Below are 57443 nucleotides of genomic sequence, written 5' to 3' on the forward strand. Positions count from 1 at the left end.
TCGCCGTCGAGGCTGATCTGGCTGTGGCTGAGCCGCCAGAGGCCGAGTGCGGCCGCGGTTGCGACACCGAGCGCGACCCCGGCGACGAGGTTGACGGCGACGACGCCGATCGCCGTCACCAGGTACGGCAGGATCTCCCGGTGGTGGCGCAGTTCGCGCAGGTGCCCGGGGTTCACCAGGCGCGCGCCGACCACCACGAGAAGGGCCGACAGCGCGGCGAGCGGGACCATCTCCAGCAGGCCGGCCCCGGCGAGGGTCAACGCGGCGACCCATACTCCATGGAGGATCGCCGACAACCGCGTACGCGCGCCTGCGGCGACGTTCGCCGACGAGCGCACGATGACTCCGGTGATCGGCAGCCCGCCCGCCAATCCGCTGACTGTGTTCGCCGCACCCTGGGCGAGTAGCTCCCGATCCAGGTCGGCATGCCGTCCGCTGTGCAGCTTGTCCACCGCGACCGCCGACAGCAACGTCTCGACGCTGGCGATGAGAGCCACGGTGAGCACGGCCAGCGCGATGCCACCCCAGTCCCCGGTCGGCAGCACCGGCCGGGTCAGTGCGGCGAACGGATCGCTGGGCAGGTTCAGCCGCGGCACCGGCCAGCCGAACACCGCGACGGCAGCGGCCGCGGTGGTGACCGCGGCGAGCGCAGCCGGGATCCGCCGCACATACGGCAAGCGCGGCCAGCCCAGCAGTACGCCGATGGTGATCGCCCCGACCGCGATGGACTCGATCCGGTCGAGGCTCAGCGCCATCGGCAAGTGCACGAGATTCTGCAGCGGCGTCTCCTTCCCCGGTACGCCCAGCACCACGCACAACTGCGAGAGCACGATGACGACGCCGATCCCGGCGAGCATGCCGTGAACGACCGCCGGCGGAAGGTTCAGCGCCAACCGGCCGCGCCGGGTGAACCCGGCCGCCACCTGCACCAGCCCGGCCGACAACGTGATCGCGCACATGGTGGCCCAGCCGTAGTCGGCCACTAATCCGAGCACGATCACGGTCAACCCGGCAGCCGGGCCGCTGACTTGCAAAGGCGCGCCGCTCAAGCCACCCGCCACGATGCCGCCGACGACTGCCGCGACGAGCCCGGCGATCGGCGGCGCACCGGACGCCGCCGCGATGCCGAGCGACAACGGCACCGCCAACAGTGCCACCGTCATCGACGCCGGCAGGTCGCCCGCCAGCAGGTCTCTTCGTAAGGACATCTCCACCCCCGTGTAGTTATGCACGTTTTGCGCATTATCCCGGGGCGGTTGCGCGATATCCCCGGATAACGCGGCCTTGCGCGCGCGGAAGAGGACGTCATCCGTGACGACGCGCCCGATCCGCCGAGCTCCCCGGGGAAGTTCGTCAATGTTATGCATTTACATATTGGGCAGCGAAGATGAAAATCCCTCCCATGAGACGCTTCCTTCTCCTCATCGCGGCGTTGCTTGCCGCAGTCCCCGCGAGCCTGCTGACCGCCGCACCGGCACAGGCGTACGCCAACGCGTTCTTCCCGACGCAGAGCAGCGGCAACCGTGGCGCGGACGTGCTGGCGATCCAGCACCTGCTGGCGTACCACGGGCAGGCGACCGTACTGACCGGTGTCTTCGATTCCTCGACCGTCACGAAGGTCAAGGCGTTCCAGACGGCCAAGGGTCTCGGTGTCGACGGCATCGTCGGCCCGGCCACGTGGGGCGCATTGGTCGTGCAGGTCGGCCTGGGCGCCGACAACAACGCCGTGAAGGCGCTTCAGGTCGAGCTGAACGCCAAACGCAATCTCTCGTTGACGGTCAGCGGGTCGTTCGACGCCGCCACCGACTCCGCCGTACGCGCCTTCCAGTCCCACGCCGGGATCGGCGTCGACGGGATCGCCGGGCCGATCACCTGGAAGAACCTGGTCTGGCACTACGACTATCCCGTCTTCACGAACATGTGCGACCAGGACCCGGACGGCAACGGCACGGCGAACTGGGCCACCGCCGCCGCCATCGGCCAGGTGGAGAAGGCGACTGCCGACTTCGCCGCGACCGCGCAGGGCAAGGTGCCCCTCGGCGACGCGAGTTTCGAGCACGGTGGCGACATCCCCGGGCACGCCAGTCACGAGGTCGGGCTGGATGTCGACGTCTGGCCGATCCGCACCGACGACGCCCAGTGCACGGCCGGGCGCATCACGTGGGAGTCGTCCACCTATGACCGGGCGGCCACCAGACAGCTCGTGCAGATGATCCGGGCGGCCGCGCCCGGGCACATCGCGGCGATCTGGTTCAACGACCCGACTCTCATCAGCGAAGGTCTGACCTCGGCGTACGAGGGTCACGACAACCACATTCACATTCGCTACTGCGAGAAGATCCACCCGAACTCGCTGTACGACTGCTGACGACCTGCTCCGGCGTGGTGACGCGACTGGTCCTTTTTGGTGCGATTTGATCCCGGGGAGAGCCCGCGGCCCGGCGGGCCTGACAAACCGGAGGATCTTCGTGCGCGTACTGATCGCGAGCGCGGTCGCCCTGGCGGCCGCGTTCGCCCCGACACCCGCCCTGGCGGCGCCGACCACCGTCGTCGTCCAAGGCTTGAACAATCCCCGCGGACTCGCGTTCGGCCCGGACGGCGCACTCTACGTCGCCGAAGCGGGCAAGGGTGGAGCCGGGCCTTGTTTCCCCGGCCCCGAGGGCGGCGAAGCCTGCTTCGGCACCAGCGGTGCCCTGGCTCGCGTCAAGAACGGCGCGCTGACCCGCGTCATCACCGGTCTGCCTTCGGTGGCCGACCCCGACGGCTCCGGTGCGATCGGCCCGTCCGACGTCAGCTTCCTCGGCATCGGCTTCCTCACCATCGGCCTCGGCGCGAACCCGGCCCTGCGTGGCCAGCTGCCGCCTGCGGGCAAGAAGCTCGGCACGCTCAACACGTTCGTCCCCGGGCCGGTCACTCCCGCGCCGACGTTCAAGCGGGTCGCGGATGTCTCGGCGTACGAGGCGGCGCACAACCCGGACGGCGGCGAGGTCGACTCGAATCCGGAGAGCGTCGTCCCCGGCCCGGGCGGGCTGGCCGTCTCCGACGCGGGCGGCAACAGCCTGCTCGGCGTCTCGGCCAATGGCGCAATCAAGACCCTTGCGGTCTTCCCCGACCGTGACGGCTTCCAGGCGGTGCCGACCGGCGTCGCTTACTACCAGGGCGCGTACTACGTCGGGCAGCTCACCGGCTTCCCGTTCCCCAAGGGCGCGGCGCGCATCTACAAGGTCGTGCCCGGTCACCAGCCGCAGATCGTCGCCACCGGGCTGACCAATCTGATCGACGTCGCGGTCACGTCGAACGGCACCATCTACGCGCTCGAGATCGCCCACGAGGGCCTGCTCAACCCGGCACCGTCCGGCCGTCTGCTCAAGATCCGCCCCGGCCAGTCGCCGGTCACGGTCGTCGGCGGCCTCATTCTCCCGGGCGGCTTCGCATTGCACGACGGGTACGCCTACATCAGCAACTGCGGTGTGTGCGCCGGCGGCGGCCAGATCGTACGCGTACCGCTCTAGCGGTCGCGCGCCCCATCCCTTGGGCGCGATCATGAACTTTTGGGGGCTCTCGACGGCGTGTCGGTGTACCCAAGTTCATGATCGCGCCCGTTTGTTCCTCCGCTGGGTGGACGCGGTACGTGCACGGTTGTGCAAACATGCTCGCCATGGAGATCTTCGAGGACTCGCGCGTCATCTCGCGGCATGATCTGGCGGCCTGGTTGCGGGCTATCGCCGACCAATTGGACTCGGGCGGCAAGGTGTTCTTCGGCGCCGGCGGCACCGTGTCCGTGGCCGACAATGTCCATTGTGAACTTGAGATCGAGAGCGAAGGCTCGGAGACCTCCATCGAGATCGAGGTAACCTGGCAGTCGGCCGTCGTAGAGGCCGCCGAATCCGCTGAGGACAACGATTCTGCTGAGACCGCCGAGTCCACGGTCTCGGAAGAAGTCGCTCCAGTTGCCGCAGTCGTCGTCGCTGAGTCGCTTGTGGACGCTGCCGAGGCCACGGGCGAAGAAGACTCCGTATCAGATGAAGCCGAAGCCGACGACGAGTCGGTGTACGCCGAGGCCGCAGCCGACGAGGCCGACGAGGCCGAAGCGAGCGACGAGGAGGGCGGCGAGGCCGCCGAACTGGTCGCAGCGGCCGATGACGGCGGCTCCGACGAGGCCGCCGAAGACGAAGAAGCCGGGGGCTACGCCGCCGAGGTCGACGCCGAGGCCGACGAGGCTGACGCGGAAGGCGACGACGAGCCTGTCGAGCCGGTCGCCGAGGCGGTTGACGCTGGGGCTGAGGATGCCGACGGCGCGGCTGAGGTAGCCGAGGTTGTCGCCGTTGCCGAGGACGAAGAGGCTGAGGGCGAGTCCGGCGAGGTGGTCGCGGAGGCCGACGAGGCTGACGCGGAAGGCGATGGCGACGAGGTCGAGGCCGTCGGCGTGCAGGCCGAGGTCGCGACCGATGACACTGACGGCGTTTACGAGGCTGCTGAAGGCGAAGCGGCTGAGGGCGACTCCGGCGCGGTAGTCGCGGAGGCCGATGACGCTGACAGCGATGGCGACGAGGTCGACGCGGTTGACTCTGGGGCTGAGGATGCCGACGGTTCGGCTGAGGTGGCCGCGGTTGTCGCCGCTTCCGAGGACGAAGAGGCTGAGGGCGACTCCGGTGAGATCGTTGCGGAGGCCGATGACGCTGACGCTGACGCTGACGCGGAAGGCGATGGCGACGATGTCGAAGCCGTGGACGCGGAGGCTGAGGTCGCGTCCGAGGACACTGACGGCGCTGATGAGTCTGCTGAAGGCGAAGCGGCTGAGGGCGACTCCGGTGAGATCGTTGCGGAGGCCGCTGACGCTGACGCTGACGCTGACGCTGACGCGGAAGGCGATGGCGACGATGTCGAAGCCGTGGAGGCGGAGGCATACGACGCGGGCGACGAGTCGGATGAGGCTGAGGGCGAACCCGCCGAGGTCGTTGCGGAGGCCGTTGACGCGGAAGGCGATGGCGACGTCGGCGAGGTTGCCGCGGAGGCCGACGACGCCGGGGGTGACGACGCTGAGGGTGACGGCGAGGACGCGGGCGGCGAGTCGGATGAGGCTGCGGGTGCGCCTGCCGAGGTGGTCGCCGAGGCTGACGGGGCCGAAGTCGCCGACACGGCGGACGCGGCCGACAGCGGTGAAGCGGCTGTGACCGCCGACGGCGACGAGGATTCGACGGACGGTGAGGCTGCACATTTTGGCGGCACCGCGGCCGCTGGAGAGGCCGCGGAGGTGGCGGCGGAGACGGCCGCCGAGGGGGACGGCGACGCCGTCGTCGCGGCTGAGAAGGCTGCTCCCGCAGTGTTCGTCGCGACCGCTTCGGTGCCGGGCGTACAGCCGGCCGCACCGAGCTTCCCCGCCGGAGGTGCTCCGGCGGCGTACCGGCCGACGTCCACTGTGTACGGTGGCGGTCAGCAGCCGCCGGTCCACGGAGGCGGTCCGGTTCCGGTCGGCGGGGTGTACGGCGCTCCGGTCGTTCCGCAGCCCGCTCAGCCGCCCGCGGAAGAGTCGGACGCGTCGGCCGAGCCCGAGGCGGCTGCCGATGAACCGGTGAACCCCGCGCAGCCACAGCCGGGCGGGCCGTGGCGTCAGGCGTACTAGTTGAAATGAAGGAGCGGCGGCCTGATGCCGCCGCTCCTAGCATGACCCGCGCGATCAGATGCCGCAGTTAGGCGCGGACCAGTACTGGCTCGCGCGGTTGGCGACGTGCGTGTGGTCGTTGTGGTCCGGGTAGCCGGGGCCGAGGATCTCCGAGAACCCGTGGTAGCGGGCGCGCAGAGCCATGGTGCAGAAGGACGGCGCGCCGGTCAGGTCCGCCGCGTCGCCGTAGAGGTGGCGGCTGGTGGACGAGCCGCCGACCGCGCTGTTGCAGGCGTAGCTGCGGAATCCGCTGCTGATGTACAGGGCGGTGCCGAGATCCTTGCGGAGCGCTTCGAGCTTCCACATGGTGACGCGCGCGTTGAACTTCGCGGTGCTGGCCGAGACCGCGCCGCCGGACCAGTCCGAGTTGCACTTGTTGAGCTCGGCGTAGGAGAAGTGGATCGGCGTGCAGTCGTCGTCCTGCAGGGCATAGATCTGATTGAACGTCTGCGGGCCGGCGATGCCGTCCGCGGACAGACCGTAGGCCTGCTGGAAGCGGGTGACAGCGGCTGCGGTGGCCGGCCCGTACGCGCCGTCGAGCCCCAGCACCGCGCCATAACCGGGGTAACCGGAGACTCGGATCTGGAGCTGGCGTACGTCCTCACCGGACATTCCCTGGGAAAGCGTGCGGCCCCAGGTGTAGCAGCCGTCGGCGTGCGCGGGCGCGCCGGTGAACACGAGGGCCGTGACGGAGAACCCGGCGGCCAGGGCGAGTGTGGTGAGCAGTTTCAGGGCGTGTCTGAGCATCGTTGACTCCTGTTTCCGTGGGGGTTGCGGGCGGGAGTTGCGCGATGCCGTCCTGGATGGACGGTGCCAGATTTCATCTGACAGAGACACATTGAAGATTATTGCCGACCGTTGGTCAAGAGGTTGGGACGCAGGTGTCCAAACCGAGTCGCTGAGCGGCCTTGCCCCACTCCGGGATCGTCGTCTGCGACATCGTGTCCATCGTGGTCATGGTCTGCTGGATCATCTCGGGGGTTGCCCGGCCGATCTGATACTGGACCAGCAGATCCGCCATCTGCTCGATGCCGCCGGTCAATTGGCCGGTCACGGTCAGGTACGCGGTGAGGTCGTCCCGGGGCAGGTCGTCGGGTACCTTGATCTCCCGGAGGTCGGCGCTGAACCGCCGCAATGCCTTCGCGAGATCGCCGAGAGCGTTGCCCGCCTCGGTCATGCCCTGGTCCACCTGACCGGGCGGTGGCAGGGTCGTCATCGCAGCCGCCACTTTGAGCAGTACGCCGTTGACGGAGAACCGTACGTCGGCGAAGTCGCGTTCGCAGGTGGCCAATGCCTTCTGCCGCCACTGTTCGGCGGTGTACTTCTCCGGCAGCGCCTGGTAGCCGAACCAGATCGAAGCCAGCGCGGCGACCAGCGAGATGAACCCGGCGAGGATCTTGACGGCCGTGCTGATGCCGGATCGCTTCGGTGAGGCGTACGTCGACGGGGTGTAGGTGACCGGCGACGGCGTGATTCTCGACGCGGCTCGCTGAGCCCGTTGCGCTGTGCTCTGCGGGGCACGCTGCGCCGGGATCCAGAACGTCCAGCCGGCAGGCGCGGACGGCCACGAGGGGTCCGGCTTCCACCCGGGCGGCGGCGTCCAGCCGGACGGCGGCACCGGCCAGCCCGGCGGCGCGTTGAATCGCCAGGGTGAGCCGGCGGGCGCGATCATGCCCAGCCCATCTGCATGCGCCGATGCTAGGGCCGGCGGCGTACGCGGGGAGTCGCCGATTCCGGCGGTTCGCGGCTCGACTCGGCGGCGGCGGGCTGACGGCCGGTCGTCGCCACGTGACGTTTCCGGCGGCAGCTGTCCGACTCATGGGTGGAGCGCCTGCGACAACGACGGAGCACTGAAGTGGAGGGCGGTCCCCGCGGCCGCTGGCGAAGATCGTCGGATGCCGACGATCAGTGCACGGAAACGCCCACGATTGTCGGAAGCCGACGATCATGGGGCTTGCCCGCGCCAAGAATGTCGGATGCCGACGATCATGACGACCGCGGCTTTCGGCGTACAAGTGGAAAAGAGCGGCCCGCGAGAGAACCTCGCGGGCCGCTCCGGTGGGGTTGAGGAGTTAGCCGGTGATGGTGACGAACGGCCGCGCGAGCGTGGACGTGCCGTCGGTGAGGGTGACCCGGCCCAGGTACCGCAGGCCGGAAGTGAGGCCGCTGCCGGTGACGGTCACCGAGAGCGACTGCCCGGTGGTCACCGCGGTGCTGGCCGGGCTGACCGTGGCGTTGCCCGTCGCGGTCGTGCCGAGCAGGAAGACGTGACCCTTGATCGTGGTGAGCGTGTCACCGGCGAACAGGTCGTAGTAGACGTCGTAGGTGCCCGGCCCGAGCGTGATGAGCTCTTCGGAGTCACCATCGGCGGCCTGTCCGGCGACCTTGTTCGTCCCGGCGTTGTACGCGTAGACGTCGATGTCCGTTGTTGCGGAGTAGTCCGCTGCGTACGTGCCGAACCGGCCGATGGAACCGTCGGGCACCGTGACCGTCACCTTCGCCGTACGCGAGGACGCGGCCGGCGCGGTGGAGACGAACGCGGGACCGCTCGTGGTCAGCGGGTAGTTCGTGACCGTCGCCGGAGCGAGACCGGCCAGCGACGCGGTCAGCGTACCGGTGTAACCGGCCTTCACCGAGATCGCCGCGGAGCCGGTGCCGGTGACCTCGGTCGGCGACGCGAACGCCACCGGCCGGACCGCGATGGGGCTGCGGACCGTGTGGTCGCGGTGGCCCGTGGCCTTGTCGTACCAGCTGATCGAGCCGAACGCCCAGGCGCCCAGCGCGGCCGAGGTCCGGGTCAGCGTCACCTTGTAGGTGGCCGACTGCCCGGCGTCGACCTTCAGCACCGACGGGCTCACCGAGACGGTGAATCCGGCCGGGGCGACGACGGTCGGCGTGTACTTCGAGTCGCGGTCGGTGATGTTGGTGACCGTACGCGTGATCGTCTGCGAGCCGACGAGGTCGCCGACCGAGATCGACGGGTAGTTCATGTCGCTGGCGTCGATCACCGGCAGGGTGCTGCAGTCCACGCCGACGCTGGCCGCCTGGCCGATGGCGCACGCGTACGCCAGCCAGTCCACCGGGCCCGACTCGTAGACCAGGCCTGGGTTGAACGCCGCACCGGGCTGAACGTGCCCGGAGCCGTAGTTCAGCGGGTTGGCGACGGTGCCGTCGGACGCCTTGATCGGGTTGCCGAAGTTGGTCGTCTGCCCGGCGGTGGTCATGAGCGCCGACTTGATCGTCATCGGGTCCCAGTCGGGGTGCGCGCTCTTGAGGAGCGCGGCCAGACCGGCGATGTGCGGGCTCGACATCGAGGTGCCGGATTCGGCGTTGAAGTTGTTGCCGTCCTTGGCCGGCGAGATCGCCGCGATGACGTCGACGCCGGGTGCGGTGATGTCCGGCTTGAGCAGGTCACCGCCGCCCGCGAGGGACGGTCCGGCGGAGGAGAAGCCCGCCATCATCGGCGCCTCGACCGGAGTGGGGTCGGTCTCGGTGAGCGAGGCGGTCGCGCCCGGCGTCGCGGCGTACGCCTTGACGGCGTCACCGCCCGAGGCGGCTTCGAGGTGCACGGTCGGAACGGAGTGGAAGTCGCCGACCAGTCCGGTGGTTCCCGCCGGGTTGGCCAGCACCATGCCGACACCGCCGGCGGCCTTGACCACCTGGCTCTTCTCGACCCGGGCGTTGGAGCCCCGGGTGCAGAGGACGATCTTTCCGGCCGCCTGGGCCGGGTCGATCGATCCGGGCATGCAGAGCGTGGCGTCGGCAACGGTCCGCCCGGCGGCCGGGATGGCAGCCGAGTCGACCAGCGGCGACGTCGGGACCGCGCCGGGCACGACGCCGACGCCGGTGTAGCGGGCGCCGTTGCCGAGGACGACTGTCTTCTGGTTGCCGCGCGGGTGGGTGCTGGCGGCGACGGTGGCGACCCACGGCGCGATGTGCGCGACGGTGCTCGCACCCGGGCCGTTGTTGCCCGCCGAGGCGGCGACGAAGACACCGGCCGCAGCCGCGTTGAAGAACGCGACCTCGGTCGGGTAGAAGAGCGCCGTCGTCGAGCCCGAGATCGAGAAGTTGATGACGTCGACCCCGTCGGTCACGGCCGCGTTGATCGCCGCGACGAGGTCGGAGACGGCGCCGCTCGCCTCGGAGGCGGAGCCGGGCGGGTTCTCCCACAGCGCCTTGTAGGCCGCGACGCGAGCCGCCGGGGCCATGCCGCTGATCGAGCCGACTGCCGCGCCGTTGATGCTGGCCGACACGTTGTTGTTGCCGGCCGACGTGGACGCGGTGTGCGAGCCGTGACCGTCGTAGTCGCGCGGGGACCAGAACTCGACCGGCTGGATCGAACTCTGCCCGGCGCCCCGGAAGAATCGTGCGCCGATCAGCTTGTTGTTGCAGGTCACGGGAGCGCCCGTGGTGCCGGCGTCGCAGGTGCCGTGCCACTTCGAGGCGATCGTCGCCGCGTCGGGCCGGGGTTCGGGCAGCGCCGCGAACGCCGGGTTCTCCGGCCAGATGCCGGTGTCGATGACGCCGACGATGACGCCCTCGCCCGCGTTGGCGACTCCGCCGAACTGCTTCTGCCACACGCCGTCGTCACCGGTGAGGCCGAGGAAGCTCGGCGTGGTGACGGTGTCGACCTGGACGGTCTCGTTCGCCCACAGCCCCGTCACGCCCGGGGTCTTGGTGAGGCGAGCGGCCTCGGCCTTGGTCAGCTGGGCCGTGAAGCCGTTGAAGACCGTCTGGTAGTCGTACCCCTTGCGGGACGTGCTGATCCCGGCGGCGCGAAGGGTCGCGTCGTGGTCGCTCGTCAACCGCTGGGCGTACGCCTTCGCCTCGGCGGAGTGGGCGTCGACCTTCTTGCCCTTGCCCGGCTTGGTCGCCTTGAAGCCGCTCCGCTCACCGGCGTACGTGGCGATCGGCTGGCCGGCCGTCTGGACGATGTAGGTGCTGATCTCGGTGGCGTCGCCGGGAGCCGCGGTGGCGCTGCCGTTCAGGACGGCCGTCAGACCGGCCATCGTGACTACGGCGAGCGCGCCCACGGCAAGCCGGTGGGCCGCCTGGCGCTGGAGATTCACGGGGGTATACCTCCTGAGGAGTCGCGGCCTGTCAATCCCATGTGGTGGGCCGCCGCTCGTTGACGCTAGCGCCGTGATCACCTATGGCGACCTGCTCGAACGGCCGCCCCCGTGACGCGTACGCCACAACATGTCGCACATTCGCGACGTGGCAGCGACATATAGATCAGTCGAACGGTGGGTTACCTGCTCGCCCGGTGGTGCGCGATCAGGTCGGCGTACCACCGGGCGCTGTCTTTGAGCACACGCCGCTGAGTGGCGTAGTCCACGTGGACGAGGCCGAACCGCTTGCCGTAGCCCAGCGTCCACTCGAAGTTGTCCAGCAGCGACCAGACGAAGTAGCCGCGTACGTCCACTCCGGACGCGAACGCCTCGGCCACCGCGGCGACGTGCGATCGCAGATATGAAGTCCGATCGGCGTCCGGCACTTGTCCGTCCACAATGGTGTCGTCATAGGCCGCGCCGTTCTCGGTCACGACGATCGGCACCCCGTACTCGCGGGTGACGCGTACGAGCATCTCGCGTAGCCCGGTCGGATCGACGGTCCAGTCCATCGCGGTCACCGGCCCGGCAGGCTTGTGGAACGCCACCCGCTCCGCGCTCGGAAACGGCCACGGCCCGCTCACCGGTTCGGCGGCGCCTCCGACGAGGTCGGGCTGGTAGTAATTCACGCCCAGCAGGTCGATCGGCGTACCGATCACCTTCAGGTCGTCGTCCCGCACGAACCGCCAGTCGGTCACGGCCGCAGTGTCGTCCAGCACATCCAACGGGTACGCACACCGCAGTACCGGGTCGGTGAAGATGCGATTGAGCAACCCGTCGATGCGGCGTGCCGCGTCGAGGTCGGCCGGATCGCCGGACACCGCGCGCACGGCACCCTGGTTGAGCGCGATCGAGACCCGGGACTCGGGGGCGGCGGCCCGGATCGCCTGGGTGGCCAGCCCGTGACCGAGCAGCAGGTGATGGACGGCGGCGAAGGCAGCCGCACCCTCCGCCCGGCCGGGGGCGTGCGCGCCCGAGCCGTAGCCGAGGAACGCCGAGCACCAGGGTTCGTTGAGCGTGCACCACAGCCCGACGCGGTCGCCGAGCCGGTTCGCGACGATCTCGGCGTACTCGGCGAACCGGTACGCGGTGTCTCGTTCGAGCCAGCCGCCGCGATCCTCCAATGCCTGCGGCAGGTCCCAGTGGTAGAGGGTCGCGACGGGCATGATCCCGCGGTCGCAGAGCGCGTCGACGAGCCGGTCGTAGAAGGAGAGCCCGGCCTCGGTCGCCGGGCCGACGCCGTCGGCCACGATTCGGGGCCACGAAACGGAGAACCGGTACGCGGTCAGCCCGATCTCGGCCATGAGCGCGACGTCGTCGGCGTACCGGTGGTAGTGCTCGGCGGCATGTTCGCCGGTGTGCCCGTTCGCGACGATCCCGGGCCGGGCGCAGAAGGTGTCCCAGATGGACGGCGTACGCCCGTCGGCGGCGACGGCTCCCTCGATCTGGTACGCCGCGGTCGCCGCTCCCCACCAGAAGCCGGGAGGGAACTGACTCGCGAGTCCGGCCACCGATGCCGGAGAGCGCTCTCCATTCATGGAGCAGAGGATTCCGCCTGATCCGGTGGCTTGTCAAGACATCGAACCTTGACAAGGACGAAACATGAGCGTACGAACGGAGAGCGCTCTCCAAACCCCGACTGCCCCCGTCCTTGGCAGGTGACCGCCCATGAACCTCCGCATACCCCTCGTCTCCATCGCGGCGGCAGCGCTAGCCGCTGCGCTCACGGTCCTCCCGTTGTCCGCCAATGCGGCCGATCCGCTGCTCTCCCAAGGCAAGCCGGTCCTCGCCTCGTCCTCGGAAGGAGCCGGCACCCCCGCCGAAGCCGCCGTCGACGGCAACTCCGGGACTCGCTGGTCGAGCGTGTTCGCCGATCCGCAATGGCTGCGGGTCGACCTCGGCTCGAGCGCCACGATCAGTCAGGTCGTCCTCCAGTGGGAGGCGGCGTACGCGTCGGCGTACCAGATCCAGACGTCGGCGGACGGCACCAACTGGCAGACGATCTACTCCACGACCACGAGCACCGGCGGCACTCAGACGCTCACCGTCAGCGGGACCGGCCGCTACGTCCGGGTCTACGCCACCGCCCGCGCGACCGGATACGGCGTATCGCTGTGGGAGTTTCAGGTCTTCGGCACGCTCGGCGCATCCACTTGCGACACCGCGACGAACCGGGCGCTGAACCAGCCCGCGACCGCCTCCTCGGCGGAGAACGCGGCCAACCCGGCGACGGCGGCCGTCGACGGCAACACCGGTACGCGTTGGTCGAGTCTGTTCGCCGATCCCCAATGGCTTCGGGTCGACCTCGGCAGTACGCAGTCCATCTGCCGCGTCGTCGTGCAGTGGGAGGCGGCGTACGCGTCGGCGTACCAGATCCAGACGTCGGCCGACGGCAGCACGAACTGGCAGACGATCTACTCGACGACGACTGGAACCGGTGGCACCCAGACGCTCGACGTCTCCGGATCGGGCCGTTATCTGCGGGTCTACGGCACTGCCCGGGCGACCGGCTACGGGTACTCGATCTGGGAACTCCAGGTCTTCACCGGCTCCGGCGGCACGACCAGTCCGAGCCCGACGCCCAGCACGTCGCCCAGCGGGAACTGGACCACCGTGTGGAGCGACGACTTCACCGGCGCGGCCAACTCCTCGCCGAGTTCGGCGAACTGGCTGCTCCGCACCGGTACGCAGTACCCCGGTGGCGCGGCGAACTGGGGAACCGGCGAAGTCGAGACCGCCAGCGCCACGACCGCGAACGTGTACCTCGACGGCAGCGGGAAGTTGAACGTCAAGGCGATCCGCGATGGCTCGGGCAACTGGACCTCGGGTCGGCTCGAGACGCAGCGGACCGACTTCGCGGCCAACCCGGGCGAACTCGTCCGCTTCGCCGCCGTGATCCAGCAGCCCAACGTCGCCAACGCGCTCGGCTACTGGCCGGCCTTCCGGGCGACGGGGGCGGCGTACCGGGGGAACTTCACCAACTGGCCAGGGGTGGGGGAGACCGACATCATGGCCGGGGTCAACGGACGTAGCCAACTGGCCCAGACCCTGCATTGCGGCACCGCACCGGACGGGGTCTGCGGCGAGTACACCGGTCGCAGCAGCGGCCTGGCCACCTGCGCCGGCTGCCAGACCGGCCTGCACGAGTACGCCCAGGTCATCGACCGGACGAAGACCGACGAGGAGATCCGGTTCTACCTCGACGGCGTGCAGACCTGGGTGGTCAAGGAGAGCCAGGTCGGCGTGGCCGCTTGGGACGCCGCCGTCCACCATGGCTTCTACCTCCGCCTCGAACTGCCGATCGGTGGCGCGTGGCCGAGCGCGGTCGCCGGGCGTACGGTGCCGACCCCGGACACGACGTCGGGCGGCGTCATGGTCGTCGACTCGGTGACCGTGCAGAAGCAGACCGGCTCGACCGCTCCCGCCATGACCGATCCGCCGATCCCGGCCGGACCGAGCGTCGTCAAAGTCGTCGGTACGCAAGGCAACTGGCAGCTGCAGGTGAACGGATCGCCGTGGGAGGTACGCGGGCTGACCTACGGGCCGCCGCAGGGTGCCGCCGACGGCTACGTCCGGGATCTGAAGGCGGCCGGCGTCAACACTCTGCGTACGTGGGGAGTCGACGACGCCAACACGCCGACGCTGCTGAACACGGCCGCCCGCCAAGGTCTGAAGGTCGTCGTCGGGCACTGGCTCAACCAGGGCGCGGACTACGTCAACGACGCGACCTACAAGGCGAACACGAAGGCGGAGATCGTCAATAGGGTGAACGCCCTGAAGAACAATCCGGGCGTGCTGCTGTGGGACGTCGGCAACGAGGTGATCCTGACCATGCAGGATCACGGCCTCCCCGCCGCCGAAGTCGAAGCGCGGCGCGTCGCGTACGCCCAGTTCGTGAACGAGATCGCGGTCGCGATCCATGCGGCGGACCCGAACCACCCCGTGACCTCGACCGATGCCTGGACCGGAGCGTGGCCTTACTACAAGCAGTACGCCCCGGCGCTGGATCTGCTCGCGGTGAATTCCTATGGTGCGATCGGCGGGGTCAAGCAGGCCTGGATCGACGGTGGTTACACGAAGCCTTACATCATCACCGAAGGCGGACCGGCGGGGGAGTGGGAGGTTCTGAACGATGTCAACGGCGTCCCGACTGAGCCCTCCGACCTGCAGAAACGAGACGGGTACGCGGCCAGCTGGGCGGCCGTGAAGTCCCATCCGGGAGTGGCGCTCGGTGCGACGGAGTTCCACTATGGACTAGAGAACGACTTCGGTGGCGTGTGGCTCAACACCTATCCCGGGGGCTGGCATCGGCTCGGCTTCTACGCCTTGCAGAAGGCTTACACCGGGACGACGGCGGCGAACACCCCACCGGAGATCACCGCGATGACGGTGTCGAACCAGACCGCCGTCCCGGCGGGCGGCACGTTCACCGTGAACGTGTCCGCGAGCGATCCGCAAGGTGATGCCATCCGGTACAACCTCATGGCGAGCGACAAGCACATCACCGGCGGCACCGGTTTCAGCAACCTCCGCTTCACCCAGACCGGCAACGGCCAGTTCACCGTCACCGCGCCGGAGGCGCTCGGCGTCTGGAAGATCTACGTGTACGCCTTCGACGGCCACGGCAACGTCGGGATCGAGCAGCGCTCGGTCAAGGTCGTGCCGCCGACGATCCCCGGGACGAACGTGGCGCTCGGCAAGACCGCGACCGCCTCGTCGTACCAGCCGACCGGCACGAACGGGCCGCAACTGCCCTCCTACGCGGTCGACGGGAACTGGACCACGCGGTGGGCCTCGGAATGGGTGGCGACGGCGTGGTTCCAGGTCGACCTGGGTTTGGTCACCGCGATCAATCACGTCGAGCTGGCCTGGGAATCGGCGTACGCCAAGGCGTACCAGGTGCAGGTGTCGACTGACGGCAGCACGTGGACGACGGTGTACTCGACGACCAGTGGCGACGGCGGATTCGACGAGATCTCGTTGAATGCCTCGGCCCGCTACGTCCGGGTGAACGGGACCGAACGGGCCACCACGTACGGCTATTCCCTTTGGGAGTTCGGCGTCTACAAGCCGTGACGCCGGTACGCGGGGCGCTCCTGCCCGAGCGCCCCGCGTACCAACTCCGCCGCCGTGCGGCCGCCCCGTCCCGCGTCCCACGTCGCGCGCCGCCCCGTCGCCGTAGCCGGAGAGCGCGATGGAGAGCGCTCTCCGCTCGTGCTATAAAGACCGCATGGTCTTGGGAGAGCCTGCGGGGAGGCGCGCCCCGACGCTGGAGGACGTGGCGAAGGTGGCGGGCGTGTCCCGGGCCACCGTCTCGCGCGTCGTCAACAACACTCGCAACGTCGATCCGGCGCTGCACTCGATCGTCTGGGATGCGGTGGCCGCCACGGGTTACGTGCCCAATCGGGCCGCCCGGTCGCTGGTGACACGGCGTACCGACGTCGTGGCCCTGGTGGTGTCCGAGGCGGAGAACCGGGCGGCCGACGACCCGTTCTACAGCCGGTTCCTGGGCGACCCCTTCTTCGGGCGGGTGCTGGGCGGGGCGATGAGCGTGCTCGCACCGCTCGGCGTACACGTGCCGTTGACGCTCGTGGGCTCGGCGGCTGCGCGCCGAAAGCTGATCTCGGACCTGCGGGGCGGGCAGCTCGACGGCGCGCTGGTCATCTCGCTGCACCCGCAGGACCCGCTGCCGCGACAGCTCGCCGAGGCCAAGGCACCCGCTGTCCTATTCGGACGGCCGTCGACCCCGACCGCCATCGACTACGTGGACGTCGACCAGGCGGCGGCGGCCAAACTCGCGGCCGAACACCTGCTGACCCGGGGCTGCAAGCGCATCGTTTCGGTGGCCGGTTCGCTCGACATGCCGGCCGGGCACGACCGGCTGACCGCCTTCCGCGCCGCGCTCGCGGACCACGGAATCGCCGACGTGCCGGCCGAAGAGGGCGGGTTCACCCAGGAGGGCGGCGAGCAGGCCATGCAGCGTCTGCTCAAGAAGCATCCCCAAGTCGACGGGGTGTACGCGGCCAGCGACGTGATGGCGCAGGGAGCCGTGCACGTCCTGCGGGAGGCGGGCAAACGCGTACCGGAGGACGTGGCCGTCGTCGGCTTCGACGACAGCAGTGCCGCGGTGTCCTGCCGTCCGCCGCTGACGACCGTACGCCAGCCGGTGGAGGACATGACCGCCGAGATGGCCCGCATGCTCATGTTCCACCTGGAGCACCCGGCCGCGCGTACGGCGTCGGTCGTCTTCGAACCCACGCTCGTGGTGCGCCGGTCCGCCTGACCCCTTGACACGGAAAGCGTGCGGTCGCATGCTCGCTCGGAGAGCGCTCTCCGATTCACTCCGAAGGAGCCGCATGCGGTCGTTCTTCCATCGGCTGGACGTCAAAGGCTCGCCCTACCTGTACGTCACGCCGTTCTTCCTGATCTTCGCGAGCTTCGGGCTGTTCCCATTGGCGTACACGGGATGGGTGTCGCTGCACGAGTGGAACCTGCTCGAGGACACCCACCCCTGGATCGGCCTCGGCAACTACACCACGCTGTTCACCGACTCGAGTTTCTGGAACGCGCTGCGCAACACGGCTCAGATCTGGGTGCTGTCCACCGTTCCCCAGCTGGTCGCCGCGCTGTTCCTCGCCAATACGCTCAACCAGCGGCTCCGCGCTCCCACCTTCTGGCGGCTGACCGCGCTCCTGCCCAACATCACGTCGGTCGCCGCGGTGGCGCTCATCTTCAGCCAGGTCTTCGGCAAGGAATACGGGCTGGTGAACTGGGTGCTCGGTCTGTTCGGCGCGGGCCACATCGACTGGCAGGCCGGAACCGCCTCGTCCCAGGTCGCCATCTCCGTGATGATCATCTGGCGGTGGACCGGCTACAACGCGCTCATCTACCTCGCCGCGATGCAGGCCGTCCCGCGCGATCTCTACCAGGCGGCCGAGCTCGACGGCGCGACCGGCTTCCAGCAACTCACCCGGATCACGCTGCCCGCGATCCGGCCGACGGTCATCTTCACCGTCATCGTCTCGACCATCGGCGGCATGCAAGTGCTCGCCGAACCGCTGCTTTTCGGCGGCTCGTCGACCACCGGCGGCTCCGACCGTCAGTTCCAGACCCTCGGCCTATATCTCTACGAGGCCGGCTTCACCCGATTCGACTTCGGGTACGCCGCCGCGGCGGCCTGGGCCATGTTCGGCGTGATCGTGCTGGCCGCCGTCGCGAACTACTTCCTCACCAGCCGTCTGCGGAGGTCCTGATGACTACCGTGCTCTCTCGGGCCGCCGTCCGCCCAGTGGCCGAACCGCGCCGCAAGCCTTACCGGGCCGAGCGCCGCCCGGGGAAGCTGGCGTACCTGACGCTCGCCGGGCTGGCCGTCTTCTCCGGGTTCCCGATCTACTGGTCGCTCGTCGTCGCCTCGCAGGACAACTCCGTGCTCGGGGCGGTGCCACCGCCGTTCGGCATCGGCAGCCACCTCTTCGAGAACCTCGACCGCGCCTTCGGGACGGTGCCGTTCTTCCGGGCGCTGACCAACTCGTTCATCGTCTCCGGGGCGATCACGATCAGCGTGGTGTTCTTCTCGACGCTCGCCGGATTCGCCTTCGCCAAACTGCGCTTCCGTGGCCGCAACGCGATGCTGCTCATGATCGTGGCCACCATGATGGTGCCGACACAGCTCGGCATCATCCCGCTATACCTGATCATGATCAAGGCACACCTCGCGGGCACCATGTACGCCGTGATCGCGCCGTCGCTGGTCAGCGCGTTCGGCGTCTTCTTCATGACGCAGTTCCTGGGCGAGGCGGTCCCCACCGAGCTGCTGGAGGCGGCCCGGGCCGACGGCTGCTCGACCATCCGGATCTTCTGGCACGTCGTGCTGCCCGCCGCCCGCCCCGCCGCCGCCGTACTGGGGATGCTCACCTTCATGACGGCGTGGAACGACTTCTTCTGGCCGCTGGTCGTCCTGACCCCCGAGGATCCGACGGTGCAGGTGGCACTGTCCACTCTCGCCAGTGGCTACGTCCAGGACTACTCGCTGTCGTTGACCGGCACGCTCATCGCCACCGTGCCGCTGCTGGCGTTGTTCGGCATCCTCGGCCGGCACATCATCGGGGGCATCATGCAGGGCGCGATCAAAGGCTGACCGCTTCAATCCCGGGGCGTACGCCATGATCAACCCGGCATAATGGTCACGATGATCTACCCCGACGTACGCCCCGACATCACCCCTGACCTGGTCCGGCACCTCGTTAGTACGCAGTTCCCGCACTGGGCGGGCCTGCCCGTCCGGCCGGTGGCCGTGGACGGCTGGGACAACCGCACCTATCACCTCGGCGACCGGATGACCGTGCGGCTGCCCAGCGGACCCTGGTACGCCCGCCAGGTCGCCAAAGAGCAGGAGTGGCTGCCGAAGCTGGCCGCCTCGGTGCCGCTGCCGATCCCCGTGCCGCTCGGACACGGCCGGCCGGATGAGGCGTACCCGTTTCCGTGGTCGATCTACGGCTGGATCGACGGTGACCTCGCGCGGCCGGACCGCGTTCGCGACCTGACGGAGTTCGCCGTCGACGTCGCGGAGTTCCTGGTCGCGCTCGCGAAAGCGGACACCACCGGCGCTCCCGGGCCCGGCGAGCACAACTTCTTCCGCGGCGGCCCGCTCACGACGTATCACGACGAGACGGTCGAGGCGATCGCCAAGCTCGGCGACGCAGTCCCCGGCGACTTCTGCCGTCGCATCTGGCAGGAAGGGCTCGACGCGACCTGGGACGGCCGGCCCGTCTGGTTCCACGGCGACATCTCCCCGAACAACCTGCTCGTCCGGGACGGGCGGCTCGCTGCGGTCATCGACTTCGGCACCTCCGGCGTCGGCGATCCGGCCTGCGATCTCGCCATCGCGTGGGGCATGTTCACCGGGTCCAGCCGGGCGGCGTACCGGGAGGCGCTCGGGGTCGACGACGGCACCTGGGCGCGCGGACGCGGGTGGGCGCTCTGGAAAGCGCTCATCGTGTACGCCGACAGCCGTGGCACCGGCTCGCCGCGTGAGGACGAGTCCCACCACGCCCTCACCGAACTCCTCACGGAGTAATGGCCTGGTTTCCCCACAGAGTCGACAACGGAAGCGCAAGCAGCCGGTCGCCCAGGGGGACGGTCTGCTGGCCGAGATAGACGACTGCGCCCATCGCGAAGCGATCGCCGAGCTTGTCGCGTAACCAGATCAGGTGCCGGGCGTCGTTCGGGCCGACCGAGGCCGCCGCCTTGATCTCCAAAGCGACGACGCGGCCGTCCCGCTCCTCCAGGATGAAGTCGACCTCGCGGCCATCGGTATTGCGCAGCCCGTAGATCGTCGCCGTACTGGCACCGAAACTGAGCAGCTTGGTGAGTTCGCTGAAGACGAATGTCTCGACCAGGCCGCCGAGTGAGCGGTCTCCGGGTCGTCGGAGACTCTCCGGGCTCGCGCCGAGCAGATGAGCGGCCAATCCGGAGTCGTTGACGTATGCCTTGGGTGACTTGGCGATCCGGGACACCAGATTCGTGGACCAGGCCGGAACCGTGCTCAGCAGGAAGACGATCTCCAAGTAGGAAAGGTAGTTCTTGGTGGTCGTCAGCGACAGCTCGACCACCCTAGACAGGTCGGAGGGCACCATCGGCCCACCCGAGCGGGCGGCGATCAATCCGAGCAGGCGGGAGATCAGGGCACCGTGCTGAATCGTGGCGAAGTTGGTGACATCGCGTAGCACCACGGTGTTCAGGTAACCATCGAACCAGGCAGCGCGTACGCGAGCGTCGGGAATGAAGATCGCCTCGGGATAGCCGCCAGTGCAGATGAGATCGATGTACTGATCGCGAGTCCAGGGCGACGAAGGTGCGCCCAGGAACGACTCCGGTCCGGCAAAGGCGTGGCCGCAGAAGTCACCGGGCTGCCCCACGCGCTCCGCGACTGCCAGCGGCCACAGCTCGATGAATCCGACCCGGCCCGCCAACGATTCAGAGAGCGTGGGCACGGTGAGGAATCGCGTTGATCCGGACAACAGGAACTGGCCGCGGTCGGTGCTCCGATCGAGCACCTGCTTGATGGCGAGCACCAACGGGTCGCCCGCGCGCTGAATCTCGTCGATGATGAGAGGGCGCTGTCCGTAGGACGCGAAGGTCGTGGGATCGGCCCGGACGGCCGTCAGCGTCGCTTCGTCGTCCAGCGAGTAGAACTCGCCGCCGTGAACGGCTTGGAAGCTGCGTAGGAGTGTGGTCTTGCCGGACTGGCGAGGTCCGTTGATCACCACGGCTCGAAGACCGTTCGCCAGCAGCATCAGGCGGTTCGTCGCCAACCGAGGAATCACCACGTCATCTTACTGAAATTTCGGTAGTACGCTAGCAGTTTCGTGGATCTTGGCTGTGAAACGTGCCCTTAACAGGGCGGCTATACGGTCGAACGGTTCGGCCGATCATGGCTTTCGGCGTACCAGTGGAAAGGACGCGGCGTGACCACCGTGGAGATCGTGGAGACCGACGAGGGCGATCCTCGCGTGGCGCCGCTCGTCCGCGAGTTGCGCGCGGAGCTGGACGCGCGATATCCCGAGGAGATCGAGTTCGATCACCCGCAGGTGAAGGAGCGGGCGCGGTTCCTGCTCGCGCTGGTCGACGGTCGCGCGGAAGGGTGTTGCGCGTTGCAGTCGCTCGACGGCGGTGACTCGGAGCTGAAGCGGATGTATGTGCGGCCGGGCAACCGCGGTCTGGGGATCGGCAAGCGGCTCATGGGCGCGGCCGAGGAGCTGGCCGTCGCAAGTGGACTGACGAGCATGCGCTTGGAGACCGGGCCGCGCCAGCCCGAGGCGATCGCGGTCTACGAGCGGGCGGGATTCCTCCGCATTCCGAATTATCCGCCCTATGACCAATGGGAATTGAGCCTCTGCTATGCCAAGGCGCTGAGCTCGCCCGGACTGACCAGCCCGCTCTCGTAGCCGAGGACGACCAGCTGGGCGCGGTCGCGCGCGGCGAGTTTGGCCAGCAGGCGGCTGACGTAGGTGCGCGCGGTCGCGGCACTGATGTGCAGGCGCGCGGCCAGTTCGGTGTTCGAGTGACCGAGCGCGATCTCCCGCAGCACGTCGCGCTCGCGTTCGGTGAGGGCGCTGAGCAGCTCAGGGCGGGTGCGGACGCTCGTGTAACTCGCGATGACCTTGCGGGTCACGGCGGGGGACAGCAGCGCCTCGCCCGCCGCCACCACGCGGATCGCATGCCGCAGATCACCCGGGCGGATGTCTTTCAGGAGATAACCGGCAGCGCCGTGGCGGAGCGCCGTCGAAATGTGCTCGTCTTCATCGAAGGTCGTCAGCATCAACACCCGGACTTCGCGCAGCTCCGGGTCCGCGACGATGCGCCGGGTCGCCTCCAGTCCGTCGAGGCCGGGCATGCGGATGTCCATCAGGGCCACGTCGGGCCGCTCTTTCCGCACCAGCGAGACCGCGTCACTTCCGGTCGCGGCCTCGCCCACGACCGCGATGTCTCCCTCACTTTCCGCAAGGGTACGCAGACCGGCGCGGACGAGTTCCTGATCGTCGACGATCACTATCCGGATCATGCCAGCCTCGCGGGAAGAGTGGCGGTGACGGTGAACCCGGGGTTCTCCGGCGCGGCCGTCAGGCTGCCGCCGAGCAGGCGAGCGCGTTCGCTCATGCCCCGCAGGCCGTGCCCGGTCGTCGCCACCGGCCCGCCGTGCCCGTCGTCGCTGACCTCCAGCCGGAGGCTGTGCTCGTCCTGGCTCAGCGCGATGCGTACGTTCTGCGCTTGCGCGTGGCGGATCACGTTCGTCAACGCCTCCTGCACGATCCGGTACGCCGCCGCGTCGATGGCGGGGGAGATCCGATCGAGTCTGGTGTCCACTTCGGAGCGTACGGTGAGGCCGGTCGCCTCGGCCGACGCGATCAGGCCGTCGAGGTCTCTGAGTGACACGACGGCTGTCTCCTGCGTGCGCAGCAGTTTCACCGTGCTCCTCAGCTCCCGCATCGTCTGCTCGCCCGTGTCTCGGACGATTCCGACGGCCTTCACTGCGACTGTTGAGTCACCCCGGGCGATCGCCTCGGCGGCGACGTTCGTCTGCAACGCGATCACCGACATCGTGTGGCCGACCGAGTCGTGGAGGTCCCGGGCGATCATCTCGCGTTGCGTCTGCAACCGGCGTTCGGCCTCCCGGGTCAGCCGTTCCTGCTCGTCGCGCCGGATCACCCGGCGGGAGCGTACGCCGTCGCCGAGCGCGATCGCGGCGGCGAGTAGTGCGACGTTGGAGATCAGTTCGTAGCCGAGCAGGTAGGCGGCGGGTTCGCCGCCTTGGAAGCGGAAGAACCACGACACGCTCACCACTACGACGGCAGTTCCGATCGCGGGCCGCAGGAGCCCCAACTCGGCTGCCGAATACAAGGCGGCCACGACCGGGATGGCGACGCCGATCGCCGGGTACCCCATCGTGTAGTACGCGAACAGGCCGAGCGTCGTCGCGACGAGCACTGCTTTCGGCGTACGCCGCCGGACGAGCATGAGGGCGCCGAACCCGATGGCGAAGGCGTACGCCGCAGGGCCGGGCGGCGCGTCGGCGCGGTCGGTGGCGATGATCAACGCGATCGCCAGCGTGACGAAGACGCCGAACAGCACGTCGACCACCCAGGGCGCCGTCTCGTCCTCCATAAGGTCGATGTTAGGGGGCAGCTGACCTGCTGAACGTCGCCTGACGACGACTTCCGGGGTCAACCGGTGACGACCCCTAAGGGCCGCGTTTTCGAGTCCCGGTACGCGATCGTGGTCCGATGTGCCGGCGGCCGCCGATTCCTAGCGTTGCCTGCATGGAAGACGTCAAACAGTTCACCGAGGGCCTCCGGCGGCTGCCGTGGCCGCTGATCCTCGGGCTCGGCGGGCTCGCGCTGGTGCACCCGCTCATCAGCGTGACCGGAATGGACGACACCCTCGGCGAGGCCGTCACCCACCTCGGCGTCTTGGCGGCGATCTCGGTGATCTGGATCGCGGTCGTCGGCCTCAGCCGAGTCGAGCGCCCGGTCCTCACGCTGACCGCCGCCGCTGCCGCGTACGGGGTGATCGAGCTGGCCATGGGCAGCGTCGTCGGGATCTTCGCCGACGACCCGTCGGCCGGGCTGAACCCGGCGCTGCTCGGCTTCGCCCTCATCCCGGTGCTGCTCACGAACGGGATCTGGGGCGCGGTCACCGGCCTGATCGCGTTGCTCGTCCAGCGGATGCGGGGTACGCGATGAGCGTCTCTCGCCGAGCCTTGCTGCTGGGATCCGTTGCTTCCGTTGGATTGGCCGGTTGTGACGGGATCATCGCGTCCGGCGGCGCGAACAACAGTGCCCAGGGCAGCGCCGGCAGCCTGCTGGAGAGCAAGCTCGACCTGCCGGGCCGGTTCAAGGTGCCGCTGCCGATCCCGCCCGTCCTGTCACCCGTACGCACCGACGGCACCACCGATTACTACGAGATCACGCAGAAGGTCGCGCAGGCGCAGATCCTGCCCGGCGTCTCGACGACGGTGTGGGGTTACAACGGGATCTTCCCCGGGCCCACCCTCGTCTCGCGGGCCGGCCGGCGTACGGTCGTCACCCACCGCAACGAACTGCCCGTGCCCGTCTCGGTCCACCTCCACGGCGGCAAGGTCGCGCCGCAGCACGACGGCTACCCGGCCGACCTCATCATGGGCACCGGGCCGCACTCGGGGCACATGGGGACGATGACCACTGGCCCCCGGGACTACGTCTACGACCTCGACCAGCCCGCCGCCACCCTCTGGTATCACGACCACCGCATGGACTTCACGGGACCGCAGGTCTACCGCGGCCTCGCCGGATTCCACCTGATCAAGGACGACCTCGAGGAGTCTCTCCGGCTGCCCTCGGGTGACCGCGACATCCCGCTCATGATCGCCGACCGGGCGTTCGAAGCCGACGGCTCCTTCCGCTACCCCTCAGTCGACCCGTCGCTCACCAGTACGCCCGGCGTCACCAGGGATTACGTCAGCGGAGTCCTCGGCGATTGCATCCTCGTGAACGGCGCGCCCTGGCCGGTCCTCGAAGTGGAAGCCGCCCGCTACCGGTTCCGCATCCTCAACGCCTCCAACGCCCGGCGCTACTCGTTGACGCTCGATTCCGGGGCGAACTTCGTCCAGATCGGCAGCGACCTCGGCCTGCTCGAACGGCCGATCAGCCGCAAGAAGATCGAGATCGCCCAGGCCGAACGGTACGACGTCATCGTGGACTTCTCCGGCTTCCGGCCAGGTCAACAGATCACGATGCGCAACGGCAACGGCCGCGGCGGGACTGCTGACGTGATGCGTTTCGTCGTTGCGCGTACGGGGTCGGACGACAGCCGCATCCCCGACAAACTCGCCGCCCGCGAACAGCTCTCGCCCAACCAAGCCGTCACCTCGCGGCAGATCGTCTTCGCCCGTGGCGGGGCCGAGGCACACGGCATGACATTGTGGACGGTCAACGGCAAGCCGTTCAGCGAGGACTACATCGTCGCCCGGCCAAAACTCGGCACCGTGGAGAAGTGGACGATCCGGGCGCTCAACGTCGAGCACCCCTTCCACATCCACCTCGCCGGCTTCCAGATCATGGATGGTGCTCAGCAGGGCTGGAAGGACACCGTGAACCTCGACAACGGCGGCAGCGTCGACCTGCTCGTGAAGTTCGCCGGGTTCCGCGGAAAGTACGTGCTGCACTGCCACAACCTGGAGCACGAGGACATGATGATGATGGCCAACTTCGAAGTCGTCTAGCCTGAGCGCGTGGACGCCGTCTCCGAAGCGAGAACACTTGCTCAGTCGGGCCTCGGTCTGGAGGAGATCCTCGCTCACCTCCGAAGTCACGGTGTCGACTTCGGGGACTCGATGTGGGTCTTGGCGAAGGCCGGCATCCTTCCGCCGGGAGCCGCGAAGAAAGCCGTTTTCGACAGCCTGACCTGGGCAGACAGACGAGGGCGTCACGTTGCCTTCCATGAGGACGTGGTTCGGATCGCGGACGACCTCGCCGCGTTGACCGGGCCGTCGCAGCAGTCTGGTGATCAAGTGCCAGTGATCAGCGATGTGCCGCGCCGATTCGGTGATCAAGTACCGGTAGTCAGCGCAAAACCAGGCGTTGAGCGCTGATGGCGGGTACTTGATCTACGAAATCGGCCATGGAACGCTGACCTCGGGCACTGGATCTTGCAAGTCGCCGGGGCAGGCTCAGTGGCTGGCGGAGGTGCGGTCGGAAGCCGGCTCTGCCGGGGGAGCGCTCGGAGCGGGACGGCGTGTCAAGACCTGGGGTCCACCCGCCGTGACGGCGACGGTGTGCTCGGAATGAGCAGTACGCGAGCCGTCCGCAGACCGGATCGTCCAGCCGTCCTTGTCGTAGCGGATTTTGGCGGTGGTGCGGCAGAACCAGGGTTCGATGGCGATGGTGAGCCCGGGTTGGAGTCTCATGCCGCGCCCGGCTCGGCCGTCGTTGGCGACGTGGGGCGATTCGTGCATGGTGCGGCCGATGCCGTGGCCGCCGAAGTCGCCGTTGACCCGATAGCCGTAGGAGTGGGCGACCTCGCCGATCGCGGCGGAGATGTCTCCGAGACGGCCGCCGGGCTGGGCGGCGGCGATGCCGGCTTCGAGGGCGACCTCGGTGGCTTCGATGAGTTTCCGGTCGGCCGGGTCGGGCGTACCGACGATGACGGAGAGCGCGGAGTCGGCGGCCCAGCCGTCGATTTCTACTGCCATGTCGATGCTCAGCAGATCGCCGTCGCGCAGGACGTAGTCGTGCGGCAGGCCATGAAGTACGGCGTCGTTGACGGAGAGACAGAGCACGTTGCGGAACGGGCCCCGGCCGAACGAGGGAGCGTAGTCCCAGTAACACGACTTCGCGCCGCGCTCGGTGATCCGATGGCGGGCCTGGTGCTCGATGTCCATCAGGTTGACGCCGACGGCGGCGAGGCGGCCCAGCTCGGCCAGCAGTTCGCCGACGAACTGGCCGGTCACTGCCATCTTGGCGATCTCGTCAGCCGACTTGAGCTCGATCACGACACCCTCCCTCTGACGTACGGTATTTTTATACCACGCCAGGCCGAGCCGGGTAGGGCGGGCTATCCTACGGGCATGGTTCGCCACCCGTTGACCGCCGAACAGATCGCCGCAGGCCGCCGCCTCGGGGCGACGCTCCGTGCGGCGCGAGCGGATCGCAGCCTCGTCGAGGTGGCTCTGGCGGCGGGGATCTCTCCCGAGACGCTACGCAAGATCGAGGCGGGCCGTCTTCCGGCCCCCGCGTTCGGCACGGTGGTCTGTCTCAGCCAGGCGCTCGACGTCTCCCTCGGTGAGCTGGCCGAAGCCTGGCTCGCCGGGATGCCGGTCCGCCAGGCGTCCTGACCGGATAGTTGGCTGCTACCCCGTTGATCATGAGATTGGGGGCGGCGACACGCCGTCAAGGGGGACCTTGGGTTCATGATCAACGCGGAGGGAGAGGCGGGCGGCGGCGAGCGCCGGGTCGCCGGCGACGGCGTGAGAGACGGAACGCCGTGCCAGGGCGCGCGTGAGGGCGGCGGACACGGGCGTACGCCCGCTGAGGAGGCCGCCGGCGAGGACCACCGGTCCGGCCGGTGGGCCGAGTTCGTCGAGCGTACGGAGCAACTCGGTGGCGGTGGAGTCCACAAGGGACTGGGCAAGAGGATCGCCGGAGAGGGCGTGCGAACACACGACGGGGGCGAGGGCGGCGTACTGGTCCGGGGTAGTGCGGTTGCCCCAGGCGAGCAGTTCGTCGACGGTTTCCACGCCCGCGTGTGACGCGACGGCTGAGGCGAACGGCGTTCCCGGCCAGTGAACGGCGATGCTGCGTACGGCGGATAGGCCGAGCCACACCCCGGAACCCCGGTCGCCGAGTAGCCAGCCCAATCCGTCGGCGGTCGCGGTGACCTGCCGATCGCGTACGCGAGCCGCAATGGCTCCGGTGCCCGCGATCAGCACGACGCCGTGGTCTGACGTGGTGCCTGCGGCGAACGCCGTGACCGCGTCGGCGTACACGCACAACCGAGCGGAAACGCCGAGCCGAACCAAAGCGCCGGAGTAGTCCGCGAACCGGAGGCCGGTGAGACCGGCGACCCCGAGCCCGGCGGAGACGACGCGAGAGGCATCCTGCCCGGCGAGCGCGGCCCCGACGGCCTGCTCGAACGAGACCGCGGCAGAGGGATGGCGCAGCGGATTGCCGGGACCGCCTTGGCCCCGGCCCAGGACGACGCCATCCACCGTGGCCACCACGGCGCGGGTGCCGGTCCCACCGGCGTCGACTCCCACCATCAGCGCGTTCACGCAGGTCATCGAAGCACGCGAAAACTACTATTGACAAGACCTGGTCGCGATCGTAATTTTCATCGCACCGAGAAGAACATGAAAAAGGTGAAGACGATGACGGTGGTGAGCGGCGGCCTGATGGAGCGCCTGAAGACGGAGGGGCCCGGCCTGCCCGACGCGCTGGCCCGGATCGCCGAGCAGATCCTCGCCGATCCGCAGGCGGCGGCGCATGCGTCCATCGTGGATCTGGCCGAGCGGGCCGGCACCTCGACGGCCACCGTCACCCGGTTCAGCCGCATGTTCGGCTTCCGGGGGTACGCCAATCTCCGGGTCGCCGTCGCGACCGAGACCGGCCGGGCCGAGCAGGCTCGGTGGGAGACCGACATCAGCGGCGACATCGCCCCGGGTGACTCGCTCGACCGTGCGCTGAACGTGATCGCGACCGCCGACACGCGGGCGATCCAGTCGACGGCGGCCGGTCTCGACCTCGTGGCGGTGGACGAGGTGGCGACTGCGATCGCAGCAGCCTCCCGCGTCGAGATCTTCGGGTTGGGCAGTAGTGGCACGGCCGGTCAGGAGATGGCGTTCCGGCTGGAGCGCATCCGCATCCCGGTCTGGTACCGGCCGGACACGCACCGGGCGTTGACCAATGCCGCCCTGCTCGGGCCGGGGGACGTCGCCGTCGGGTTGTCCCACTCGGGGCGTACGCGGGAAGTCATCGAGGCGCTGGCCGAAGCCGGCGACCATGGTGCCACCACTGTCGCGATCACCTCGTTCGGGCGGTCGCCGCTGGCGGAGGTCGCCGACATCGTCCTGACCACCTCGGTCCACGAGACGACCTTCCGGCTGGCCGCGTTGTCGGCGCTGCATTCGCAGCTCGTCGTGCTGGATCTCATCTACGTCGCGGTCGCGCAGAAGACGTTCGACCGCACGGCCGAAGCGCTGGAGGTCACCGTCCGCGCCGTCGACGCCCATCGGCTGCCCGAAACCCCGAAGCGGACGAAGAAAGGCACAACCACGTGACCATCAGTAGCGCTGAATTTCTCAGCGTCATCCGGGAGGCGATCGAACGGGTCGGCACCGATCAGCCGGACCGCCTGGCGGCGGCGGCCGGAATCCTGGCCGACTGCGTACGCAAGGGCGGGGTGATCCAGGCCTTCGGGTGCGGGCACTCCGAGGCGCTGGCCATGGAGATCGCCGGCCGAGCCGGGGGACTGGTGCCCAGCAACCGGATCGCGCTGCGCGACCTCGTCCACTACGGCGGCGAACCGGCCTCGATCCTGGCCGACCCCGGGCTCGAACGCGACCACACGATCGCGCGGCGGCTCTACGATCTGGCCCCGATCGGGCCGGACGACGCGTTCGTGATCGCCAGCAACTCCGGGGTCAACGGCTCGGTGGTCGAACTGGCCCGGGTCGTCAAGGCGGCCGGGCATCCGCTGATCGCCATCACCTCGCTAGCCCATAGCTCCGGCGTCGACTCCCGGCACCCGTCCGGCCAGAAGCTCCTCGACCTTGCCGACGTCGTCCTCGACAACGGCGCTCCCTACGGCGACGCCGCGCTGCCCCTGCCTGGGGGCGGCAGCGTGGGCGCCGTCTCCTCGATCACGGCGGCGGTGCTGGCGCAACAGCTCGTCGCCGACGTAGTCGCCCGGCTGCTCGACGCCGGGATCACCCCGCCGGTCTACCTGTCCGACAACGTGCCCGGCGGGCGCGAACACAACGCTCAGACAGAGGCGCGGTACGCCGGGCGCATCCGGCGTACCGCTTAGGAGAAAGAGAACCGCTGCGATGGTTCAGATCCCCACTACGAAGTATGGCACTCCACGCCGGGCCGTCCTCGGGGCGGCATTGGCCGGCGTCGCCGCTCCGGCCCTGGTCGGGTGCGTGACCTCGGGCGGCGACTCCGGCAACGGCACCGCCACCGGGGCGAAGACGGCCGAGAATCCGCTGGGTGTCGTCCCCGACGCGCCCCTGGAAGTGGTCGTCTTCAAAGGCGGCTACGGCGACGACTACGCGAAGAACGCCGAGGCCCAGTACGCCCAGAAGTATCCGAAGGCGAAGATCGACCACAAGGGCATCCAGCGAGTGGGCGAGGCGCTGCAGCCCCGCTTCGTCGCCGACACCCCGCCCGACGTGGTCGACAACAGCGGCGCGGGCCGCCTCGACCTGCCCACGCTGGCCGCCGCGAGCAAGCTGTCCGACCTGACCGAACTGCTCGACGCGCCCGCCTGGGACAACTCCGCGGCGAAGGTCCGCGACACGCTGCTCCCCGGGGTGATCGAGGACGGCACGCTGGCCGGAAAGGTGGTCACGCTCAATCTGACGTACACGGTTTGGGGGCTGTGGTACTCGCGTCCCCTATTCGACAAGCACGGTTGGGCGTACCCGAAAAACTGGACCGAGATGCTGGCGCTGTGCGACCAGATCAAGCGCGCGGGCATCGCACCGTGGACCTACCAGGGCAAGTATCCCGAATACCTGAACGACCCGCTGCTCACGATGGCCGCCAAGACGGGCGGGACCGACCTGCTGAAGGCCGTCGACAACCTGGAGCCGAACGCGTGGAAGAGCGACGCGCTGATCGGCGCGGCGAGCGCGATCGCGGAACTCGCGGGCAAGGGATACATCATGCCCGGGTCGGAAGCGTTGTCGCACACCGAATCTCAGGCCGCGTGGTGCCAGGGCAAGGCCGCGTTCATCCCTTGTGGATCGTGGCTGGAGAGCGAGCAGAAGGGCGTCGTGCCCGCGGGCTTCGACATGGTCATGGGCACGGTGCCCGCACTGACCGCGGGCGACAAGATGGCCGGGACCGCGGTCCAGGCCGCGAGCAGCGAGTCCTATCTGGTCCCGGCCAAGGCGAAGAACTCCGCCGGCGGCCTCGAGTACCTGCGCATCCTCTTCTCCAAGGCGTCCGCGAAGGCGTTCGCCGAGGCGAACGCCACCTTGCCCGCGATCGCCGGGGCCACCGACGGGCTCACTCTCACGTCAGGGCTTTCGTCGGTACGCGACGCGGTGGCCGGCGCGGGCAAGGAGGCCTTCAGCTTCCGTTTCCGATCCTGGTACGCACCACTGGCGAAGGCGGTCGACGACGCGACCGGTGAGCTGGCGAACAAGCGGATCACGCCGCAGGCGTGGGCCGAGCGCATCCAGAAGGCGGCCGACGCGGTCGCCAAGGACTCCAGCGTCACGAAGTACCAGCGCTGATGCGTCACGGGAAACTCCGGTTCGTCGCCGGCGCGCTCGCTCCGGCGCTGGTGCTGCACGCCTTGTTCGTGCTGTCGCCGTACGCGCAGGCGTTCTACCTGTCGCTGACGGACTGGACGGGCGTCGCGGGCGGCGCGCACTTCGTCGGGCTGGGCAACTACGCCCGGCTCGGCGAGGACGCGTTGTTCCTCGACGCCCTGCGCAACAACGCCGTGATGCTGATCGTCGTGCCGACGGTGACCATCGCCATCGGCCTGTTCCTGGCCAGCGTGCTGCATCTGGGCGGGCGGCGGGGCCTCGACGGCGTACGCGGGACGGCCTTCTACAAGGTGGTCTACTTCTTCCCGCAGTTGTTGTCGCTGGCCATCGTCGCGGTGCTCTGGCAGTTCGTCTACAACCCCACGAACGGGCTGCTCAACGGCAGTCTGCGCGGAATCGGCCTCGGCGGGCTGGCGCACAGCTGGCTCGCCGAGCCGCACCTCGCGCTGGCGGCCGTGATGGCGGTGATCGTGTGGTCGTCGGTCGGCTTCTACATGGTGTTGTTCAGCGCGGCGATGGACGCCATTCCCCGAGAGCTCTACGAGGCGGCGCTCATCGACGGCGCGGGCGCCTGGGCGACGTTCCGCAAGGTGACACTGCCCCTGGTACGCGACAACGTCCGCGTCGCATTCGTCTACTTGGGAATCGCAGCGCTCGACGGCTTCGCGATCGTGCAGATCATGACGGTCGGCCCCGGCGGGCCGGACGGCGCGACCGAGGTCATCGGGCTCAGTCTGTACCGCAACGCCTTCACCTACGGGAAGTTCGGTTACGCCTCCGCCATGGGGGTCACCCTGTTCTTCCTCACCCTGGCCGTGGCCCTGCTCGCGTTGCGGGGACGGCGTACCGAGCGGTTGGAGATCGCGTGAGGCGCGTCAGCTTGCATGGCGTCATGGTGGCGTGGGCGATCGTCACGGCGTTCCCGCTGGTGTGGGCGCTGATGAGTTCGGTGAAGAGCGACGCGGAGATCCTGGCCAGCCCGTGGTCCCCGCCGTCGTCGATCCGGCTGGAGAACTGGGCTCGGGCTTGGAACGCCGCCGACATCGGGCGGTACTTCCTGAACAGCCTCATCGTCGTGGGCGGCGCTCTGGTGCTCACCATGGCGCTGGGGTCGCTGGTGGCGTACACCCTGGCCCGGTATGAGTTCCCCGGCAACCGGCTCGTCTACTACACCTTCGTCGCGTCGATGTTCTTCCCGGTGTTCCTGGCGCTCGTCCCGCTCTTCTTCATCGTGCAGAAGATGGGGCTGCTGGGCACCTATCCCGGGCTGATCCTCGTCTACACCGCGTACGCGATGCCGTTCACGGTGTTCTTCCTGCACTCGTTCTTCCGCACCCTGCCGTCCGCCGTCGCCGAGGCGGCGTTCCTGGACGGCTGCTCCCACCTGCGGGTCTTCGCCCGCGTGATGCTGCCGATGGCCCGCTCCGGGCTGGTCAGCGTCGGCATCTTCAACTTCCTCGGACTGTGGAACCAGTACCTGCTCCCGCTGGTCCTCAATCCCGACCCCGATCGGTACGTCCTGGCACAGGGGCTGGCGGCGTTGTCCGTCAGCCAGGGCTACCGCAGCGACTGGAGCGGACTGTTCGCCGGGCTCGTCATCGCGATGCTGCCCGTGCTGTTCGCCTACGTCGCGTTCCAACGGCACCTCCGCGCCGGTCTGACCGCCGGCGCTGTCCGTTAGTTCCTCATCCCCCCTTGAGGAGTCCATCATGTCCGGCAAACTCACTGCCTTTGCCAGTGCGGCGGCGCTCGTCGCCGGTTCCCTGGCGGCCGTCGTGGGCATCGGCGCCCCGGCGGCAGTAGCGGCCGACTGCGGCATCCTGTTCGACGACTTCAACTACACGTCGTCGGCGGATTCGTCGTTGACCGCGCACGGCTGGGTGCCGCGCAGTTACCAGGGCGGCCCGGGCGTGCCCGGGGCGACCTGGAGCGCCGCCAACATCACCTTCCCGTCCTCGGGGATCATGCAGCTGAACTCGGCCACCGACGGCACCGCCGCCGGCACGAGTCACGCGGAGATCTACACCAGTCAGAAGCGCTACTTCGAAGGCACCTACGCCACCCGCATCCGATTCACCGACGCGGCGGCCGGCGGGAACGACGGCGATCACATCAACGAGACGTTCTTCACGATCAGCCCACTCAACGGCGACCTCGATCCGACCTACTCCGAACTGGACATCTCGGAGTACCTGCCCAATGGCGGATGGGGCGAGACCGGCCCGATCAACTACCAGACCACCTGGTACACCTACCGCAACGAGCCCTGGTACGCCGACAACGTGCACTCAGAGGAGCGCCAGAGCTACGACGGCTGGCGTACCCTCGTCGCGCAGGTGTCCGGCGGCCACGTGAAGTACTACATCGACGGGACGCTGGTGGGCGACCACAGCGGGAAGTTCTACCCCCGGCAGACGATGACGATCAACTACAACCTGTGGTTCATCGACACCGCCGCGCACACCGGTGGGCAGAGCAAATACATCGAGCAGGTGGATTGGCTGTACTTCGCCAAGAACCAGGTCGTCGCGCCGGCCGACGCGGTGACCCGGGCCGCTTCCTACCGGAGCGCCGGGACGGGCTTCACCGACACGGTGGACTCCTCGGGAACGTGCACCAACCCGTCACCGTCCACTTCGGCCAGTGCGTCCCACTCGCCGTCCGCTTCGCCTTCCGTCTCTCCGTCGGCTTCGGTCTCGCCGTCGTCTTCGGTTCCAGCGGGGTGCTCGGGCGTTCCCGCGTGGACGATCTCGGGCGTCTACAACACGGGCGACCGGGTGGTGCACGAGCGCAGCAAGTACGGTGACCCGTCCGGGCCGCCGTCCGGGGACGGGCTGCACCTGTGGCGGGCTCGGTGGTGGACCCAGGGTTCCGAGCCGGGTTGGACCGCTCAGTGGGAGGACCTCGGGCGCTGCTAGCCCCAGTTGTTAGCTGTAGATCACGGTTACGCATGCTTCTCCGCGCTGGGAGGCATGCGTAACCGTGATCTACAGCTGTCGTGAGCGCCGCGGCCGCGACGCTCACGGGCGGGTGGGGTGCCAACTTGGGTCGATGGCTTGACATCGACGGCGATGGTCGCGAGTCTCTTGCGAGAGAGCGCTCTCCCGTCCGCCCGTCCCTCTCGTCCCCAGGGAGCCGCCCATGCCCGCCCGCTCTCGGAGAACGTTTGCTCTCCTCGCGTCCCTCGCGCTCGTGCTCGGTCTGACGACGGCCGTCGGCCTCGCCACGAGCGCCGGAGCCGCGCCGACCCTGATCTCCCAAGGCAAACCCGTCACCACGTCGTCGACCGAGAATGCCGGTACGCCGGCGAGTGCCGCGGTCGACGGCAACACCGGTACGCGCTGGTCGAGCGCGTTCAGTGATCCACAGTGGATCCAGGTCGACCTCGGCGCCACCGCGACGCTGAGCCAGGTCACGCTGAACTGGGAAGCGGCGTACGCGACGGCGTACCAGATCCAGGTCGCCGCCTCGGGGAGCGGTCCCTGGACGACGATCTACAGCACCACCACCGGAACAGGTGGCGTGCAGAACCTGACGGTGACCGGCTCCGGCCGCTACGTCCGGATGAACGGCGCCGCCCGCGCGACGGCGTACGGCTATTCGCTGTGGGAGTTCCAGGTCTACGGCGAGTTCACGACGTCGTCGTGCGGCAGTGGCAACGCCGCGCTCGGCAAACCCGCTACGGCGTCGTCGACCGAGAACGCCGGTACGCCGGCGAGCGCCGCCGTCGACGGCAACACCGGTACGCGCTGGTCGAGCGCGTTCAGTGATCCACAGTGGCTTCAGGTCGACCTGGGCTCGACGCAGACCGTCTGCCAGGTCGTGCTGGCCTGGGAAGCGGCGTACGCGACGGCGTACCAGGTTCAGGTGGCCGCGTCGGCGAGCGGTCCCTGGACGACGGTCTACAGCACCACCACGGGAACGGGCGGAACCCAGACGCTCGCCGTGAACGGATCGGGCCGCTATGTGCGGATGAACGGAACCGCGCGGGCGACTGCGTACGGGTATTCGCTCTGGGAATTCACCGTACGCACGACCGGCTCCACGACGTCGCCGAGCCCCACGGCGTCCCCCTCCCCGACGAGCGGTTCCTTCTGGGGTGACACGAGCACGATCCCGCCCGCGACGAACGTCGTCATGGTGAAGGTGCTCAATCGCACCAACGGCAAGTACCCCGACAGCCAGGTGTACTGGAGCTTCAACGGCCAGACGCACTCCATCGCCGAGCAGCAGTATCTCGACATGCCGGTGAACTCGGCCGGCCGGATGTACTTCTACCTCGGCTCGCCGACCAGTCAGTACTACGACTTCATCGAGTTCACCGTCGGCGCGTCGGTCTTCAACGGCAACACCACGCGGGTCGACGCCTTCGGCGTCAAGCTGGCGATGCGCCTGCACGCGCACGACGGATACGACGTCTCCGTCGGCGAGGACCAGGCCACCTTCGCCGAGGACCGGGCGGTCACCTTCCAGAAGTTCATCAACGAGGTGCCGCAGGAGTTCAAGGTGCTGGCGCAGACCCAGGCGCCGTACCGGATCATCGCGCCCGGCAGCGACCCGAGCTTCCGGACCGGTGGCGTGAATGCCAACTACTTCACCAGCTACGCCAACTCCGTCGGGGTGTCCGCACCCACCTCCGACATCTTCGGCTGCGCGGGCGTACTCGCCAACGACGCCGGGATGTGCTCGGCGCTCAACCGGCACGTCGCCCATCTGCCGCAGTCCCAATGGTCCACGCCGAGCCTGTACTACCAGGGTTCTCCGGCCAACTACTACGCCAAGTTCTGGCACGACCACGCCATCGACCGGCTCGCGTACGGGTTCCCCTACGACGACTACGCCGGGCAGTCGTCGTTCGTCTCCCACGGCAACCCGCAGTACCTCCTGGTCGCCGTCGGTTGGTGAGCGCCCGGGCTGGGAGCCGGGTTCGCCCGGTTCCCAGCCCACTCCAACGCGTATGGTCGGGGTGTGGCTGCCGAGCCGGTGACACCGCTGACCCCCCGACCGGTACGCGTACCGCTGCTGGTGCAGCAGTGGCGTCGGCTGGCGATGCTGCACTGGGCGGTCGATCCCGCGTCGGTGGCGAACCTGCTCCCGCCCGGTACGCACCCGGACACCCTCGACGGCGTGACTTACGTGGGCCTGGTGCCCTTCGAGATGTACCGGGTCGGGCTGCTGGCCGGACCGGGGCTGCCCTACCTGGGCACCTTCCCCGAGACCAACGTACGCCTCTACTCGGTGGACGAAGCCGGCCGTCGCGGGGTGGTGTTCCGATCGTTGGACGCCGCCCGGCTGATCCCCGTTCTCTGCGGCCGGGCCGCTCTGCGGCTGCCGTACATCTGGTCGTCGATGGAGATCGAGCACACCGGGGACCGCCTCGTCTACACCGGCCGCCGTCGCTGGCCGGGTCCGCGTGGACTGCCGAGCCGGGTCGCGGTACGCATCGGCGAGCGGATCGCCGAACCGAGCCCGATGGAGCAGTTCGTGACCGCACGCTGGGGACTGCACGTCGCCTGGTACGGGCGGACCCTGTACCTGCCCAACGAGCACCCCGAATGGCCGCTGCACCGGGCCGAACTGCTCGCCTTCGACGACAAGCTGATCAGTGCGAGTGGCGTACCGGTTCCGGACGGGCCACCGGTGAGCGTGCTCTACTCGCCCGGCGTACCGGTGAAGTTCGGGCGCGGCTGGCTGCTCAAGGAGCCTGCATCCGGCGGGGCGTGACCAACCCGGCCTCGTACGCGTACACGACCGCCTGGGCGCGGTTGGTCAACCGGAGTTTGACCATGCCGCGGTTGAGATGCGTCTTCACCGTCGCCTCGGAGACGACCAGCTGATCGGCGATCTCCTGGTTGGACATGCCCTTGGCGACCCACCGGAGGACTTCGAGTTCCCGGGCGGTCAGCGTGGCGAGCTGCTCGGCATACTCGCCGGCGCCGGGCACGCCCGACGGTGCGTACGCCTCGATGAGCCGCCGGGTGACGGTGGGTGCGAAGAGCATGTCGCCCGAGGCGACGGTGGTGACCGCGGCCAGCAGCCGTTCGGGCGGGGTGTCCTTGAGCAGGAAGCCGCTCGCGCCCTCGCGAAGTGCCTGGTAGACGTACTCGTCGAGATCGAACGTCGTCAGGATGAGCACCCGGGGCGGTGGATCGCCCTGCGAGACGATCTGCCGGGTCGCCGAGATGCCGTCGAGGCCGGGCATCCGCACGTCCATCACCACGACGTCGGGATTGTGCTCGGCGGCCATCGCGATCGCCTGCCTGCCGTCGGCGGCGTCACCGACGACTTCCATGCCGGGCGCGGCGTTGAGAAGGGCGACGAGACCGGCCCGGATCAGAATCTGATCATCGACGACGAGAACCCGGACCACGCGCTGGATCGTACCGTGCGGGGTAACCTCGTCTGCAACTTCTGTAGTAGACCCGCGAGTAGGCTTCGGCGCGTGCCAGACGCCCACCCCCGGCGCCGTTTCGCGCTGCCTGCCCGGTCACCGAAGATTCCGCCGCTGCTAGACGTGCTGCTGGCGGTCGGTTACACCACCGTCGCCATCCTCATCGGCCGGGAAGCGCACGATCAGTGGCCGACCCTCGACCTGACGGCGTACCTCCTCACGCTCGCGGCCAACCTGCCCGTGGCGTTCCGGCGCAAGGCCCCAATGACGGTGCTGGTGATCTGCGGGCTCTCCTGGCTCACCTTCATCGGCCTGGGGTACTACCCGGCGCTCAACGCGTACGGGAGTCTCGTGGCTCTCTACACCGTCACGGCGGAACGACCCCGGTGGATGGCGATCACGTCAGCGGTCGCCCTGGCGGGGGTGTGGGTCTATTCCGGCGTGCGTACGCCGCACTCGTCGATGGCCAGCGTCGTGGCGATGGCGGTCGTCTTCTTCACCGTCGTCTGGAAGTTCGGCGACAACGCCCGCAAGCTGTCGCTGCGCAACGCCGAGCTCGCGGCGGTCACCGAACGGCTGCATCGGGAGCAGGCCGACCGCGCCCGGCGCGCGGTCGCGGACGAGCGGATGCGGATCGCGGGGGAGCTGCACGACATCGTCGCGCACCACATGTCGGTCATCGCCGTCCAAGCCGGCACCGCCGGGTACGTCTTCGACAAACAGCCCGAGACTGCCCGGTCGGCGTTGTCGGTGATCGCCGGGGCGGCGCGGGAGGGCAACGAGGAGCTGCGCCGCATTCTCAGCCTGCTGCGGGCCCCCACGGTCGGCGTCGGCGAGCCGCCGCAAGAGGCCGCCCCCGGCGTCGAGCTGGTCGAACGGCTCGCCGATCGGATGCGGGCGGCCGGCGTCGCCACCACCGTCGAGGTGCTCGGCCCGCGCCGGTCGCTGCCCGCCGGGCTCGACCTTTGTGCGTACCGGGTCATCCAGGAGTCGCTGACGAACGTGCTCAAGCACGCGGGCGAGGCCAAGGCCACCGTCACCCTCGATTTCCGGGGCGCGGAGTTCCAGGCGACCGTCGCCGACGACGGATCGGGCACGCGGCCGGATCGCGAGGCCTCGCACGAGGGCCACGGGCTCATCGGCATGCGCGAGCGGGCGCGCCTTTACGGCGGCAGCCTGCGAGCCGGGCCGCGTCCCGGCGGCGGCTTCGAGGTGGCGCTCACGCTTCCGATCCCCGAGGGACCTACCACGTAGGTTTACCCTCTCTACAACTTCTGCGGTAGTCAGAAGTCGATCTCCACGGCGATGTCACGGCCCGGGGCCCATGACAGAGTTGTGGAGTTCAACGGGGGGTGGGCGGCCGGGAGTCTCCGGCCGCCCCCTGCATTTCTATTCGAGTACGCCGTTGAGCCGGATCACGACAACGCGAGTCAGAATGCCGCTGTCGATCAGCCGTCCGTTCGCGTCGAACGCCCCGGTGCCGTCGGACATCCCGAAGTCGTTGTCGTTGATCACGACGATGGTGTGCGGGTCCACGACCGCGATGCCTTCGATCTTCTTCGGCGCCTCGGCGATGGTGTTCAGGTCGATCACCAGCTCCTTGGGCAAGGCGTACGCGTCGTCGTCGGCCGCCTCGAGCGACGGAGTGGTGGAGAGATCGTCCCACTGCCCGCCCAGGATGCCCTCGCCCTTCGGCAGGCGTACGCGATGAAGCCGGGCCGCGTTGTCGGTGCGCTCCTCGACCAGCAGCGTCGACGGCCCCACCGCGACGATGGACGAGATCTTCAACTCAGCCGGATCGGTCTGCCCCGGATCCACAATGGATACCGGGTCGAAGCGGTACGCGTACTCGCTGATCACCTGAGCCTTGCGCGGCGAGAAGCGCAAGAGACGCGTGGTGCGCGACGCCTCCCCGGTCTTCTTGTCGGGGTTGAGCAGTGGGCTTTGGAGCGCGAGCACGAGGTCGCCGTCGGGCAGCAAGGCGAGGCCCTCGAAGCCGCGGTTGGTCTTGCGGGTGAGGTAGATCGCGGGCAGCGCCTCGACGACCGGGTAGTCCGCGCCGGTGAGCCCGAGGCCCTGCGGGACGTAGCGGGCGAGGACGCGGCCCTGCGCCGAGACGTGCACCAGCGACGGGCCGTACTCGTCGGCGAGCCAGAAGGTGCCGTCGTGCGCCCGGACGATGCCCTCGGTGTCCAGACCGTTGGGGTTGAAGCCGAGCGGCGTCGCGGCGTCATAGGTGTAGGGCTGCTCGTCGCGCGTGGCCTGGTTCGACAGGCCGGTCACCGGCTGCCCGGACGCGGTGGTGATCGGGATGGCGTCGAGCACCTCGATGACATCGCCCCGGAGGCGGATCTTCACGATGGCCGGATCGAACCCGGCGACCGGGAAAGTACGCCGCTTCTCCTTGCCGATCTTGATCTGCCCGTTTGGACCGCGGTCGGTGACGGTCCAGAACTCGTTCGGCCGGCCCGCCGGGAAGATGTCGCTGCCGATCCCGCCCAGGTTCACGCCGCGGTCGTCGGCGACACTGCCCGGAAGCAGCGAATTGCTGAATGCGCCCAGCGCGATCGGGGGCAGCGTGGCCTGCTGGACGACCCGCGGCCCGTCCGGCGGGCAGTCGTTCGCGGCAGCGGGCGCGGCGGTCGCCACCAGCGCGGCGACGGTGGGTACGGCGAGCGCGGCGGCACGGCGGCGCGACGTCATCTAGACCTCCATTGACTAGGTATCGCGCTCACCGTCTTGGAGCTCGGCCAACTACGGCCGACTTCTGGATGGCTTCCGGCCCAACGCCCGGCGAAACTCCCTACTTGTAGTAGGTCTCGATGGGGATCCGGGCCTCGTCGAACAACGCTGGCCCGTCCTGCGGCACCGTCGGCCACGCCGAACCCGGGTTGAGCTCGACGAGCTGGTCGGCGGACAAGGCGTACACGACACGGCCGAGGCCCGACCGGACGATCCCGCCGTCCACCAGGCTATACCCGCGTTTTCGCGGCCGCGGGCTTTGCGGCCGGGGGCTTTGCGACGCGGGTCGCGGGCTTTGCGGCCGGGGTCGCGGACGGTCCGGGCGCGGGTGGTACGTCTGCGACGTCTCGCGGCCCGGATGACGTAGCTGGCGTACCACCCGCGCCCGGGCGGTTGTTGGTACGCGGCTGAAACGCCGCGCGGCTGGCCTCGATGTGCGGTACGTGCTGGATGGCCCATCCGGCCAGCGCCAACGCGGGCGGGATGAGGCTCTCGCCGACGGCGGTCAGCGAGTACTCGACGCGGGGTGGGACTTCGGCGTACGCCTCTCGCTGCACGAGGCCGTCCCGTTCCAGGTTGCGTAACGTCAGGGTCAGCATGCGCTGCGAGATGCCGGGGATCTGCTGATGCAGGTCGGTGAACCGGAGCCGGCCCTGATCGAGGGTCGCCACGACGAGCAACGTCCACTTGTTGCAGATCTGGTCGAGGATCGCCCGCAGCGTCGCGCCGCCGTCGCCTCGGATAAGGCACGTGTGCTCATACTCCGACATGACGCCTCCTTGTGCCTTACGCACATCTGTGTGCCTTTTGTAGGCCCTCCGAAACTCACGCATGATGAGGCTACTTACCAACGGTAACCATCCTGGAAAGGCCCCTCATGGACGTCGCCTACTGGATTCTGGCCGGGCTGCTCGCCCTGTTCTACGCGTACGCCGGCGGCAAGAAGGTCACGCAGTCGAAGGATCAGCTGCGGCCGATGATGGGCTGGGTGGATCAGGTGCCCCTGCCGCTCGTCCGCACGATCGGGACGCTGGAGGTCCTCGGCGCGATCGGACTGATCCTGCCGAAACTGACCGGAGTGCTCCCGGGACTTGCCATTGCGGCTGCTGTCGGACTGGTGCTGATCCAGGTCGGCGGCATCGCCTTGCATCTGTCGCGCGGGGAGGCGCGGCTGATCGGGCTGAACATCGTCCTGCTGGTGCTGGCCGCCGTCACCGTTTGGCTCGCCGTCGCCATGTGACAAGGAGAGCGGTTCCGGGTGCCCGAATGTGCGACCCCGATTGCGTACGTGGGGTTGCCGGGGTGCCCGGACTTGTGCGTAAGGTGTCATCAGACGTTTACGGACCGGCCATTTCCGCCGCCGTACCGCCGGTGGCGCCGACCCCTCACGGCGATAATCATGATCTCTTCTGAGCAGTTCTCGCACGCTGGCGTCAGCCTCCGGCTGGAGCAGGTGCTCCGCGTCTACGCCCACGACCTCGATCCGCATACGCTTGCCGATCTGCGCGCCGCCATCGCGGCCGGCCGCCACGGCTGGTTCCATGACGAGTTCGCCCAGGCCGTCCGGGACGGCGCGTACGCCGCCGAAGACTGGTGCGCCGCCGTCGGAACGCGGGCCGAGCCGGCCCTGGCAGAGCAGCAACGGGTGGTGTGGTCGGCCGTGTTCCCCGACGACCCGTTCCCCGTGCGTACGCCCACCGCCTGAGCAGCGGACTCACAGGTCACGTCGAGATTCGTCCCGGAGTTCCCCGAGGAACGGCACCCAGGATGGGGTGAACGCCGAGACAAGAGGAGACGTGATGGGCAAGACAGCGCCAGCCGGGCCGTCAGCGCAACCGCCGACCTACGAGGGCCGTCCGCTGCCCAAGCCCGAGGAGGACATCTACGACCAGGGACTGCGGTTCGACATGCAGACCCTCCTCGGGCGGCGCAAGCTGCTGGCCGCCTTCGGGCTGGGCGTCGCCGGGCTCGGGCTCGCCGCCTGCGGGAAGTCCGAGGACAGCGGATCGGACGGCACCTCCGCCGACAACGTTTCGACTTCGGCCGGGGAGATCCCGGAGGAGACCGCCGGTCCCTACCCGGGCGACGGCTCGAACGGGCCCGACGTCCTGGCGCAGAGCGGCATCGTACGCAGCGACATCCGGTCCAGCTTCGGCAGTGCGAGCGGAACGGCCGAGGGCGTCCCGATGACCCTGGAACTGACGATCAAGGACCTGGCCGACGGCGGCGGCGCGTTCGCGGGCGTGGCGGTGTACGTGTGGCACGCCAACCGCGACGGCAAGTACTCGCTCTACTCCGAGGGCGTCACGGATCAGAACTACCTCCGGGGCGTACAGGTCTCCGACTCGACGGGCAAGGTGACCTTCACCAGTGTCTTTCCGGCGTGCTATGACGGCCGGTGGCCGCACATCCATTTCGAGGTCTATCCGGACCAGGCCGGCCTCACCGACTCGACCAACGCCATCGCGACCTCCCAGGTAGCCCTGCCCGCCGACGTCTGCAAGACGGCGTACGCGACGGCCGGCTACGAGCAGTCGGTGACGAACCTCGCGAAGGTCAGTCTGAGCACGGACAACGTCTTCGGCGACGACTCCGGGACGTCCCAGCTCGGCACGGTGACCGGCGATGCCACGAACGGCTACAAGGTGGCGCTGAACGTCGGCGTGGACACCGGCACGAAGGCGGGCGGGGGCGGGCGGGCCCCGGCCAAGTAGCACTGTCGACTGTGGTCCAGCAGGAGGGGACGGGGCTCTATACGATCGCCTCGTGACCCTTCCCGCCCCGGCACACTTCGTCGTCTGCGGCTTCGACGGACTGGCGTACCGGCTCGCCGAGCAGCTCACCACCCGCTATGACACCGATGTCGTGGTGCTGATGACGGAGGAGCAACAACGCAAGGCCGCCGCCCGCGACTTCGCCGAACTCGACCGCGTACGCGTCCTCGTGGTCGAACGCATCAGCGAGAAGGCACTGGAGCAGGCCGCCGTGACCGAGGCGGCCGGACTGGCGCTGACCTTCCAGGACGACGTCGGCAACATCCACCTCGCGTTGCAGGCCCGGGAGACGGCGCCCGGACTGCGGATCGTGATCCGGATGTACAACAGCAGCCTGGCGCACAGCATCGAGCCGTTGCTCGGCGACTGCAAGGTGCTCTCCGACTCCGAGATCGCCGCGCCGGCCCTCGTGGCCTCGGCGTTGCGCGAGGTGGCCGCCAACCCGGTGAAGGTCGCTCAGCGTACGCTCGTCGTGGCTCGGCGATCCGATGTCAGCGACCGCTATGTGATCTGCGGATTGGCCGACACCGCCGCCGAGGGTGGCCCGGCGATGCTGCCGCGTGACGAGCAGACGGCCGATCTGGTGCTGGCCGATCTGCGGGGGCTGCCCGATCTGGAGTCCACTTTGGGCACTCGCCCGGCGCCCGCCCGCAGCCACCGGATCGGCGTCATCCGGACGTTCCTGGGCGCGTTGGTCTCCCGCAAGTCGCGGATCGCGGTCAGCGTCGTCTTCGGGCTGATCATCCTCGCGACGACCGCGCTGGCGGTGAGTCTGCGCATCGGTCCGGGCGACGCCCTCTACGTCGCGTTGGCGACCGTGCTGGGCGGCACCGAGGTCAACGACGACTACACGACTTGGCAGAAGTCGTTGCAGATCCTCCTCGGCGTCGCCGGGCTGGCCCTCGTGCCGCTGATCACGGCGCTGGTCGTGGAGGGCATGGTTCGGGCGCGGCTGGCCGTCGCCGAGGTACGCCTCCGGCAGCCGCACGCCGACCACCTCGTCGTCGCCGGGCTCGGCGGGGTCGGAACCCGCGTCCTGCGACTGCTCCACGACCGGGGCGTACGCATGGTCGCCATCGCCGCCGACGAGAAGTCCCGGGGTGTGCCGCTCGCCCGGGAACTGGGCATTCCGCTGGTCATCGGCGACCCCGGACGCGAGTCCACGCTGCGAGCCGCCGGGGCGGACCAGGCTCGGGCGCTGCTGGCCATCACGAGCTCCGACGCGTCCAATTTGGAGACCACGTTGCGGGCGCGGAACCTGCGCTCCAGCCTGCACGTGGTGCTCCGGCTGTTCGACGGCGATCTGGCCCGGCGCGTACGCCGAACGTTCAACCTGCCCTACTCACACAGCGTCTCCTACCTCGCCGCGCCCGCCTTCGCCGAGGCGTTGATGGACCGCGAGGTGATCGGCACGATCCCGGTCGAGCGCCGGGTTCTGCTGATCGCGGAGGTCGTCGTGGCCAGCGGGTCCGATTTGGACGGTGGCCGGATCGCCGACGCCGACGACCCGGGGGCGTTGCGGGTGATCGCCGTCAACGAGTTCGGCGAGCCCCGGCCGTTGTGGCGGCCCGCGCCGGCCCGCCGGATGCGGACCAACGATCGGCTGACCGTGGTCGGCACCCGGGCGGGGCTCAGCGCGCTCGTCCGGCGCTCAGTCGCCGGATCGCGTACGCGCCGACGGCCGGGCTAGTCGCTGAACCGATAGACCACGAAGTGGTCGCCGATCTGGGTGATCAGTGCCTTGGCACCGATGCCCGGACCGAGGCCGGTCACCTCGAACGCGCCGAGATCGGTCCGGGCCAGCGTGCCCAGATCCAGCCCGAACAAATGCCCGTCGTGGTAGAGGAACATCGAACTCGCGTTGACTCGCATCGGGTATCCGGCCCGCTCGGCCTCGGTCAGGACATCCTTGCCCTGGCTGTCGAGAAGGAGGTTGCTCGGGCGGTCCGGGCCGCCCCCGTAGACGACGAGATGGTCGCCGACCGCGAGGAGGTCCTCGGTGTCCTTGACCCGCGTACGCCAGACCACTTTGGACCAGTTCAGCGCCACGACGTCCGCCTGGAACAAGTCGCCGTCGACCAGGCACATCAGCCGGCCACACGGCGTCAGGTTCTGCAGCCGGTTCGCGTTGTCGGCCGATTCCACCGGCACCTGCGCCTCGTAAAGCCGCTCCCATTTCCGGCCCGGCTCCAAGGTCAAGGCACGCAGTGACGTCCCCGTGGTCTGGTAAACCCTGCCCTCATAGGCCAGGAAGTCCCCCGAACCCGCATCCGGCCAGGAGCGCCCGGTCGGCTTGCCGGTGGCGACGGCGTACTCGGTCAGCGTGCCCGCGCCGTCCACCTGGAACAACGTGTCGCCGTGATCTTCGGCCGCGAACGGCCCCGATCGGCGTCCGGCCGGTCCGGTCAGGTCGCTCGCGGTGCGCATGCTGAAGGTCGACGCGATCTCGCCGTCGAAGGTCCAGGCTGGTTGCCCGGTCAGCCAGTCGTAGGCGGTCGTCTTCTTGCCGTCGCGATCGGCGAGCACGAGCACGTCCGGGTAGGCCAGCATGTCGAATCCGTTGATGTTCATGCCCCGGTGCCAGCGCAGCTTGCCGGTCGCCGGGTCCACGACGAACAGTTCCTGATCGAGGGCGGAGCCGTCATTGCGCTCACCGATGCTCACAACAGCATTCGGCAGCGCGATCATCCCGTTCCAGTCGTCGAACACGCCGGGCAAGGTCAGGCTCGGCCACAGCGGGTCGCCCGTGCGTACGTCGAGAGCGCCGATGCCCAGCAGGCCGGTCGGCCCGCGCCAGGCGACGAACCCTCGGTCACCGACGACCGAGCTCATCGTGAAATCGACGCTCTTCGGGACCTTCACCCCCGCGCCGCCCGCCTGCTCCATCTTCCGGAAGGCGATCGGGCTGCTGGTCGGGGCGACGGGCTGTGGTGGGTTGGGATCCGGGGCGGTGCCACGCAAGATCACCGTCGCGAGCACCAGGATCGCGAGCACGGCCAGGCCCGCGGCGGTGATCATCTGGGTACGCACGCGGCGGCGGGCGCGGTGAGTGACGTCCTCGACGGGCGGGATGACAGCAGCGTCGGACTCCTCTCGCAGTGCCTCGGCGAGGCCGGCCCGGCCCCGGGACAGCCACGATTTCACCGTTCCCTCGGCCACCCCGGTCTCGGCGGCGATCTGGCCGACGGACAGGTCGAGCAGGTAGTACAACGCGAGCGCCCGGCGCTGCGGTTCGGGCAGCTGCCGTAGGGCGGTCGTCAGGAGAACCGTGTCCTCCGAGGGTGGTGGGACGACGCCTACCCGAGCAGCCGGCGACTTTCTGCGTACCGCCAAGTGACGCCACCAGTCGAAGATCAGACGCGTGACCACCAGGCGCAACCACGCCTCGGCGTCGTCATACCCCCGGACCTTGCGCCAGCGCTGCCAGGCGCGGGCATAGGCCTCCTGGACCACGTCCTGGGCCTGCGGGAGGTCGCCCGTGAGACCGTACGCGTAGCGCAAGGTCCGGGGCGAGGTCGACCGGTAGAACTCGACGAAATCCACGTAAACCGCCTGTAGTAGAGGTGTTCTCGCCGATGGACACGGGTCCGGCTCCCGAACGGTTGCAACCTATGCTGTCGAGATGAGCGACCCCAAGGATGACCTGGTCCGATACCTGTACGCCGCCCGCGATGCCATGATCTGGAAGCTCGACGGCCTGTCGGAGTACGACGTGCGGCGACCCCTGGTGCCCACCGGCACCAACCTGCTGGGCCTGATCAAGCATGTGGCGATCGTGACCGCGGGGTACTTCGGCGACACCTTCGACCGGCCGTTCCCCGAAGTCGCCCCCTGGCTGAGCGACGATGCCGAGGAGAACGCGGACATGTGGGCGAACACCGGCGAGACGAGAGACGACATCCTCGGACTGTGGGAGCGGGCCTGGGCGCACGCCGAAGCCACCATCACGGAGCTGCCGCTGGACGCGATCGGGCACGTGCCGTGGTGGAACCCGGCGACCAACGAGGTCACCCTGCACAAGATCCTGTGCCACATGACGGCCGAGGCGCAGCGCCATGCCGGGCACGCCGACCTGGTTCGCGAGCTCATCGACGGTTCGGTCGGGTTGCGGGCCGACGTGTCGAACCTGCCCTCGACCGACGGCTCCTTCTGGGCTGCTCACTACTCTCGGGTCGACGCTGCCGCTCGATCCTTCTTGTAGCTTTTCCTTCCCTGTAGATCACGGTTACGCATACTTCCCGGGCCGGTTGAGGCATGCGTAACCGTGATCCGCATGAGTCGGCGGCGGCGGCGCTCCCGGCGGAGGGCTTGGCGGCGGGCGCTCGGGCAGGTGGTCAGCGGCGCCAGGCGGGCATGACGTCGAACGGCTTGGCGGTCTTCGCCGGATCGCGTTCCACCAGGTCGCCGTGGACGGGGTCGACGAGCGCTGCGTCGATCCGGGCCAGCGTCTCGGCGTCGAGCTTGACGTCGAGCGCGGCGACGTTCTCCGCGAGCTGCTCGGGCCGGGACGCGCCGACGATGGCAGCGCTGACGCCCGGGCGGCTCAGCACCCAGGCCACCGCGAGCTGAGCCATCGTGACGCCGAGCTCGTCGGCGATCGGCTTGACCCGCTGGACCGCGCGGAGCACGGGGTCGGCGAGGTAGCGGCCGACGAAGGCGGAGCCTTTGTCGGAGGCCGCGCGCGAGCCCGCCGGCGGCTGCGTACCCGGGAGGTATTTGCCGGTCAGCACACCCTGCGCCACCGGTGAGAACACGATCTGGCCCAGGCCGCCTTCGAGGCTCGCGGGGACGACCTCGGCCTCGATGACCCGCCAGAGCATCGAGTACTGCGGCTGATTGGAGATCAGCGGCATGCGCAACTCCCGGGCCAGCGCCGCGCCCGCCTCGATCTGGGCGGCGGTCCACTCGGACACTCCGATGTAGAGCACCTTGCCTTGGCGTACGAGGTCCGCGAAGGCGGTCATCGTCTCCTCGAGCGGCGTCTTCGGATCGAACCGGTGCGCCTGGTAGAGATCCACGTAGTCGGTCCGCAACCGGCGTAGCGAAGCGTTGCAGCTCTCCAGGATGTGCTTGCGCGACAGGCCTTCGTCGTTGGCCCCCGGCCCGGTACGCAGACAGACCTTCGTGAGGATCTCCAGTGACTCCCGGCGTACGCCGTGGAGGGCCTCGCCGAGCAGTTCCTCCGCGGCACCGAACTCGGGACGGCCGTAGACGTCGGCCGTGTCGAACGTGGTGATGCCGACGTCGAGCGCCGTACGCAGCGTCGCCTTGGCGGAGTCGGCGGCGGCCGAGTCGTGGGTGAGCCAGCTGCCGAAGGTGATCGCGCTGACCTGCAGGCCGCTTCGGCCGAGGGGACGGTGCTCCATGAAGATCGACTCTACCCGGCTTTGGGTTCGTGGGTGGTTCATGGTTTTCGTGCGTTATCCCGGGATAACGCGGCTTTGGCGCGGATTTTAGGCACGTTATCCCGGATAACGCGCGGAGCCGAGCGCGCCTGCCTCTCGACGGGAGGACCGCTCGTCAGCGCAGGCGCCGGCGGCGCAATCCGTACGCCAACGCGGTCCCGACGGCGAGTAGCAGACCCCCGACGAGCGCCGGTGAAACAGCGTCGGTTCCGGTGTCCGGCAGCGTCGGCCCGGTCGGCGACGGCTGGGCGGACGGCGTACGCGACGGGACCGGGGTCGGGTCGAAATCGGTGAACTGGCTGGTCGTGCCGTCGGTGATGGTGACGGCGTCGGCGTACCCGTCGGCCGGTCCGGCGACGCCGGAGCCGAGGCCCAGCTGCGCCTGGCCCCAAGCGCCCGCCGGATAGCGGGCGGCGAACTCGGCGAGCGTGCACTTGGCGGCCTGTCCGCAGAACCCGTCGCCGGTGTTGGTCTGCCAGACGATCGAGTCCGGCCCGAGCGTCCACTGTTGCCACGCGCCGGGCGTGATCGTCCCGTTGTGCCGCGGCTCGAAGCTCAAGGTGGTGAAGTTCGCCGGTGCCGGCGTCACGACCTGGAACCCGGCGAACCGCAGGGTCGGCGTGAAGCCGTCCGGGTCGCCGTCGGCGATGTAGGTCGAATAGGACGCGGAGAGCCCCGACCAGGGACGGGTGGCCAGTGCGCCGAGGTCGGTTCCGGCCAGGGCCCGATCCGAGGCTCCGTCGACGTGCAGTTTGAGGCTGCCGATGCCGGCGGGCGGCGTACCGGGGCCGGTGACGATCGTGACGGATCCGCCCGCCGTCGTGTCTGGAAGAACGCTCCAGTTGCCGCCGGGCAGGGTATGCACCGTGTCGGCGGCGGCCGCGGTCGCGACGGTCAGGGCTGCGAGGAGTCCGGCGAGCCCGCTGACGATGTGGCGAATGCGGCTAATTCTCAACACAACGGATGAACCTACGCCAATTGCGCGGTATTTCCGTGACGCAACGCTGGTCGCGCCCGTGCGGGCCCGCCAAATCCGCAGCTGGATCAGGGTTCTCGGTCGAATCAAGCGCCAAGATTCGACCGAGAACCCTGATCCGCGCTAACAGCCCAGCCAGGTATACAACTCAGCCGGAGTAGCCGGCGAAGATCTTGCTGAACTCGTATGGGGCCTGAGCGACGTTCGTGCATCGATAGAGCGCGCCGGTGCACGCGTTGCGGTCGCGGGTGGTCTCCCAGAAGGCCAGCAGGCCGAGGTGCTTGGACTGGGCGAAGGTCACCATCTGCCGGGAGTCCGCCTGGTCGTAGACGTGCCCGTCGTCGTTCTGGCCGAGCATCGGCGTCACGCCGACCATCTTCCAGACCTGGGCGTCGGTCTTGCCCGGGTAGAGCGTCTTGAGCTGGGCGAACGTCGAATTCGCCGCTTGAACCGCGAAGTCGCCGTAGTCCCCGGTCCGGTAGTAGTCCATCGCCATCACGTTGACCAGGTCGAGATTCACCCCGGCGTCACGCGTCGAGCGTACGACGTTGAGGCCGTCGGCGGTGAGGCCCTCGGGCAGGACCGGGAGCGTGAGCGAGATCTTCAGGCCTGGGTTGGCCTGCTGCAATCCGGCCAGCGCCTGCGAACGCCGGGCGACCGAGGTCGGGTCGGCGGTCGCGGATCCCTCGATGTCGAGGTCGATGTACTTCAAGTTGTACGCCGAGACGACCGCTTGGTACTCGGCCTGAGTCGCAGCCACGGTCGAGCACGCCTGGGCCAGTTCGATGCCGGTCGCGCCGCCGAAGGAGACCTTGACGTCGCCACCGGCCGCCCGGATCGCCTGGATCTGGTCGAGGTTCCAGGCCTGCCGCGGGTCGTACGCGTTGAACCACATCGCCTTGCACGCGGACGCCGTGATGAAGGCGAGCGTGAAGCTCTTCAGCGTGCTGCCGCTGGACAGGTCGGTCAGCAGGGGAGTGGGCCAGGCCCCGAGATCCACATAGGGCGCGACGGGCAGGCCGGGCGCGGTCGGGCAGCCGGAGGTGCTGACGCTCACCGGTGTGGAGACGGCCGATTCGCCGTCCGCGTTGTACGCCGAGACGCCGTAGCTGTGGCTGGAACAGGTCGCCAGGCCGCTGATGGTGGCGGTCGTGCCGGTGATCGTGCTGCGCAGGGTGGTGCCCTCGTAGACGCGGTACCCGGTCGCGCCGGTCGACGCGGCCCAGCTCAGCGAGACGGAGCTCGCCGTGGTGCCGGTGACGGCGAGCCCGGTCGGAGTGGCCGGACCGGTCGGGGTGCCGCCTCCGCCGCCGGGACCGTCGAGCGAGACGTCGTCGGCGTAGTAGGTGCCGGTGCCGTACCACCCGTGCAGGAAGACCTGGACGCTGGTCTGTGTGGCACTAGTCGTGAAGTTCACGGTCAGCTGCGTGTACGCCGTCGCCGAGGGCGTCCAGGTAGAGGCTCCGCCGACGATCCCGAGATAGACGTAGCTGCCGCGGACCCAGGCAGTCAGGGCGTACGCGGTGTTGGGTTGCACCGTGACGGTCTGGGTGCACTGCGCGTTGTCGGAGGCCGAGGCGGCTCCCGCGAGGGCACGGCTGCCACTGTGGACGGGCGTGGTGACGACCGAGCCGAGCCCCCCGGTACACGACCATGGGGACAACACGCCGGACTCGAAGCCCGGATTGGTGAGCAGGTTGGCCGCGTACGCCGGTTGTGCTTCGACGAACAGGGAACCGGCCAGCACCAGGGCGAGCGCGATGAATCGAAGCTTTCTCATGCGTGCATTATTAATAAACTTTCCTTACTGTGTCTATAGGTGTCGTTCCCGGGGCGGGCCGCCCCCGGTCACCTAGGCTCGATCGCGAAAGCCGACGGAGCGAGAAGTGCGAGGGGATGGCCGATGATTCGCCGGATCGGGCTGGTCGTGCACGGTGGACGGGAGCAGGCGGCGATCGCGGCCGCCGCCGTTCGCACGTGGGCCCGCGAGCACGGCATACCGTGCGTCGAAGTGGACGTGTGGAACGCCGCTCCCGGCGACGGGCGGCTGCACAGCGCCGAGGAGGCGGCCAGGGCTGGGAACCCGGACCTCATCGTCACCATCGGCGGGGACGGCACCTTCCTCCGGGGCGTACGCGTCGCGATGCACGCCGACGCCCTCGTGCTCGGGGTGAGCGTCGGCCGCGTCGGCTTCCTCACCGAGGTACGCCCACAAGACGTGGTAGCGGCGCTCGACGCCATCCTCGCCGGCGACGTCGAGGTGGAGGAGCGGCTGACGCTGACGATGAGAGCCTCCCGGCCACTGTCGATCCCGCCGGACATCAAGTCGTACCTGAAGTTCGGCCGGGGACCGATGTTGCCGCCGCCCGAACCCCGCCTCGGTACGCCGGAAGAGGTCGGCTGGGGCGTCGCGCTCGACATCACCGCGCTCAACGACGTCGTCTTCGAGAAGCTGGCCCGGGACCGGCTGGCCAGCCTCGCCGTCTACGTCAGCGGCCGCCATTTCGCGTCCTACTCGGCCGACGCCCTGGTCGTGGCGTCGCCGACCGGGTCGACGGCGTACAGCTTCGCGGCGGGCGGCCCGGTGGTGTCGCCCGGCATCGACGCGCTGATCTTCACCCCGGTCGCCCCACACATGGCGTTCAACCGCAGCATCCTGCTCGACGCCCGGCGGGAACGGGTCGCCGTCCTGGTGCTCGAACGCTCCGGCCGGGTGGCGGTCACTGTGGACGGTCAGCTGCGGGGCGTACTGGAGCCCGGCGACTGGGTCTCCGTCTACGCCGCGCCCCGGTCCGCCCGGCTGGCCCGGGTCGGCGACTTCGACTTCCTGAGCCGGGTTCGCGACCGGTTCGGGCTGGCCGACGCGGCGGCGGCGCTGGCCGACGGTGAGGCGCCCGCCGAATACCGCCCGGCCGAGCCCATCCCGCCCGATCTGCTCAACCCCGGCCCTTGGGGCTATCGCGCGGGCTAGCCGCGGTTGCGCGGGTGGTTGCGGGCGGTGCGCTCGTTGCCACGCCGATAGTTGCCGGTCCAGCGCGCCATCACTTCCTGCGGGTCGTCGTCGACCTCGGCCAGGAACTCTGCGGCCCGCCCGCCGCGCAACGTGGACGCCGCGCGTCCGCGGTGGGTGATCACCACGGTCCCGTCCGCGCGTACCAGGTAATCGAACCCCGAAGGTGCCGGCATGTCACTCGCTTTCGGTCCGTCCGGGGCCGACTATCCCCGTCTCGTACGCGAGGATGACCGCTTGGACGCGGTCGCGTAAACCGAGTTTGCCGAGAATCCGCGCGACGTGCGTCTTCACGGTCGCCTCCGACAGGTGCAGCTGCCCGGCGAGCTCGGCGTTGGTGTGCCCGTGCGCGATCAGGGTCAGCACTTCCTGCTCCCGAGGCGTCAGCGTGGCCAGGTCCCGATGTGCCGTGGCGGCGGGGGAGTCCCGGCGGGCGAACCGGTCGACGAGGCGGCGGGTGATGCTCGGGGCGAGCAGCGCGTCGCCGGCCCGGACGAGGCGTACCGACGCGACCAGTTGCTCCGGCGTGACGTCCTTGAGGAGGAAGCCGCTCGCTCCGGCCGAGAGCGCTGCATACACGTATTGGTCGAGGTCGAACGTCGTCAGGATCACTACGCGCGGCTGATCCGGGCTGTCGCCGGCCAGGATCCGTCGGGTCGCCTCCAGCCCGTCCATCTCCGGCATCCGGATGTCCATGAGCACGACGTCCGGCCGCGTACGCCGGACGGCCTGCACCGCTTCGACGCCGTTGACCGCCTCGGCCACCACGTCGATGCCGTCGCTGGCGAGGATCATCCGGAACCCCGCGCGTACCAAGGCTTGATCGTCGGCGATCACGACGCGAAGCGCGCTCACGGCGTACTCATCGGAATGACGGCGGTGACCCGCCACCCGTCGCCGGTGAGCAGCGGACCGGTCCGCAGGGTTCCGCCGTAGACCGCGAGCCGTTCGCGGAGGCCGAGCAAGCCGCGGCCCGAGCCGCCCTGGCCGGTGGCGCGACCGCCGGTGTCGGTGACCTCGATGCTGAGCTCCTCTTCTCCATAGTGGACGGAGACCGTTGCGGCTCCGCCCGAGGCGTGCTTGACCGCATTCGTCAACGCCTCCTGGACCACGCGGTACGCCGCCAGCGCCTCGCCGCTCGCGACCGCACGCGGCGTGCCCGTGACGGTGAGCGCGACCGGCATCCCCGTGTCCCGCACCCGCCCGACGAGCTTGTCGAGCTGGTCGAGACCAGGCTGCGGAGCGAGGTCCGGCGCTTCATCGGCGGCCGGTGCGAGCAGCCCCATGACGTGCCGCAACTCCGCCATCGCGGTACGTCCCGCGCCTTCCACCGCGAGCATCGCCTCCCGGGACTGTTCCGGCGAGAGGTCGAGGGTACGCCGGGCGGCCCCGGCCTGGATGACCATGACGCTCACGTTGTGGGTGACGACGTCGTGCAGCTCGCGGGCGATCCGGGAGCGTTCGGACTCGACGGCGCGGCGCAGCGCGGTGGCCCGTTCCTCGTCCGCGGCGGCGAGTCTGCGCGCGTTCTCGGCGTTCTGGGCGCGCCAGAGCCGCAGCGCGAGACCGGCGAGCACCAACATCGCCAGCACGACGATCCCGACGTACTGGTCCGGAATGGACGGCATGCCGGCGCTGGTGGAGCGCCAGGTCAGCAGGGCGAGCACGCCGATGGTGATCAGCGTCGGCAGGCGATATCGGCTGTACGCGGCCGCCGCGTACGCCGCGATCACGCAGCCGTAGTAGCAGACGCGCGGGATGGAGTCGATGACCGGGATCGTCAGTAAGCCGATCGCCCACAAGATCGTGAGCGGGAAGCGGCGGCGCTGGCTGATCAGTACGCAGGCGAGCAAGGTCACGAAGATCAAGACGCCGAGGTTGGGGCCGTCCTGGTGCACGAACACCGGACCGTCCGGACCCGGCAGCGGGACGATCGTGTCGTCGCCGGCCTTGTCGAAGACGTAGTCGAGCCCGCCGAACGCGCAGACCAGCGCGAGCGCGATGTCGAAGAGCTGATTGCGCAGGGTCATCCGCCACGCCGGCCCGCTCGGGCGCAGCGCGGCCTTGATCCGCTCGGTCAGCTCTTCCTCGGTCTCCGCCACGCGGCCATTATCCGTGCTGGTCGCGACGTTGCCATCAGCCCGGGGACTACGCCGGGAGGATGACCCCCGCCCAACGGCGTACGCGATATCGCTCCACGCGCGGACGCGGGCGAGCCTGCCCGGTTCCTACCGTGACGTCACTTGATCTCGATATGAGGGAGCACACCCATGGCTGTGATCGAACTGAGCGGCGTGAGCCGCCGGTACGACCAGGGACCGCCCGCGCTCGACGACGTCACGATCAGCGTGGAGGCCGGCGAGGCGCTCGCCATCCTCGGCCCGTCCGGCAGCGGCAAGTCGACCATGCTCAACCTGATCGCCGGGCTGGACCGGCCTGACGCGGGCACGGTGACCGTCGCCGGCGTACGCCTGGACAAACTGGGCGAAGCGGCCACGGCTCGGTATCGCCGGGCCCACGTCGGGATGATCTTCCAGTTCTTCAACCTCCTCGACGACCTGACCGTCGCCGACAACGTCGTGCTGCCCGCTCAGCTGGCCGGGATGGGCCGCGCCGACGCTCGCAAACGGGCGGCCTCACTCTTGGAGGCGCTCGGCATCGCCCGCCACTCCGGGGCGTACCCGGGACGGCTGTCGGGTGGCCAACGGCAGCGGGTGGCGGTCGCGCGGGCGCTGATGAACAAGCCGACGCTGCTCCTGGCGGACGAACCGACCGGCGCGCTCGACAGCGCCTCCGGCGAGGACGTCCGCAAACTGCTCATCGAGCTGAACGGGGAAGGCCAGACGCTGGTGCTCGTCACCCACGACGAGAAGCTGGCCGCGGCCTGCGCCACGCGTACGGTGCGGCTGGTCGACGGCCGGATCGCCACCGACACCGGCCCCGGCATCCGGCCCCTCGGCCCTCATCTCGCGGCCAGCGGCGTGCCGCACGGCGCTGACGGCCGGACGGAGACTGCGCGGTTCGACGCTGACGGCCGCCGGGGGGTCACGCTGTGAGTAGCTTGAGCAAGGTCGTACGCTCCGGCGTCGGTCGCCGGCGGGTGCAGACCGTCGTCATCGGACTCGCCACCTTCATGGCGGTCGCGGCGGCGGTCCTGGCGGGATCGCTGCTCGTCGCCTCGACCGCGCCGTTCGACCGGGGGTTCACCGACCAGCACGGCGCGCATCTGAGCGCCCTGTTCGACGGAACCACGGTGACCGAGTCTCAGGCGGCCGCGACCGCCGCGGCGTCCGGCGTCGCCGAGAGCTCCGGACCGTTCCAGGTCGTGACCCAGACGCCGAACCTCGGTGAGGGTGGCGGTGGCGACGGTGCTTTCGAGTTGCAGCCGCTGACCATCGCCGGGCGCGCCCAGCCGACATCGGGCATCGACAAGGTCTCGCTTAGCGACGGCCACTGGCCCACCTCCGACACGGAGATCGTGCTGACCGAGCAGATCCCGCTCGACTCGAAGCTGATCTTCAAGGCGCTGCCCGGCCGCCCGACGCTCACCGTCGTCGGGCACGCCCGATCGGTCAGCCGTACCGCCGACGCCTGGGTGCTGCCGGGTGCGATCGCCTCGCTGACCTCGGCCGGGACGAAGCCGGGCTACCAGATGCTCTACCGGTTCACCGCTTCGGCCACGGTGTCCGATATGGACACTGCCAAGGCTGCCGTCGTGGCGGCCGCGCCGAGCGGATCGATGCTGGGCAGTCAGTCGTGGCTCACCGTCAAGGAGGCCGCCGACCGCACCGCCGCGCTCTTCGTGCCGTTCCTCATCGCGTTCGGGCTGCTGGGACTGGTCATGGCGATGCTGAGCGTCGGCGGCGTGGTCGCCGGGGCGGTCAGCGCCGCCACCTTCCGGATCGGGGTGCTCAAGGCCATCGGGTTCACCCCGTCGCAGGTCGTCCGGGCGTACCTGTTGCAGGCGCTCATTCCGGCCACGGTCGGCATCGTGCTGGGCGTCGTCGGCGGCAACCTGCTCACGATTCCGGTCCTCGCTCAGACCGACGTGGTCTACGAGACCGCCCCGTCGGTGGTGCAGCCCTGGGTGGACGCCCTCGTGGTGGTCGCGGCGCTGGGCGTCGTGTCGCTGACCGCGCTGGTCGCCGCGGCCCGGGCGGGACGGCTGCGTACGGTGGACGCGCTCGCGGTCGGTCGCGCTCCGGCGGCGGGGCGGGGCCGGTTCGCCGCGTCGCTGTCCGCCCGGCTCCCGCTGCCGCGTCCGGTCACCCTCGGGCTGGCGCAGCCGTTCGCCCGGCCGGCCCGGATGACGGCGATGCTGGCCACGGTCGTCTTCGGCGCCGCGTCGGTCGCCCTCGCCATCGGGCTGACCTCGTCGCTCAACTTGATCGAGACCGCGCGGTCGCACGACAAGGCCCAGATCATGGTGAGCCCGATGAAGATGGGCCCGCCCGAGGGTGGCGAAGCGATGGGCCCGCCGGTGAACCAGCAAGGTCCGCCGCCCGGTCCATTCGACGAGGGCGGTCCCGATCCGGCCGCGGTGACGTCGGCGATCGCCACGGTGACCGGCACCAAGGCGAGCTACGGCGTGCTGAGCGCGCCCGCCACCGTGGCGGGGGTCGCGGCCGAGGTGGACGTGCTCGCGTACCGGGGCGATCCGCGGTGGGCAGGCTTCGAGATGACCGAAGGACGCTGGTACGCCACAGCGGGCGAGGCGATCCTGCCCACACCGATGCTGAAGGCGACCGGGGCGAAGATCGGTGACACGATCACGCTGACGGTGAACGGGCACAACATCTCCGTACGCGTCGTCGGGGAGGTCTTCTCGACGCAGAACGA

The 57443-nt window shown here is 69.1% G+C and carries 51 protein-coding genes and 1 pseudogene (1 of these 52 running past the window's edge); 30 read left to right on the top strand and 22 right to left on the bottom strand.

All coding sequences use genetic code 11. The features are described 5' to 3' along the window. The coding region (locus HOV77_RS03295) for a SulP family inorganic anion transporter (RefSeq protein ID WP_290857351.1) at positions 1-1208 on the bottom strand (1208 nt) is incomplete at its 3' end. A 194-nt stretch (positions 1209-1402) separates the two neighbouring features. Between HOV77_RS03295 and HOV77_RS03300 the strand changes: the two genes are divergently transcribed. The 3 genes from HOV77_RS03300 to HOV77_RS03310 all read left to right on the top strand — a co-directional run bounded on the left by HOV77_RS03300 (position 1403) and on the right by HOV77_RS03310 (position 5623). Next, positions 1403-2368 (top strand): penicillin-insensitive murein endopeptidase, encoded by a 966-nt coding sequence (locus HOV77_RS03300; RefSeq protein ID WP_290857352.1) that lies wholly within the window; start codon positions 1403-1405, stop codon positions 2366-2368. A gap of 100 nt (positions 2369-2468) precedes the next feature. Continuing rightward, a complete protein-coding gene (locus tag HOV77_RS03305; RefSeq protein ID WP_290857357.1) occupies positions 2469-3512 on the top strand; it encodes a ScyD/ScyE family protein in 1044 nt (347 codons plus the stop codon). 146 nt (positions 3513-3658) lie between these two features. Beyond that, a complete protein-coding gene (locus HOV77_RS03310; protein ID WP_290857362.1) occupies positions 3659-5623 on the top strand; it encodes an amphi-Trp domain-containing protein in 1965 nt (654 codons plus the stop codon). A 54-nt stretch (positions 5624-5677) separates the two neighbouring features. On the opposite strand, the gene HOV77_RS03315 is transcribed toward HOV77_RS03310, so the two are convergent. From HOV77_RS03315 to HOV77_RS03330, 4 genes are all read right to left on the bottom strand, one after another. Then, the gene (locus HOV77_RS03315; RefSeq protein ID WP_290857364.1) at positions 5678-6409 is read right to left on the bottom strand and encodes a D-Ala-D-Ala carboxypeptidase family metallohydrolase; all 732 of its coding nucleotides are present in this window, start codon (positions 6407-6409) and stop codon (positions 5678-5680) included. Between the two features lie 115 nt (positions 6410-6524). Beyond that, positions 6525-7334: a hypothetical protein gene (locus HOV77_RS03320; protein WP_290857366.1), complete on the bottom strand. Its 810-nt coding sequence runs from the start codon at positions 7332-7334 to the stop codon at positions 6525-6527. 400 nt (positions 7335-7734) lie between these two features. Next, on the bottom strand, positions 7735-10731 hold the full coding sequence (locus HOV77_RS03325) for a S8 family peptidase (protein ID WP_290857368.1): 2997 nt from the start codon (positions 10729-10731) through the stop codon (positions 7735-7737). Positions 10732-10913: 182 nt separating this feature from the next. Beyond that, positions 10914-12311, bottom strand: a complete 1398-nt coding sequence (locus tag HOV77_RS03330) for a GH1 family beta-glucosidase (protein ID WP_290857371.1) — start codon at positions 12309-12311, stop codon at positions 10914-10916. Positions 12312-12441: 130 nt separating this feature from the next. On the opposite strand from HOV77_RS03330, the gene HOV77_RS03335 reads away from it, so the two are divergent. From HOV77_RS03335 to HOV77_RS03355, 5 genes are all read left to right on the top strand, one after another. Continuing rightward, a complete protein-coding gene (locus tag HOV77_RS03335; RefSeq protein WP_290857374.1) occupies positions 12442-15849 on the top strand; it encodes a discoidin domain-containing protein in 3408 nt (1135 codons plus the stop codon). 202 nt (positions 15850-16051) lie between these two features. After that, positions 16052-17056, top strand: coding sequence for a LacI family DNA-binding transcriptional regulator (locus HOV77_RS03340; RefSeq protein WP_290857376.1), 1005 nt, complete (start codon positions 16052-16054; stop codon positions 17054-17056). Between the two features lie 73 nt (positions 17057-17129). After that, complete coding sequence (locus tag HOV77_RS03345) at positions 17130-18026, top strand: sugar ABC transporter permease (protein ID WP_290857383.1); 897 nt, start codon at positions 17130-17132, stop codon at positions 18024-18026. Further along, entirely contained in the window at positions 18026-18910 is an 885-nt protein-coding gene (locus HOV77_RS03350; protein WP_290857389.1) for a carbohydrate ABC transporter permease, read from the top strand. The genes HOV77_RS03345 and HOV77_RS03350 overlap by 1 nt, the downstream gene beginning before the upstream one ends. A 51-nt stretch (positions 18911-18961) precedes the next feature. After that, positions 18962-19849 carry an aminoglycoside phosphotransferase family protein gene (locus HOV77_RS03355; RefSeq protein WP_290857391.1) on the top strand — a complete coding sequence of 296 codons (888 nt, stop codon included), beginning with the start codon at positions 18962-18964 and terminating at the stop codon, positions 19847-19849. Here the strand turns inward: HOV77_RS03355 and HOV77_RS03360 are convergent. Further along, positions 19839-21098 (bottom strand): ATP-binding protein, encoded by a 1260-nt coding sequence (locus HOV77_RS03360; protein WP_290857393.1) that lies wholly within the window; start codon positions 21096-21098, stop codon positions 19839-19841. The two genes, HOV77_RS03355 and HOV77_RS03360, sit on opposite strands and share 11 nt — an antisense overlap. 141 nt (positions 21099-21239) lie before the next feature. Between HOV77_RS03360 and HOV77_RS03365 the strand changes: the two genes are divergently transcribed. Beyond that, on the top strand, positions 21240-21719 hold the full coding sequence (locus HOV77_RS03365) for a GNAT family N-acetyltransferase (RefSeq protein WP_290857396.1): 480 nt from the start codon (positions 21240-21242) through the stop codon (positions 21717-21719). Here HOV77_RS03365 and HOV77_RS03370 read toward each other — a convergent pair. Then, complete coding sequence (locus HOV77_RS03370; protein ID WP_290857398.1) at positions 21671-22336, bottom strand: response regulator transcription factor; 666 nt, start codon at positions 22334-22336, stop codon at positions 21671-21673. The genes HOV77_RS03365 and HOV77_RS03370 overlap by 49 nt on opposite strands. Continuing rightward, positions 22333-23436: a sensor histidine kinase gene (locus HOV77_RS03375; protein ID WP_290857401.1), complete on the bottom strand. Its 1104-nt coding sequence runs from the start codon at positions 23434-23436 to the stop codon at positions 22333-22335. The genes HOV77_RS03370 and HOV77_RS03375 overlap by 4 nt, the downstream gene beginning before the upstream one ends. Positions 23437-23591: 155 nt before the next feature. Between HOV77_RS03375 and HOV77_RS03380 the strand changes: the two genes are divergently transcribed. The 3 genes from HOV77_RS03380 to HOV77_RS03390 are packed head-to-tail and all read left to right on the top strand — an operon-like array spanning position 23592 to position 25900. Further along, complete coding sequence (locus tag HOV77_RS03380) at positions 23592-24014, top strand: hypothetical protein (protein ID WP_290857403.1); 423 nt, start codon at positions 23592-23594, stop codon at positions 24012-24014. Then, positions 24011-25531 (top strand): multicopper oxidase family protein, encoded by a 1521-nt coding sequence (locus HOV77_RS03385; RefSeq protein ID WP_290857405.1) that lies wholly within the window; start codon positions 24011-24013, stop codon positions 25529-25531. Before HOV77_RS03380 ends, HOV77_RS03385 begins: the two co-directional genes overlap by 4 nt. Positions 25532-25540: 9 nt before the next feature. Then, positions 25541-25900 (top strand): hypothetical protein, encoded by a 360-nt coding sequence (locus HOV77_RS03390; protein WP_290857408.1) that lies wholly within the window; start codon positions 25541-25543, stop codon positions 25898-25900. Between the two features lie 78 nt (positions 25901-25978). On the opposite strand, the gene map is transcribed toward HOV77_RS03390, so the two are convergent. Continuing rightward, entirely contained in the window at positions 25979-26800 is an 822-nt protein-coding gene (map, locus tag HOV77_RS03395) for a type I methionyl aminopeptidase (RefSeq protein WP_290857410.1), read from the bottom strand. 75 nt (positions 26801-26875) lie between these two features. Between map and HOV77_RS03400 the strand changes: the two genes are divergently transcribed. Beyond that, entirely contained in the window at positions 26876-27142 is a 267-nt protein-coding gene (locus HOV77_RS03400; protein ID WP_290857412.1) for a helix-turn-helix transcriptional regulator, read from the top strand. Positions 27143-27169: 27 nt separating this feature from the next. Here HOV77_RS03400 and HOV77_RS03405 read toward each other — a convergent pair whose 3' ends face one another. Continuing rightward, positions 27170-28078, bottom strand: coding sequence for a BadF/BadG/BcrA/BcrD ATPase family protein (locus tag HOV77_RS03405; protein ID WP_290857414.1), 909 nt, complete (start codon positions 28076-28078; stop codon positions 27170-27172). A 120-nt stretch (positions 28079-28198) separates the two neighbouring features. Here HOV77_RS03405 and HOV77_RS03410 point away from each other — a divergent pair, with 120 nt between their 5' ends. The 8 genes from HOV77_RS03410 to HOV77_RS03445 all read left to right on the top strand — a co-directional run bounded on the left by HOV77_RS03410 (position 28199) and on the right by HOV77_RS03445 (position 37030). Then, entirely contained in the window at positions 28199-29083 is an 885-nt protein-coding gene (locus tag HOV77_RS03410) for a MurR/RpiR family transcriptional regulator (protein WP_290857474.1), read from the top strand. Further along, entirely contained in the window at positions 29080-29832 is a 753-nt protein-coding gene (locus tag HOV77_RS03415) for an SIS domain-containing protein (RefSeq protein ID WP_290857416.1), read from the top strand. Before HOV77_RS03410 ends, HOV77_RS03415 begins: the two co-directional genes overlap by 4 nt. A 19-nt stretch (positions 29833-29851) precedes the next feature. After that, positions 29852-31267, top strand: a complete 1416-nt coding sequence (gene ngcE, locus HOV77_RS03420; RefSeq protein ID WP_290857418.1) for an N-acetylglucosamine/diacetylchitobiose ABC transporter substrate-binding protein — start codon at positions 29852-29854, stop codon at positions 31265-31267. Further along, the gene (locus HOV77_RS03425; protein WP_290857420.1) at positions 31267-32175 is read left to right on the top strand and encodes a sugar ABC transporter permease; all 909 of its coding nucleotides are present in this window, start codon (positions 31267-31269) and stop codon (positions 32173-32175) included. The genes ngcE and HOV77_RS03425 overlap by 1 nt, the downstream gene beginning before the upstream one ends. Positions 32176-32198: 23 nt before the next feature. Further along, positions 32199-32987 (top strand): carbohydrate ABC transporter permease, encoded by a 789-nt coding sequence (locus HOV77_RS03430; protein ID WP_290857476.1) that lies wholly within the window; start codon positions 32199-32201, stop codon positions 32985-32987. A gap of 28 nt (positions 32988-33015) precedes the next feature. Beyond that, positions 33016-34224 (top strand): glycosyl hydrolase, encoded by a 1209-nt coding sequence (locus HOV77_RS03435; RefSeq protein WP_290857422.1) that lies wholly within the window; start codon positions 33016-33018, stop codon positions 34222-34224. 223 nt (positions 34225-34447) lie between these two features. Continuing rightward, a complete protein-coding gene (locus HOV77_RS03440; protein WP_290857424.1) occupies positions 34448-36211 on the top strand; it encodes a discoidin domain-containing protein in 1764 nt (587 codons plus the stop codon). 63 nt (positions 36212-36274) lie between these two features. Next, positions 36275-37030 (top strand): DUF2071 domain-containing protein, encoded by a 756-nt coding sequence (locus HOV77_RS03445; protein ID WP_290857425.1) that lies wholly within the window; start codon positions 36275-36277, stop codon positions 37028-37030. On the opposite strand, the gene HOV77_RS03450 is transcribed toward HOV77_RS03445, so the two are convergent. Beyond that, on the bottom strand, positions 37002-37676 hold the full coding sequence (locus HOV77_RS03450) for a response regulator transcription factor (RefSeq protein WP_363259563.1): 675 nt from the start codon (positions 37674-37676) through the stop codon (positions 37002-37004). The two genes, HOV77_RS03445 and HOV77_RS03450, sit on opposite strands and share 29 nt — an antisense overlap. A 72-nt stretch (positions 37677-37748) precedes the next feature. Between HOV77_RS03450 and HOV77_RS03455 the strand changes: the two genes are divergently transcribed. Then, the gene (locus HOV77_RS03455; RefSeq protein ID WP_290857428.1) at positions 37749-38951 is read left to right on the top strand and encodes a sensor histidine kinase; all 1203 of its coding nucleotides are present in this window, start codon (positions 37749-37751) and stop codon (positions 38949-38951) included. Positions 38952-39086: 135 nt separating this feature from the next. Here HOV77_RS03455 and HOV77_RS03460 read toward each other — a convergent pair whose 3' ends face one another. The 3 genes from HOV77_RS03460 to HOV77_RS03470 all read right to left on the bottom strand — a co-directional run bounded on the left by HOV77_RS03460 (position 39087) and on the right by HOV77_RS03470 (position 41209). Next, positions 39087-40400, bottom strand: coding sequence for an esterase-like activity of phytase family protein (locus HOV77_RS03460; RefSeq protein ID WP_290857430.1), 1314 nt, complete (start codon positions 40398-40400; stop codon positions 39087-39089). A gap of 100 nt (positions 40401-40500) precedes the next feature. Next, positions 40501-40665 (bottom strand): hypothetical protein, encoded by a 165-nt coding sequence (locus HOV77_RS03465; protein ID WP_290857432.1) that lies wholly within the window; start codon positions 40663-40665, stop codon positions 40501-40503. Positions 40666-40669: 4 nt separating this feature from the next. Continuing rightward, complete coding sequence (locus HOV77_RS03470; RefSeq protein ID WP_290857435.1) at positions 40670-41209, bottom strand: helix-turn-helix domain-containing protein; 540 nt, start codon at positions 41207-41209, stop codon at positions 40670-40672. Positions 41210-41316: 107 nt separating this feature from the next. Between HOV77_RS03470 and HOV77_RS03475 the strand changes: the two genes are divergently transcribed. The 4 genes from HOV77_RS03475 to HOV77_RS03490 all read left to right on the top strand — a co-directional run bounded on the left by HOV77_RS03475 (position 41317) and on the right by HOV77_RS03490 (position 44903). After that, positions 41317-41679: a DoxX family protein gene (locus tag HOV77_RS03475; protein WP_290857437.1), complete on the top strand. Its 363-nt coding sequence runs from the start codon at positions 41317-41319 to the stop codon at positions 41677-41679. A 159-nt stretch (positions 41680-41838) separates the two neighbouring features. After that, a complete protein-coding gene (locus HOV77_RS03480; protein ID WP_290857439.1) occupies positions 41839-42144 on the top strand; it encodes a hypothetical protein in 306 nt (101 codons plus the stop codon). A 94-nt stretch (positions 42145-42238) separates the two neighbouring features. After that, positions 42239-43153: a 3,4-dioxygenase subunit beta gene (locus tag HOV77_RS03485; RefSeq protein WP_290857441.1), complete on the top strand. Its 915-nt coding sequence runs from the start codon at positions 42239-42241 to the stop codon at positions 43151-43153. A gap of 52 nt (positions 43154-43205) precedes the next feature. Beyond that, complete coding sequence (locus HOV77_RS03490; RefSeq protein WP_290857443.1) at positions 43206-44903, top strand: NAD-binding protein; 1698 nt, start codon at positions 43206-43208, stop codon at positions 44901-44903. Here HOV77_RS03490 and HOV77_RS03495 read toward each other — a convergent pair. Both HOV77_RS03495 and HOV77_RS03500 read right to left on the bottom strand, forming a co-directional pair. Then, entirely contained in the window at positions 44900-46231 is a 1332-nt protein-coding gene (locus HOV77_RS03495) for a PQQ-binding-like beta-propeller repeat protein (protein ID WP_363259571.1), read from the bottom strand. The two genes, HOV77_RS03490 and HOV77_RS03495, sit on opposite strands and share 4 nt — an antisense overlap. 78 nt (positions 46232-46309) lie before the next feature. Continuing rightward, positions 46310-46756, bottom strand: a pseudogene (locus HOV77_RS03500) (sigma-70 family RNA polymerase sigma factor); the annotation flags it as partial. 79 nt (positions 46757-46835) lie between these two features. Here HOV77_RS03500 and HOV77_RS03505 point away from each other — a divergent pair. Next, complete coding sequence (locus HOV77_RS03505; RefSeq protein WP_290857445.1) at positions 46836-47414, top strand: DinB family protein; 579 nt, start codon at positions 46836-46838, stop codon at positions 47412-47414. A gap of 133 nt (positions 47415-47547) precedes the next feature. Here the strand turns inward: HOV77_RS03505 and HOV77_RS03510 are convergent, their stop codons facing one another. The 3 genes from HOV77_RS03510 to HOV77_RS03520 form a co-directional block, all read right to left on the bottom strand. Next, entirely contained in the window at positions 47548-48579 is a 1032-nt protein-coding gene (locus tag HOV77_RS03510; protein ID WP_290857447.1) for an aldo/keto reductase family protein, read from the bottom strand. A 154-nt stretch (positions 48580-48733) separates the two neighbouring features. Next, the gene (locus HOV77_RS03515; RefSeq protein ID WP_290857449.1) at positions 48734-49576 is read right to left on the bottom strand and encodes an LPXTG cell wall anchor domain-containing protein; all 843 of its coding nucleotides are present in this window, start codon (positions 49574-49576) and stop codon (positions 48734-48736) included. Between the two features lie 166 nt (positions 49577-49742). Further along, a complete protein-coding gene (locus HOV77_RS03520; protein WP_290857450.1) occupies positions 49743-51374 on the bottom strand; it encodes a carbohydrate binding domain-containing protein in 1632 nt (543 codons plus the stop codon). 123 nt (positions 51375-51497) lie between these two features. Here HOV77_RS03520 and HOV77_RS03525 point away from each other — a divergent pair, with 123 nt between their 5' ends. Next, a complete protein-coding gene (locus HOV77_RS03525) occupies positions 51498-52565 on the top strand; it encodes an NAD(+)/NADH kinase (protein ID WP_290857451.1) in 1068 nt (355 codons plus the stop codon). On the opposite strand, the gene HOV77_RS03530 is transcribed toward HOV77_RS03525, so the two are convergent. From HOV77_RS03530 to HOV77_RS03540, 3 genes are read right to left on the bottom strand one after another with little or no spacing between them, the layout of a single operon-like run. After that, positions 52562-52780 (bottom strand): hypothetical protein, encoded by a 219-nt coding sequence (locus HOV77_RS03530; RefSeq protein ID WP_290857452.1) that lies wholly within the window; start codon positions 52778-52780, stop codon positions 52562-52564. The genes HOV77_RS03525 and HOV77_RS03530 overlap by 4 nt on opposite strands. A 1-nt stretch (position 52781) precedes the next feature. Beyond that, on the bottom strand, positions 52782-53459 hold the full coding sequence (locus HOV77_RS03535) for a response regulator transcription factor (protein ID WP_290857454.1): 678 nt from the start codon (positions 53457-53459) through the stop codon (positions 52782-52784). Continuing rightward, positions 53456-54706, bottom strand: coding sequence for a histidine kinase (locus HOV77_RS03540; RefSeq protein WP_290857456.1), 1251 nt, complete (start codon positions 54704-54706; stop codon positions 53456-53458). Before HOV77_RS03540 ends, HOV77_RS03535 begins: the two co-directional genes overlap by 4 nt. Positions 54707-54874: 168 nt before the next feature. Between HOV77_RS03540 and HOV77_RS03545 the strand changes: the two genes are divergently transcribed. Continuing rightward, on the top strand, positions 54875-55660 hold the full coding sequence (locus HOV77_RS03545; protein ID WP_290857458.1) for an ABC transporter ATP-binding protein: 786 nt from the start codon (positions 54875-54877) through the stop codon (positions 55658-55660). Continuing rightward, positions 55657-57443: the 5' portion of an FtsX-like permease family protein gene (locus HOV77_RS03550; protein WP_290857461.1), read on the top strand. It continues 607 nt past the right edge of the window; only the first 1787 of its 2394 coding nucleotides appear in the window; the start codon lies at positions 55657-55659; the stop codon falls past the right edge of the window. The genes HOV77_RS03545 and HOV77_RS03550 overlap by 4 nt, the downstream gene beginning before the upstream one ends.

The organism is Hamadaea sp., from assembly GCF_013362815.1.
Classification (GTDB): domain Bacteria; phylum Actinomycetota; class Actinomycetes; order Mycobacteriales; family Micromonosporaceae; genus Hamadaea.

Coding starts and splice junctions, on each gene's coding strand:
- HOV77_RS03370 (WP_290857398.1), bottom strand. CDS start 22,336: ATGATCCGGATAGTGATCGTCGACGATCAGGAACTCGTCCGCGCCGGT.
- HOV77_RS03485 (WP_290857441.1), top strand. CDS start 42,239: ATGGGCAAGACAGCGCCAGCCGGGCCGTCAGCGCAACCGCCGACCTAC.
- HOV77_RS03460 (WP_290857430.1), bottom strand. CDS start 40,400: ATGACGTCGCGCCGCCGTGCCGCCGCGCTCGCCGTACCCACCGTCGCC.
- HOV77_RS03545 (WP_290857458.1), top strand. CDS start 54,875: ATGGCTGTGATCGAACTGAGCGGCGTGAGCCGCCGGTACGACCAGGGA.
- HOV77_RS03530 (WP_290857452.1), bottom strand. CDS start 52,780: ATGCCGGCACCTTCGGGGTTCGATTACCTGGTACGCGCGGACGGGACC.
- HOV77_RS03430 (WP_290857476.1), top strand. CDS start 32,199: ATGGTGGCGTGGGCGATCGTCACGGCGTTCCCGCTGGTGTGGGCGCTG.
- HOV77_RS03355 (WP_290857391.1), top strand. CDS start 18,962: ATGATCTACCCCGACGTACGCCCCGACATCACCCCTGACCTGGTCCGG.
- HOV77_RS03425 (WP_290857420.1), top strand. CDS start 31,267: ATGCGTCACGGGAAACTCCGGTTCGTCGCCGGCGCGCTCGCTCCGGCG.
- HOV77_RS03435 (WP_290857422.1), top strand. CDS start 33,016: ATGTCCGGCAAACTCACTGCCTTTGCCAGTGCGGCGGCGCTCGTCGCC.
- HOV77_RS03345 (WP_290857383.1), top strand. CDS start 17,130: ATGCGGTCGTTCTTCCATCGGCTGGACGTCAAAGGCTCGCCCTACCTG.
- HOV77_RS03505 (WP_290857445.1), top strand. CDS start 46,836: ATGAGCGACCCCAAGGATGACCTGGTCCGATACCTGTACGCCGCCCGC.
- HOV77_RS03380 (WP_290857403.1), top strand. CDS start 23,592: ATGGAAGACGTCAAACAGTTCACCGAGGGCCTCCGGCGGCTGCCGTGG.
- HOV77_RS03320 (WP_290857366.1), bottom strand. CDS start 7,334: ATGATCGCGCCCGCCGGCTCACCCTGGCGATTCAACGCGCCGCCGGGC.
- ngcE (WP_290857418.1), top strand. CDS start 29,852: ATGGTTCAGATCCCCACTACGAAGTATGGCACTCCACGCCGGGCCGTC.
- HOV77_RS03470 (WP_290857435.1), bottom strand. CDS start 41,209: ATGTCGGAGTATGAGCACACGTGCCTTATCCGAGGCGACGGCGGCGCG.
- HOV77_RS03400 (WP_290857412.1), top strand. CDS start 26,876: ATGGTTCGCCACCCGTTGACCGCCGAACAGATCGCCGCAGGCCGCCGC.
- HOV77_RS03385 (WP_290857405.1), top strand. CDS start 24,011: ATGAGCGTCTCTCGCCGAGCCTTGCTGCTGGGATCCGTTGCTTCCGTT.
- HOV77_RS03525 (WP_290857451.1), top strand. CDS start 51,498: ATGATTCGCCGGATCGGGCTGGTCGTGCACGGTGGACGGGAGCAGGCG.
- HOV77_RS03310 (WP_290857362.1), top strand. CDS start 3,659: ATGGAGATCTTCGAGGACTCGCGCGTCATCTCGCGGCATGATCTGGCG.
- HOV77_RS03475 (WP_290857437.1), top strand. CDS start 41,317: ATGGACGTCGCCTACTGGATTCTGGCCGGGCTGCTCGCCCTGTTCTAC.
- HOV77_RS03410 (WP_290857474.1), top strand. CDS start 28,199: ATGGAGCGCCTGAAGACGGAGGGGCCCGGCCTGCCCGACGCGCTGGCC.
- HOV77_RS03335 (WP_290857374.1), top strand. CDS start 12,442: ATGAACCTCCGCATACCCCTCGTCTCCATCGCGGCGGCAGCGCTAGCC.
- HOV77_RS03330 (WP_290857371.1), bottom strand. CDS start 12,311: ATGAATGGAGAGCGCTCTCCGGCATCGGTGGCCGGACTCGCGAGTCAG.
- HOV77_RS03510 (WP_290857447.1), bottom strand. CDS start 48,579: ATGGAGCACCGTCCCCTCGGCCGAAGCGGCCTGCAGGTCAGCGCGATC.
- HOV77_RS03315 (WP_290857364.1), bottom strand. CDS start 6,409: ATGCTCAGACACGCCCTGAAACTGCTCACCACACTCGCCCTGGCCGCC.
- HOV77_RS03495 (WP_363259571.1), bottom strand. CDS start 46,231: ATGATCACCGCCGCGGGCCTGGCCGTGCTCGCGATCCTGGTGCTCGCG.
- HOV77_RS03480 (WP_290857439.1), top strand. CDS start 41,839: ATGATCTCTTCTGAGCAGTTCTCGCACGCTGGCGTCAGCCTCCGGCTG.
- HOV77_RS03520 (WP_290857450.1), bottom strand. CDS start 51,374: ATGAGAAAGCTTCGATTCATCGCGCTCGCCCTGGTGCTGGCCGGTTCC.
- HOV77_RS03350 (WP_290857389.1), top strand. CDS start 18,026: ATGACTACCGTGCTCTCTCGGGCCGCCGTCCGCCCAGTGGCCGAACCG.
- HOV77_RS03375 (WP_290857401.1), bottom strand. CDS start 23,436: ATGGAGGACGAGACGGCGCCCTGGGTGGTCGACGTGCTGTTCGGCGTC.
- HOV77_RS03440 (WP_290857424.1), top strand. CDS start 34,448: ATGCCCGCCCGCTCTCGGAGAACGTTTGCTCTCCTCGCGTCCCTCGCG.
- HOV77_RS03300 (WP_290857352.1), top strand. CDS start 1,403: ATGAGACGCTTCCTTCTCCTCATCGCGGCGTTGCTTGCCGCAGTCCCC.